At 71.7% G+C, this 56016-nt stretch carries 51 protein-coding genes (2 of these 51 only partly in view); 31 read left to right on the top strand and 20 right to left on the bottom strand.

All coding sequences use genetic code 11. The features are described from left to right. Positions 1 to 1319, bottom strand: partial view of a M16 family metallopeptidase gene (locus ABKA19_RS01250; protein WP_353687300.1) — the start only. Its footprint begins 1486 nt before the window's first position; 1319 of the gene's 2805 nt are visible here — the first part of the coding sequence; it begins with the start codon at positions 1317 to 1319; its stop codon lies off the left edge, out of view. A gap of 126 nt (positions 1320 to 1445) precedes the next feature. Between ABKA19_RS01250 and ABKA19_RS01245 the strand changes: the two genes are divergently transcribed. From ABKA19_RS01245 to ABKA19_RS01225, 5 genes are all read left to right on the top strand, one after another. Continuing rightward, positions 1446 to 2147 (top strand): pseudouridine synthase, encoded by a 702-nt coding sequence (locus tag ABKA19_RS01245; protein WP_353687299.1) that lies wholly within the window; start codon positions 1446 to 1448, stop codon positions 2145 to 2147. Between the two features lie 305 nt (positions 2148 to 2452). After that, positions 2453 to 2884, top strand: a complete 432-nt coding sequence (gene arfB / locus ABKA19_RS01240; RefSeq protein WP_353687298.1) for an alternative ribosome rescue aminoacyl-tRNA hydrolase ArfB — start codon at positions 2453 to 2455, stop codon at positions 2882 to 2884. Positions 2885 to 2928: 44 nt separating this feature from the next. Next, a complete protein-coding gene (locus tag ABKA19_RS01235) occupies positions 2929 to 3492 on the top strand; it encodes a lysophospholipid acyltransferase family protein (RefSeq protein WP_162376146.1) in 564 nt (187 codons plus the stop codon). Positions 3493 to 3500: 8 nt separating this feature from the next. Beyond that, positions 3501 to 4931 carry a cryptochrome/photolyase family protein gene (locus ABKA19_RS01230; RefSeq protein ID WP_162375823.1) on the top strand — a complete coding sequence of 477 codons (1431 nt, stop codon included), beginning with the start codon at positions 3501 to 3503 and terminating at the stop codon, positions 4929 to 4931. A gap of 82 nt (positions 4932 to 5013) precedes the next feature. Next, positions 5014 to 6138 (top strand): PQQ-dependent sugar dehydrogenase, encoded by a 1125-nt coding sequence (locus ABKA19_RS01225; RefSeq protein WP_353687297.1) that lies wholly within the window; start codon positions 5014 to 5016, stop codon positions 6136 to 6138. 191 nt (positions 6139 to 6329) lie between these two features. On the opposite strand, the gene ABKA19_RS01220 is transcribed toward ABKA19_RS01225, so the two are convergent. Continuing rightward, the gene (locus tag ABKA19_RS01220; RefSeq protein ID WP_353687296.1) at positions 6330 to 7109 is read right to left on the bottom strand and encodes a hypothetical protein; all 780 of its coding nucleotides are present in this window, start codon (positions 7107 to 7109) and stop codon (positions 6330 to 6332) included. 91 nt (positions 7110 to 7200) lie between these two features. Beyond that, positions 7201 to 7749 carry a fasciclin domain-containing protein gene (locus ABKA19_RS01215; protein ID WP_353687295.1) on the bottom strand — a complete coding sequence of 183 codons (549 nt, stop codon included), beginning with the start codon at positions 7747 to 7749 and terminating at the stop codon, positions 7201 to 7203. A gap of 191 nt (positions 7750 to 7940) precedes the next feature. On the opposite strand from ABKA19_RS01215, the gene ABKA19_RS01210 reads away from it, so the two are divergent. From ABKA19_RS01210 to ABKA19_RS01165, 10 genes are all read left to right on the top strand, one after another. Next, positions 7941 to 8906, top strand: coding sequence for an acyl-CoA desaturase (locus tag ABKA19_RS01210; RefSeq protein WP_353688014.1), 966 nt, complete (start codon positions 7941 to 7943; stop codon positions 8904 to 8906). Beyond that, on the top strand, positions 8903 to 10165 hold the full coding sequence (locus tag ABKA19_RS01205; protein WP_353687294.1) for an NAD(P)/FAD-dependent oxidoreductase: 1263 nt from the start codon (positions 8903 to 8905) through the stop codon (positions 10163 to 10165). The genes ABKA19_RS01210 and ABKA19_RS01205 overlap by 4 nt, the downstream gene beginning before the upstream one ends. Next, positions 10162 to 10941: a DUF1365 domain-containing protein gene (locus ABKA19_RS01200; protein WP_353687293.1), complete on the top strand. Its 780-nt coding sequence runs from the start codon at positions 10162 to 10164 to the stop codon at positions 10939 to 10941. Before ABKA19_RS01205 ends, ABKA19_RS01200 begins: the two co-directional genes overlap by 4 nt. After that, positions 10938 to 12212 (top strand): class I SAM-dependent methyltransferase, encoded by a 1275-nt coding sequence (locus tag ABKA19_RS01195; RefSeq protein WP_353687292.1) that lies wholly within the window; start codon positions 10938 to 10940, stop codon positions 12210 to 12212. The genes ABKA19_RS01200 and ABKA19_RS01195 overlap by 4 nt, the downstream gene beginning before the upstream one ends. Then, positions 12212 to 13012 carry a DUF1295 domain-containing protein gene (locus tag ABKA19_RS01190; protein ID WP_353687291.1) on the top strand — a complete coding sequence of 267 codons (801 nt, stop codon included), beginning with the start codon at positions 12212 to 12214 and terminating at the stop codon, positions 13010 to 13012. The genes ABKA19_RS01195 and ABKA19_RS01190 overlap by 1 nt, the downstream gene beginning before the upstream one ends. Then, entirely contained in the window at positions 13009 to 14097 is a 1089-nt protein-coding gene (locus ABKA19_RS01185) for an SAM-dependent methyltransferase (protein WP_502945683.1), read from the top strand. Before ABKA19_RS01190 ends, ABKA19_RS01185 begins: the two co-directional genes overlap by 4 nt. Positions 14098 to 14107: 10 nt before the next feature. After that, a complete protein-coding gene (locus ABKA19_RS01180; RefSeq protein ID WP_353687289.1) occupies positions 14108 to 14668 on the top strand; it encodes a lipocalin family protein in 561 nt (186 codons plus the stop codon). Between the two features lie 128 nt (positions 14669 to 14796). Then, positions 14797 to 15369 carry a sigma-70 family RNA polymerase sigma factor gene (locus ABKA19_RS01175; RefSeq protein WP_502945682.1) on the top strand — a complete coding sequence of 191 codons (573 nt, stop codon included), beginning with the start codon at positions 14797 to 14799 and terminating at the stop codon, positions 15367 to 15369. Continuing rightward, positions 15366 to 16031, top strand: coding sequence for a ChrR family anti-sigma-E factor (locus ABKA19_RS01170; RefSeq protein ID WP_353687287.1), 666 nt, complete (start codon positions 15366 to 15368; stop codon positions 16029 to 16031). Before ABKA19_RS01175 ends, ABKA19_RS01170 begins: the two co-directional genes overlap by 4 nt. A gap of 67 nt (positions 16032 to 16098) precedes the next feature. Next, positions 16099 to 16479: a VOC family protein gene (locus ABKA19_RS01165; protein ID WP_353687286.1), complete on the top strand. Its 381-nt coding sequence runs from the start codon at positions 16099 to 16101 to the stop codon at positions 16477 to 16479. 153 nt (positions 16480 to 16632) lie between these two features. Here the strand turns inward: ABKA19_RS01165 and ABKA19_RS01160 are convergent, their stop codons facing one another. Further along, on the bottom strand, positions 16633 to 17334 hold the full coding sequence (locus ABKA19_RS01160) for a hypothetical protein (RefSeq protein ID WP_353687285.1): 702 nt from the start codon (positions 17332 to 17334) through the stop codon (positions 16633 to 16635). Positions 17335 to 17477: 143 nt separating this feature from the next. Here ABKA19_RS01160 and lepB point away from each other — a divergent pair, with 143 nt between their 5' ends. After that, complete coding sequence (gene lepB / locus ABKA19_RS01155) at positions 17478 to 18125, top strand: signal peptidase I (protein WP_353687284.1); 648 nt, start codon at positions 17478 to 17480, stop codon at positions 18123 to 18125. A gap of 112 nt (positions 18126 to 18237) precedes the next feature. Here the strand turns inward: lepB and pdxR are convergent, their stop codons facing one another. Continuing rightward, complete coding sequence (gene pdxR / locus ABKA19_RS01150) at positions 18238 to 19698, bottom strand: MocR-like pyridoxine biosynthesis transcription factor PdxR (RefSeq protein WP_353687283.1); 1461 nt, start codon at positions 19696 to 19698, stop codon at positions 18238 to 18240. Between the two features lie 111 nt (positions 19699 to 19809). Between pdxR and ABKA19_RS01145 the strand changes: the two genes are divergently transcribed. Together ABKA19_RS01145 and ABKA19_RS01140 are read left to right on the top strand one after the other, a co-directional pair. Beyond that, positions 19810 to 20343: a hypothetical protein gene (locus ABKA19_RS01145; RefSeq protein WP_353687282.1), complete on the top strand. Its 534-nt coding sequence runs from the start codon at positions 19810 to 19812 to the stop codon at positions 20341 to 20343. A 95-nt stretch (positions 20344 to 20438) separates the two neighbouring features. Further along, complete coding sequence (locus ABKA19_RS01140; RefSeq protein WP_353687281.1) at positions 20439 to 20924, top strand: hypothetical protein; 486 nt, start codon at positions 20439 to 20441, stop codon at positions 20922 to 20924. A 35-nt stretch (positions 20925 to 20959) separates the two neighbouring features. On the opposite strand, the gene ABKA19_RS01135 is transcribed toward ABKA19_RS01140, so the two are convergent. After that, positions 20960 to 21772 (bottom strand): DUF1223 domain-containing protein, encoded by an 813-nt coding sequence (locus tag ABKA19_RS01135; protein ID WP_353687280.1) that lies wholly within the window; start codon positions 21770 to 21772, stop codon positions 20960 to 20962. A gap of 241 nt (positions 21773 to 22013) precedes the next feature. Between ABKA19_RS01135 and ABKA19_RS01130 the strand changes: the two genes are divergently transcribed. Together ABKA19_RS01130 and ABKA19_RS01125 are read left to right on the top strand one after the other, a co-directional pair. Beyond that, positions 22014 to 24950, top strand: a complete 2937-nt coding sequence (locus ABKA19_RS01130; RefSeq protein ID WP_353687279.1) for a TonB-dependent receptor plug domain-containing protein — start codon at positions 22014 to 22016, stop codon at positions 24948 to 24950. A gap of 37 nt (positions 24951 to 24987) precedes the next feature. Continuing rightward, a complete protein-coding gene (locus ABKA19_RS01125; RefSeq protein ID WP_353687278.1) occupies positions 24988 to 25590 on the top strand; it encodes a 2OG-Fe(II) oxygenase in 603 nt (200 codons plus the stop codon). On the opposite strand, the gene ABKA19_RS01120 is transcribed toward ABKA19_RS01125, so the two are convergent. After that, the gene (locus ABKA19_RS01120; RefSeq protein ID WP_353687277.1) at positions 25575 to 27362 is read right to left on the bottom strand and encodes a tetratricopeptide repeat-containing sulfotransferase family protein; all 1788 of its coding nucleotides are present in this window, start codon (positions 27360 to 27362) and stop codon (positions 25575 to 25577) included. The two genes, ABKA19_RS01125 and ABKA19_RS01120, sit on opposite strands and share 16 nt — an antisense overlap. Before the next feature lie 532 nt (positions 27363 to 27894). Here ABKA19_RS01120 and ABKA19_RS01115 point away from each other — a divergent pair. After that, a complete protein-coding gene (locus ABKA19_RS01115) occupies positions 27895 to 28782 on the top strand; it encodes a helix-turn-helix transcriptional regulator (RefSeq protein ID WP_353687276.1) in 888 nt (295 codons plus the stop codon). 32 nt (positions 28783 to 28814) lie between these two features. Here ABKA19_RS01115 and ABKA19_RS01110 read toward each other — a convergent pair whose 3' ends face one another. Continuing rightward, positions 28815 to 29777 (bottom strand): LysR family transcriptional regulator, encoded by a 963-nt coding sequence (locus ABKA19_RS01110; RefSeq protein WP_353687275.1) that lies wholly within the window; start codon positions 29775 to 29777, stop codon positions 28815 to 28817. 118 nt (positions 29778 to 29895) lie between these two features. Between ABKA19_RS01110 and aceB the strand changes: the two genes are divergently transcribed. The 4 genes from aceB (at position 29896) to ABKA19_RS01090 (ending at position 37156) form a co-directional block, all read left to right on the top strand. Continuing rightward, positions 29896 to 31590 (top strand): malate synthase A, encoded by a 1695-nt coding sequence (gene aceB, locus ABKA19_RS01105; protein WP_353687274.1) that lies wholly within the window; start codon positions 29896 to 29898, stop codon positions 31588 to 31590. A gap of 163 nt (positions 31591 to 31753) precedes the next feature. Beyond that, a complete protein-coding gene (aceA, locus tag ABKA19_RS01100; protein ID WP_353687273.1) occupies positions 31754 to 33046 on the top strand; it encodes an isocitrate lyase in 1293 nt (430 codons plus the stop codon). A 608-nt stretch (positions 33047 to 33654) separates the two neighbouring features. After that, positions 33655 to 34695, top strand: coding sequence for a GGDEF domain-containing protein (locus ABKA19_RS01095; RefSeq protein WP_502945681.1), 1041 nt, complete (start codon positions 33655 to 33657; stop codon positions 34693 to 34695). A 19-nt stretch (positions 34696 to 34714) separates the two neighbouring features. Next, entirely contained in the window at positions 34715 to 37156 is a 2442-nt protein-coding gene (locus ABKA19_RS01090; protein WP_353687271.1) for a putative peptide modification system cyclase, read from the top strand. A 42-nt stretch (positions 37157 to 37198) separates the two neighbouring features. Here ABKA19_RS01090 and ABKA19_RS01085 read toward each other — a convergent pair whose 3' ends face one another. The 5 genes from ABKA19_RS01085 to ubiK form a co-directional block, all read right to left on the bottom strand. Further along, positions 37199 to 37435 carry an NHLP-related RiPP peptide gene (locus ABKA19_RS01085; RefSeq protein ID WP_353687270.1) on the bottom strand — a complete coding sequence of 79 codons (237 nt, stop codon included), beginning with the start codon at positions 37433 to 37435 and terminating at the stop codon, positions 37199 to 37201. Between the two features lie 31 nt (positions 37436 to 37466). Further along, positions 37467 to 38663 carry a putative peptide maturation dehydrogenase gene (locus tag ABKA19_RS01080; RefSeq protein ID WP_353687269.1) on the bottom strand — a complete coding sequence of 399 codons (1197 nt, stop codon included), beginning with the start codon at positions 38661 to 38663 and terminating at the stop codon, positions 37467 to 37469. Positions 38664 to 38762: 99 nt separating this feature from the next. Next, positions 38763 to 40853 carry a S9 family peptidase gene (locus tag ABKA19_RS01075; protein ID WP_353687268.1) on the bottom strand — a complete coding sequence of 697 codons (2091 nt, stop codon included), beginning with the start codon at positions 40851 to 40853 and terminating at the stop codon, positions 38763 to 38765. 324 nt (positions 40854 to 41177) lie between these two features. Beyond that, the gene (locus ABKA19_RS01070) at positions 41178 to 42689 is read right to left on the bottom strand and encodes a YifB family Mg chelatase-like AAA ATPase (RefSeq protein WP_353687267.1); all 1512 of its coding nucleotides are present in this window, start codon (positions 42687 to 42689) and stop codon (positions 41178 to 41180) included. A 7-nt stretch (positions 42690 to 42696) separates the two neighbouring features. Further along, positions 42697 to 42972, bottom strand: a complete 276-nt coding sequence (gene ubiK, locus ABKA19_RS01065) for a ubiquinone biosynthesis accessory factor UbiK (protein WP_353687266.1) — start codon at positions 42970 to 42972, stop codon at positions 42697 to 42699. Positions 42973 to 43152: 180 nt separating this feature from the next. On the opposite strand from ubiK, the gene ABKA19_RS01060 reads away from it, so the two are divergent. Continuing rightward, the gene (locus tag ABKA19_RS01060; RefSeq protein WP_353687265.1) at positions 43153 to 43491 is read left to right on the top strand and encodes a P-II family nitrogen regulator; all 339 of its coding nucleotides are present in this window, start codon (positions 43153 to 43155) and stop codon (positions 43489 to 43491) included. A gap of 10 nt (positions 43492 to 43501) precedes the next feature. On the opposite strand, the gene ABKA19_RS01055 is transcribed toward ABKA19_RS01060, so the two are convergent. Then, the gene (locus ABKA19_RS01055; RefSeq protein WP_502945680.1) at positions 43502 to 44167 is read right to left on the bottom strand and encodes a phosphotransferase; all 666 of its coding nucleotides are present in this window, start codon (positions 44165 to 44167) and stop codon (positions 43502 to 43504) included. A gap of 315 nt (positions 44168 to 44482) precedes the next feature. After that, positions 44483 to 45343, bottom strand: a complete 861-nt coding sequence (gene speE / locus ABKA19_RS01050) for a polyamine aminopropyltransferase (RefSeq protein ID WP_353687263.1) — start codon at positions 45341 to 45343, stop codon at positions 44483 to 44485. A gap of 179 nt (positions 45344 to 45522) precedes the next feature. Here speE and speA point away from each other — a divergent pair, with 179 nt between their 5' ends. Next, positions 45523 to 47412: an arginine decarboxylase gene (speA, locus tag ABKA19_RS01045; RefSeq protein ID WP_353687262.1), complete on the top strand. Its 1890-nt coding sequence runs from the start codon at positions 45523 to 45525 to the stop codon at positions 47410 to 47412. 182 nt (positions 47413 to 47594) lie between these two features. Continuing rightward, positions 47595 to 48275, top strand: a complete 681-nt coding sequence (locus ABKA19_RS01040; RefSeq protein ID WP_353687261.1) for a MarC family NAAT transporter — start codon at positions 47595 to 47597, stop codon at positions 48273 to 48275. Between the two features lie 109 nt (positions 48276 to 48384). On the opposite strand, the gene ABKA19_RS01035 is transcribed toward ABKA19_RS01040, so the two are convergent. From ABKA19_RS01035 to radC, 5 genes are all read right to left on the bottom strand, one after another. Then, positions 48385 to 49134, bottom strand: a complete 750-nt coding sequence (locus ABKA19_RS01035) for an SDR family NAD(P)-dependent oxidoreductase (RefSeq protein ID WP_353687260.1) — start codon at positions 49132 to 49134, stop codon at positions 48385 to 48387. A 335-nt stretch (positions 49135 to 49469) separates the two neighbouring features. Further along, positions 49470 to 50222, bottom strand: a complete 753-nt coding sequence (locus ABKA19_RS01030; RefSeq protein ID WP_353687259.1) for an SPOR domain-containing protein — start codon at positions 50220 to 50222, stop codon at positions 49470 to 49472. A gap of 43 nt (positions 50223 to 50265) precedes the next feature. Next, entirely contained in the window at positions 50266 to 51954 is a 1689-nt protein-coding gene (gene argS, locus ABKA19_RS01025) for an arginine--tRNA ligase (protein WP_353687258.1), read from the bottom strand. A gap of 35 nt (positions 51955 to 51989) precedes the next feature. Then, entirely contained in the window at positions 51990 to 52565 is a 576-nt protein-coding gene (locus ABKA19_RS01020; RefSeq protein ID WP_353687257.1) for a DUF1697 domain-containing protein, read from the bottom strand. Between the two features lie 56 nt (positions 52566 to 52621). Beyond that, entirely contained in the window at positions 52622 to 53296 is a 675-nt protein-coding gene (gene radC / locus ABKA19_RS01015) for a RadC family protein (RefSeq protein ID WP_353687256.1), read from the bottom strand. 95 nt (positions 53297 to 53391) lie between these two features. Between radC and coaBC the strand changes: the two genes are divergently transcribed. The 3 genes in view from coaBC to ABKA19_RS01000 are tightly spaced (at most 17 nt apart) and all read left to right on the top strand, a layout consistent with a single transcriptional unit that may run on beyond the window. After that, positions 53392 to 54630, top strand: a complete 1239-nt coding sequence (gene coaBC / locus ABKA19_RS01010; protein ID WP_353687255.1) for a bifunctional phosphopantothenoylcysteine decarboxylase/phosphopantothenate--cysteine ligase CoaBC — start codon at positions 53392 to 53394, stop codon at positions 54628 to 54630. A 5-nt stretch (positions 54631 to 54635) separates the two neighbouring features. Beyond that, positions 54636 to 55097, top strand: coding sequence for a dUTP diphosphatase (gene dut / locus ABKA19_RS01005; protein ID WP_353688013.1), 462 nt, complete (start codon positions 54636 to 54638; stop codon positions 55095 to 55097). Between the two features lie 17 nt (positions 55098 to 55114). Then, positions 55115 to 56016, top strand: partial view of a phosphomannomutase/phosphoglucomutase gene (locus ABKA19_RS01000; RefSeq protein WP_353687254.1) — the beginning only. Its footprint extends 1420 nt past the window's final position; only the first 902 of its 2322 coding nucleotides appear in the window; the start codon lies at positions 55115 to 55117; the stop codon falls past the right edge of the window.

The raw sequence follows: 56016 nt of genomic DNA, 5'->3' as shown, positions 1-56016 counted from the left end.
CGCAGGTACTGCGCCGCGACGCGGTTGACGTCGTCGGCGGTGACCTTGGCGATCGCATCGCGGCTGGTGAACAGCAGGCGCCAGTCGCCGGCGGCGACGAACTCCGACAGGCCCATGCCGACCGCGTTGACGTCGGTGAAGTACAGGTCGTAGGCGTTGGCGATGCGCTGCTGCGCCTGCGCCACTTCCTCGGCGGTGACCGGCTGCTTTTCCAGCCGTTCGACCTGGGCGAGCAACACCTCTTCCATCGCCTGCGCATCGCCGCTGCGCTGCTGTACCGCCACCGCGGTGAACAGGCCGGCATCCGCAAGGCCCTCGGCGCTGGCGCCGGCGGCGGCGGCGATGCGCGGCTCGACCAGGGCGCGGTGCAGGCGGCCGCCCGGGGTGTGGCCGAGCACGTTCGCCAGCACGGAAAGGGCGGCGTTGTCGGCATGGGTGCGCGCGGGGATGTGGTACGCGGCGGCGACCAGGTTGAGGTCGCCGACCCGGCGCACGGTGACCTCGCGCTCGCCGTCCTGCGCCGGCTCCACGGTCGGTGCCTGCGGCAGCGGCGACTTCGGGTTCTTCAGCGGCCCGAACGCGGCCTGGACCTTGCCCAGCACCTCGGCCGGGTCGATCCGGCCGGCGATGACCAGGGTCGCGTTGTCCGGGCGGTACCAGGTCCGGTAGAAGTCCTGCAGCTGTTCGATCCGCAAGCCCTCCACGTCCGAGCGCGCGCCGATGGTGGAGTGGCCGTAGTTGTGCCAGAGGTAGGCGGTCGAACGCAGGCGCTGCATGAGCACGCCTACCGGGTTGTTCTCGCCGGCCTCCAGCTCGTTGCGGACCACGGTCATCTCGCTGTCCAGGTCGGAGCGGGCCACGCGCGAGTTGAGCATGCGGTCGGCCTCCATCCCCAGCACCCAGTCCAGGGTGCCGGCGTTGGCCGGGAACGAGGCGAAATAGTTGGTCCGGTCCAGCGAAGTGGTGGCGTTGAACTGGATGCCGCGCCGCTTCATCTCGCCGCTGATGTCGTCGTGCGCCGGGGTGCCCTTGAACAGCAGGTGCTCGAGCAGGTGCGCCATGCCGGTCTGCCCGTAGTTCTCGTGCACCGAGCCGACGCCGTAGGTGAGGTTGACCGTCACCGTCGGCTTGGTCGGGTCCGGGAACAGCAGCACGCGCAGGCCGTTGGCCAGGGTGAATTCGCTGATGCCCTCGATGCTGGGGCCGGCGGTCACGCCCCTGGGCAGGGCCGGCGCCTGCGCCGCGGCATGCGCCCCGGTACACGGCAGAGCGGTGGCCAGCGTGAGCGCGAATGCGAGAATGGACTTGCCGGCGATCATCCGTGGTCTCCAGTGCAGGGGCCGGGCGTCTTGCCGGCCCATCGAGTGTCGCAGATGTGGCCCACGGCCGCAGTGCGCCGGTGGTGTTGGCCGGTAGGTCTTGTCCACGCGAAGGGGTAGGAATCCATGCGGTTGCCAGTGCTGTACGAGGACGCGTGGCTGGCGGTGGTCGCCAAGCCGGCCGGGTTGATGGTGCACGACAGCGCGCTGGCCGCGGACGAGACCGACTTCGCCGCCGACCGCCTGCGCGAGCAGTTCGGCCGGCCGATCCACCTGGTCCACCGCCTCGACCGCGCCACCAGCGGCTGCCTGCTGCTGGCGTTCGACCGCGACAGCGCCTCGGCGCTGGGCAAGGCGGTAATGGCCCGGCAGCTGGACAAGTACTACCTGGCGATCTGCCGCGGCTGGCCGGAAGAGGCGTTCACCATCGACCACCCGCTCGACGGCGGCCCCGGCAAGCCGCAGAAGAAGCCGGCGGTGACGCGCTTCCGCCGCCTGGCCACCGGCGAGCTGGACGAGCCGTCCGCCGGCTTCGCCACCTCGCGCTACGCGCTGCTGGAATGCGAGCTGGCGACCGGGCGCTTCCGCCAGATCCGCCGCCACCTCAAGCATGCCTCGCACCACCTCATCGGCGACACCAGCCATGGCGATGGCCGCCACAACCGCGCCTTCCGCATGCGCGGGGTGCACCGGATGCTGCTGCATGCCTGGCGGCTGGGCTTCCCGCACCCGCGGACCGGCGAGCCGCTGAAGGTGGAAGCGCCGCCGGAGGGCGAGTTCCTCAAGGCGATGGCGCTGTTCGGCTGGCCGCCGCCGCCGTCTTTGTAGGAGCCGATTCATCGGCGACCCGACGCCGCGGGGACGGGCGACGTTTCTCGCCGGTCGGTGTCCGGGGTCGCCCATGAAGATGGGCTCCTGCAGGAACGCGTCGCGGCCTGCCGCGCGGTGGCGCCACAGCGGATGCGCAATGACATCGCGCGGCGCCTGCGCCACGCCCGCCCGCGCCCTGCTCCTGTAGGAGCCGATTCGGCGACCCGACGCCGCCGGCAAGGACGAGGCCCACACCACGGCTTCGCCACTCTCCCCACACCACCCTGTCGCCAGCAAGCTGTGCTCCTACATACAATCGGCCCATGCCCGCCGACGACCTGGTCATCTACCCCGGCCTGGCGATCCCCGATGCGGAGATCGTCGAGCGCTTCGTGCGCGCCAGCGGCGCCGGCGGTCAGAACGTCAACAAGGTATCCAGCGCGGTCGAGCTGCGCTTCGACATCGCCGGCTCGCCGTCGCTGCCCGAACCCCTGCGCGCGCGCCTGCTGGCGCGGCGCGACCGCCGACTCACCGACGAGGGCGTGCTGGTGATCGACGCCCAGCGCTTCCGCACCCAGGACCGCAACCGCCAGGACGCGCGCGAACGGCTCGCCGCCTTCATAGCCGCCGGGCTGGTGGTGCCCAAGCGCCGGATCGAGACCAAGCCCACCCGCGCGTCCAAGCAGCGCCGCCTGCAGGGCAAGCGCGAACGCAGCGAGGTCAAGCGCGGCCGCACCACCCGGAACTGGGACTGAGCGTGGCCGCCGACGGACCGCTGCTGCCGCCGATCCCGCCGAACATGCCGCAGGTGCCGGCGTCGCGGCGTTTCTCGCGCTGGCTCGGGCGCACGATCCTGCGCCTGGGCGGCTGGCGCGTCATCGGCACCTTTCCCGACATCCCCCGGCTGGTCCTGATCGCCGCGCCGCATTCGTCCAACTGGGATGGCATCTGGGGCATGGCCGCGAAGATGGCGCTGGGCTTCGATGCGCGAATCCTCGGCAAGGACTCGCTGTTCTGGTGGCCGCTGTCGGTGGTGCTGCGCCGGCTGGGGGTGATCCCGCTGGACCGCAGCAAGCCGCAGGGCGTGGTCGAGCAGAGCATCGAGCTGATCCGGCAGTCGCCGCAGCTGTGGTTCGCGCTGGCGCCGGAAGGCACGCGCAAGCCGGTGCAGCAGTGGAAGGCCGGCTTCCTCAAGATCGCCCACGGCGCCGGCGTGCCGGTGCTGATGGCGTACTTCCATTACCCGGACAGGACCATCGGCATCGGTCCGCTGTTCCACACCACCGGCGACCTGCCCGCCGACATGGCCGCGATCCGCGCCTGGTATCGCCCGTGGCAGGGCAAGAACCGCGGGACGGTGTAGGAGATCGCATGGCCGTCGCCCTGGTCTGGTTTCGCGACGACCTGCGCCTGGACGACCAGCCCGCGCTGCGCGCCGCGCTCGAACGCGGCTGGTTGCCGGTGCCGGTCTACATCCACGCGCCGGACGAGGAGGGCGACTGGGCACCGGGCGCGGCCTCCGATGCCTGGCGCCGGCGCTCGCTGGCGGCGCTGGCCGACGCGCTGGAGCGACGCGGTTCGCGCCTGCTGGTATTGCGTGGACCGAGCCTGGGCACCCTGCAGGCGCTGGCCGCGCTTACCGGCGCCGAGGCGGTGCTGTGGACGCGCCGCTACGAGCCGGCGATCGAGAAGCGCGACGCGAAGATCAAGCGCGCCCTGCGCGAAGCCGGCCTGCATGCGGAGAGTTTCAACGGCGCGCTGCTGTTCGAACCCTGGGAGGTGGCGACGAAGCAGGGCGATCCGTACCGCGTGTTCACGCCGTTCTGGAAAGCGGCGCGGGCGCAGTGGCGCACGCCGCGGTTGTGGGACGCGCCGGCGCGGCTGCCCTCGCCGGACGCGGCCGAAGCGCCGCACGGGATCGCGCTCGACACCTTGTTGCCCGCGCCTTCGCCACCATGGGACGCCGGCTTCTGGCAGCGCTTCACCCCGGGCGAGGCCGGCGCCGGCGACGCGCTGGCGCGGTTCCTCGGCCAGGCGCTGGCCGGTTACGCCTCGGCACGCGACATGGCCGCCGAGGCGGGCACCTCGCGGCTGTCGCCGCACCTGCACTTCGGCGAGGTCGCGGTGCAGCGCGTGGCCGCGGCGGTGCTCGATGCCGGCGATACCATCGCCGCCGAAGACCGCGACCGTTTCCTCGCCGAACTGGGCTGGCGCGAGTTCGCCCACCACGTCCTGCACCACTTCCCGAAGGTGCCCGACGAGCCGCTGGACGCGCGCTTCGCCGATTTCCGCTGGGCGCGGCCGCTGCAGGCACGGCTCGATGCCTGGCGCCAGGGCCGCACCGGCGTGCCGATCGTCGATGCCGGCATGCGCGAGCTCTGGCACACGGGCTGGATGCACAACCGCGTGCGCATGATCGTGGCCAGCTGGCTGACCAAGCACCTGCGCATGCACTGGCGCCATGGCGCGCGCTGGTTCTGGGACACGCTGGTCGACGCCGACCTGGCCAACAATACCCAGGGCTGGCAATGGACCGCCGGCACCGGTGCCGACGCCGCGCCGTACTTCCGCGTGTTCAACCCGGTGACCCAGGCGCGCAGGTTCGATCCGGAAGGGGCCTACATCGCACGCTGGGTCCCGGAGCTGGCGGCATTGCCGCCGCAGGCGCGGTTCGCGCCCTGGGAACAGCCGGAGCTGCTGCGGCGGCTCGCGCCGGGCTATCCGCGCACGCCACAGGTCGACCTGGCCGAAGGCCGGCAGGCGGCGTTGGAGGCCTTCGCCCTGCTCAAGCGCGCGCGCTGAGGCGCCGCCGGTCGCGTCACGGCGGCGTGACGTGCGCCGGGTAGGATCGGATGCCCTTCCGTCCGTTTCGCGAGGTCACGCCATGCGCCGTTCTCCCCTCAGCCTGCTCGCGTCCGCGCTCCTCCTCGCCAGTGCCGCCGCCTCCGCGCAGGCGCCTGCGGCCGCGGACAGGCCGTTCGACGCGGTCGAAGTGGCGCGCTTCGACGAGCCGTGGGCGATGACCTTCCTGCCCGACGGCCGCCTGCTGGTCACCGAGAAGGCCGGGCGCCTCTGGGTGCAGGACGTGGCCACCGGCAAGCGCACCCGCATCGGGCGCGTACCGGAAGTCGTGCACGCCGGCCAGGGCGGTTTCGCCGACGTCGTCCTGCATCCGCGGTTCGCCAGCAACGGCTGGGTCTACCTGAGCTACGCCGAGGCGGGCGACGGCAACACCTCCGGTGCCGCCGTGGCGCGCGCGAAACTGGACCTCGAGGACAACGAGCTCGAGGACCTGCAGGTGGTCTGGCGGCAGGTGCCCAAGGTCGCGGGCAACGGCCACTATGGCCACCGCATCGCCTTCGACGCCGACGGCATGCTCTGGATCACCTCCAGCGAGCGGCAGAAGTTCGACCCGGCGCAGGACATGGCCTCCAACCTGGGCAAGATCGTGCGCCTGCGCGACGACGGCAGCGTGCCCGAGGGCAACCCGTTCGCCGGCCAGGGCGACGTGGCTGCGCAGGTATGGTCGCTGGGCCATCGCAACATGCTCGGGATCGACTTCGACCGCGACGGCCGGTTGTGGGTGCACGAGATGGGCCCCAAGGGTGGCGACGAGCTCAACCTGATCGAGAAGGGCGCCAACTACGGCTACCCGATCGTCTCCAACGGCGACCATTACGACGGGCGCCCGATCCCCGACCACGACACCCAGCCGCAGTATCGCGCGCCGGTCATCACCTGGACTCCGGTGATCTCGCCGGCCGGCTTCGTGATCTACGACGGCGACCGCTACCCGGGCTGGAACGGCAGCGGCCTGATCGGCGGGCTCTCATCGCAGAGCTTGGTGCGGGTCGCGTTCGACGGCACCTCGGCGCGCGAAGCCGAGCGCTTCGACATGGGCACGCGCATCCGCGAGGTCGAGCAGGGGCCCGATGGCACGATCTGGCTGCTGGAGGATGGCGGCAAGGGCGCCCAGGGCCGGCTGTACCGGCTCGACCCGCGCTCGTGAGGTTCGCGGGCGGCCCTGGTGGCCGCCCGCGGGTGATGCCCGTAGAGCGGGGCTCGCCCCGCTGCTTCGCTCTGATGTCCTCGCCCGCAGGCCAGGAGAGCCCTGCATGGCGAGGGCAGCGGGGCTCGCCCCGCTCTACGGGGGGCGTGCGGGCGGCGGGCACGTGGCCGTGCCCGCCGCCGCGCGCATACTCAGAAGTCCCAGCGGCCGGTGAGCGTCAGCGGCATCGACACGCGGCTGCCGGTGTCGTTGATCGCTGCCAGGCCGAGCCCGGCGATGGCGGAATCGTCGTCGGACAGGTCGCCGATGTAGCTCACGCCGCCGGTCAGGGTCATGCTGAAGCGCTCGGTGAACGGGATCTGCACGCCGGCCTCGACGCCGCCGCTCACCGCCCAGGCCTTCTCGAAGAACGGGGCGTCCGGGATCGTGATCGCCGCGGCGGGGATCTCGAAGGTTGCCTGGATGGAGTCGGTCTCGGTCGCGCCCAGCCGCGCCGCCACGAACGGCCGGGCCCAGCCGCCTTCGCCGAAGAAGTGCCGGTAGCCGAACTCGAACGTGTAGGCGTCGTAACCGGAGAAGTGGCCGAAGACGTCGAGCTCGGTGTCCAGCGCGGGTACGTAGGCGGCGCCAACGCGCACTCGGCCGTCATCGGCGCTCATCTGGCGGGCCTGGAGGAACACTTCGCTCCGGTCGCTCAGTCCGTATCCCACTTCCAGGCCCAGCGACATGGCGGTGCCATAGATCTGGTCGTGGCCGCGCGACTGGATGCGCAGCTGCGCATCGACGCCGGCCAGCGCGGGATTGAGCGGGCCCAGGTCGGGCACGTCCACGGTCGCGCCGCGGTGCACGTCGCCGCTGAGCGGCGTGTCGGTGCCGCCGAGCACGGACATGGAGAAGCGACCGCTCTCGGGAGCGGCCAGGGCGGGGGAAGCCAGCGCACAGAGCGCGGTGCAGAGCAGCAGCTTGTTCATGACGCTTTCTCCTGGTGGGTGGTGCATGCGGTTGCGGCGCGATGCCGTGGACAGGGCCATGGCACCGCGCCAACGCGGGGGACGGTTGGGATCAGGGCATCAGCACGCGGTCGACGACATGCACGACGCCATTGCCGGCGGCGAGGTCGGTGGCGGTCACGCTGGCCTTCCCGCCCTTGGCATCGGTGAGCAGGACGCGGTTGCCGTCGAGGCTGGCGACCAGCTTGCCGCCCTGCACGGTGGCCAGTTCGGCCTTGCCGCCACCGGCCTTGATCTTCGAAACCAAGGTGGCGGCGTCGACCTTGCCGGGCACCACGTGGTAGGTCAGCACGCCGGTCAGCGTGGCCTTGTTCTCGGGCTTGAGCAGGGTGTCGACGGTGCCGGCGGGCAGCGCATCGAACGCGGCGTTGGTCGGCCCGAAGACGGTGAACGGGCCCGCCGACGACAGCGTGCCGGCCAGGCCCGCGGCCTTGACCGCGGCGACGAGGGTGGTGTGGTCGGGCGAGCCGACGGCGACGTCGACCACGGTCGACTGCTTGGCCGGCGCGGCGGCCGCACTGGCGGCGCCGGCGTTGGCGGTGGGGGCCAGCGGCGCGATCAGGGCGAGCGAAAGAGCCAGGGCGATGCGATGGGAGTTCATGGTGGTGCCTCGTGGCGGATGGAAGGGAGGCTGCATCGGCAGCGAGGTCTGTTACGCCGGATGTGGCGGTTCGGATTCATCACGCCGCGTGCACACCGCGCACGCCGAGGTCCAGGATTGCGTGGCGGGAATCCATCCGGCCCTCCCGCGCGTATGGAAGTGAACAGCCGGTCGTGACTTCTTCCCCACCCATGCAGACCTCCCCTCCTCCCCCTGCGTCCACGGCCCGACCGGTGCCAGGGCGCGCCGCGTGGCTGCGCCGCTGGGTCACCGGCGCGCAGGCGCGCGCCGGCGAGCCGCTGGTCGGACATCGCATCGACTGGCTGCGCGCCGTGCCTTTCGTGGCGCTGCACGCCGGCTGCCTGGGCGTGCTGTGGGTGGGAATCTCGCCGGTGGCCGTGGCGGTGGCGGCGCTGCTCTACGCTGTGCGCATGTTCGCGATCACCGGCTTCTACCACCGCTACTTCTCGCACCGTGCGTTCCGCACCTCGCGCCCGCTGCAGGCGCTGGCCGCGATCGTCGGCGCGTCGGCGGTGCAGCGCGGGCCGTTGTGGTGGGCGGCGCACCACCGCCACCACCATCGCCACGCCGACACGGTCGACGACCCGCATTCGCCGCGCGAGCGCGGGTTCCTGTGGAGCCACGTCGGCTGGTTCCTCACCGACGAGGCGTTCGCAACCGACTACCGTCGCGTGCAGGACCTCGCCGGATACCCCGAGCTGCGCTGGCTGGACCGCTATGACGTCGTCGTGCCGGCGCTCCTGGCGGCGGCAACCTATGCGCTGGGCTGGACCCTGGAGCGCGTGGCGCCCGGCCTGGGCACCGACGGCCCGCAGATGCTGGTGTGGGGCTTCTTCGTCTCGACGGTGGTCCTGTTCCACGCCACCGTCACCATCAATTCGCTGGCGCATCGCTACGGCCGGCGCCGCTTCGACACGCGCGACGACAGCCGCAACAACGCCTGGCTCGCGCTGCTCACCTTCGGCGAGGGCTGGCACAACAACCACCACTTCTACCCGGGCTCGGCGCGGCAGGGCTTCCGCTGGTACGAGGTCGACCTCACCTGGTACGGCCTGCGCCTGCTGCAGGCGCTCGGGCTGGTCTGGGACCTGCGGCCGGTGCCGGCGTGGGTGCTGGCCAAGGCGGCCGCGCGATGAGGATCGCGGTGGTCGGTTCGGGCATCGCCGGCCTGTCGGCGGCATGGCGGCTGTCGCAGCGGCACGAGGTCGTGCTGTTCGAGCGCGACGACCGCTTCGGTGGCCATACCCATACCCACGCGGTCCGTCACGAGGGTCGCGACTGGCGGGTGGACTCCGGCTTCATCGTCCACAACCCGGTCCACTACCCGCGGCTGGCGGCGCTGTTCGAAGAGCTGGGCGTGACCTCGCGGCCGACGACCATGAGCTTCTCGGTGCACCGCGCCGATGGCCTGGAATACAACGCCACGACGCTCGACGCGCTGTTCTGCCAGCGCCGCAACCTGGTCTCGCCGCGCTTCCTTGGCATGGTCGCGGACCTGGTCCGGTTCTACCGGGAGGCGCCGGCGCTGCTCGACGGGCCCGGCCCGGGGCCGACGCTGGGCGGCTACCTGGCCCTGAACGGCTACGGCGACGCCTTCCGCGACGACCACCTGGTGCCGATGGCGTCGGCGCTGTGGTCGTCGCCACCATCCCGGATCCTGGACTTCCCGGTCCGCTACCTGGTCGCGTTCATGGCCAACCACCAGATGCTGCAGGTGCGCGGCCGGCCGCAGTGGCGCGTGGTCGAGGGTGGATCGGCGACCTACGTGGAACGGCTGCGCGCGCGCTGGCGCGTTCAGGAACGGCTGCGCACGCCGGTGCACGCGGTGCGCCGCCACGACCATGGCGTGCAGTTGCTGCATGCGGACGGCATCGAGAACTTCGACCACGTGGTGCTGGCCTGCCACAGCGACCAGGCACTGGCCCTGCTGGAACGGCCGGACCCGCGCGAGCGCGCGATCCTCGGTGCGCTGCCCTACCAGGAGAACGACGTGGTCCTGCATACGGACGCCCGGCTGCTGCCGCGCCGGCGCAAGGCCTGGGCGGCATGGAACGCCTACGTGCCGGGCGATCCGGCGGCGCCGTGCACGGTGAGCTACTGCATGAGCCTGCTGCAGGGCCTGGACACGCGCGAGCCGTTCGTGGTCACGCTCAACCGCACCGGGGCGATCGACCCGTCGCGGGTGCTGCAGCGCATGCGCTACGCGCATCCGGTCTATACCGCCGCCTCGGTGAGCGCGCGTGCCCGCGCGCACGAAATCCAGGGCCTGCACCGGACCTGGTTCGCCGGTGCCTACTGGGGCTGGGGCTTCCACGAGGACGGCATCCGCAGCGGCGAGGAGGTGGCCGCGCAGATCGAGGCCGGCGCCACCCGGCGCCTGGAGGTGGTCGCATGAGCCCCCTGCACAGCGCGCTCTACGAAGGCCGGGTGGTGCACCGCCGCCACCTGCCACGCGCGCATGCCTTCCGTTACCGGATCGCGCAGCTGTACCTGGACCTGGACGAGGTCGAGCGGGTGTTCGAGCGGCGCTGGCTATGGTCGGTCGACCGCCGCAACCTGGGCGAGTGGCGGCGCAGCGACTACCTGGGGCCGGCGTGCACCCCGCTGAAGGACGCGGTGCTGGACCGGGTCGAACAGGCCACCGGCGAGCGTCCCGGCGGGGCGGTGCGCATGCTCTGCCATCCGCGCTACGCCGGCTACGTGTTCAACCCGGTCACGTTCTACTACTGCCACAACACCGGCGATGCGCTGCGCGCCGTGGTGGCGGAGGTGACCAACACCCCGTGGGGCGAGCGCCACGCCTACGTGCTGCCCGCGGACCAGGCCGAGCGCCGCGGCGGCCTGCTGCGCTGGCGCTTCGACAAGGCCTTCCACGTGTCGCCGTTCATGGCCATGGACCGCGGCTACGACTGGCGCTTCAGCGTGCCGGGCGAGCGGCTGGGCGTGTACATGCAGGCACTCGACGGCCCGGCGCGCGAGTTCGACGCCAGCCTGAGCCTGCACCGGCGCCCGCTCGACGGGCCGGCGCTGGCACGGCTGCTGTGGCGCTATCCGCTGATGACCGCGCAGGTGATCGGCGCCATCCACTGGCAGGCGCTGCGGCTGTGGCTCAAGCGCGTGCCGTTCCACGACCACCCGCGCCTGCGCGCGGCCGCAGGAGTCCGTCGATGAGTCCACCGGTCCTGTCCGTCCCGGCCGCGCACACCGCCGCGCCGACCGCGCTAGACGCCTGGCTGCGCGGGCGCGTGCTGCGTTCGCTGGCGCCGCTGCGGCACGGCGGGCTGGTACTCGAGGATGCATGGGGGCGGCAGCGGCTTGGCGTGGCGGATGGCGCCCATCCGGTGCACGTCCGCGTCACCGATCCGCGCTTCTACCGCGCGCTGGCGTTCGGCGGCAGCGTCGCCGCCGGTGAGGCCTACGGCGACGGGCTGTGGCACAGCGACGACCCGGTCGCGCTGGTGCGCCTGCTGCTGCGCAACCGCGACCTGCTCGACGCGATGGAGTCGGGCAGCGCGCGCCCGGCCTCGGCCGCGTTGCGGGCCTGGCATGCGTTGCGCGGCAACACCCGCGCCGGCGCGCGCCGCAACATCGCCGCGCACTACGACCTGGGCAACGACTTCTTCGGCCTGTTCCTGTCGCCCGACCTGATGTATTCCTCGGCGCTGTGGGCCGGCGACGACACGCTGGAAAGCGCTTCGACCCGCAAGCTCGACGCCGTCTGCCGCAAGCTCGGCCTGCGCGAAGGCCTGCGGGTGGTGGAAGTGGGCACCGGCTGGGGCGGGCTGGCGCTGCACGCCGCGCGCCACTACGGCTGCCACGTCACCACCACCACCATTTCCCGCGAGCAGCACGCCCTGGCCAGCGAGCGCGTGGCCGAGGCCGGGCTGCAGGACCGCGTCACCGTCCTGCTCCGCGACTACCGCGACCTGGAGGGCCGCTTCGACCGGGTCGTCTCGATCGAGATGATCGAGGCCATCGGTGCGCGCTACCAGGAAGCGTACTTCGGCAAGCTGGCGGCGCTGCTGGAGGACGACGGGCTGGCGCTGGTGCAGGCGATCACGATCGAGGACCACCGCTACGAGCAGGCGCTGCATTCGGTCGACTTCATCAAGCGGCACATCTTCCCCGGCAGCTTTATTCCCTCGGTCCACGGGATGCTCGGCGCCAGCGCGCGCGCCGGCGACCTGCAGCTGGTGCACCTGGAGGATTTCGGCCTGTCGTACGCGCGCACGCTCAACGCCTGGCGCTCGCGCTTCCTCGCCGCGCGTGACCAGGCGCGCAGCCTGGGCTACGACGAGCGCTTCCTGCGCCTGTGGGATTTCTACCTGGCCTACTGCGAAGGCGGCTTCCTCGAGCGCTCGATCGGGGTCAGCCACCTGCTGTTCGCGCGGCCTGGCGCGCGTCCCGCCCATGGCGACCGCTGGGTCGCCGGGAGCGCCTGATGGACCTGCTGCCTGCCTTCGCGTGGCTGGCCGCGGCCATGGCGGCGCTGATGCTGGCCGGCTGGCGGTGGGAGCGCGCGCACCGCAACGCCGGCATCGTCGACGTGCTCTGGGCCACCGGCATGGGCCTGGCCGCCGTGTTCCTGGCGGCCATCGGGCCGGGCGCGGCGTTGCCGCGGATACTGCTGGCCGTCCTCGGCGGCGCCTGGGCGCTGCGGCTGGCCATGCACCTGTGGCGGCGCGTCCGCGGCGAGGCCGAGGACGGCCGCTACCGCCACCTGCGTGCGCACTGGAACGACAGCGGGCCAGCATTCCTGCTGTTCTTCCTCGGCCAGGCGCTGCTGGTGCTGCTGTTCGCGCTGCCGTTCGCCGCCGTGGCCGCCAACCCGGCCGGGGACTTCAGCGCATGGACCGCGCTCGGCGTGGCGGCGTGGCTGCTGGCGGTGGGCGGCGAGACCGTCGCCGACCGCCAGCTGGCGCGCTTCCGCGCCGATCCGCGCAACCGCGGACGCACCTGCGACACCGGGCTGTGGCGGTTCTCGCGGCATCCGAACTACTTCTTCGAGTGGCTGCACTGGTTCGCCTACGTGTTCCTCTCGGTGGGCTCGCCGCTGCACCTGCTGAGCTGGGCCGGGCCGGTGCTGATGTACCTGTTCCTGCGCTACCTCAGCGGCATCCCCTGGACCGAAGCCCAGGCCCTGCGCACCCGCGGGGACGACTACCGGCGCTACCGCGAGCGCACCCCGATGCTGTTCCCCTGGTTTCCACGCGATCCGGACCGCAGGAGGTCCCAGGCATGAGCCTAGCGATACCGAGCGCACGCATGCCGCACGCGCATGCCCCCGAACCCGGCCTCGCCGGCCTGGCCGAGCGCGGCTGGCTGCCGGACGCGGCCATCCGCCTCGGCATCCGCCGCCTGTGCGCGCAGCGGCTGCGGGAATGCCTCGCCGGCGGTGCCGCGGCCCAGCAGGCGCGCCACCAGCGGCTGGTCGAGGCATTGGGACGGATGCCGCTGGCGGTCCACACCGAGGCGGCGAACGCCCAGCATTACGAGGTCCCTGCGGCGTTCTTCGAGCGCTGCCTGGGGCCGGCGCTGAAGTACTCGGCCTGCCTGTTCGAACGTCCGGACAGCACCCTGGCCGAGGCCGAGGAGGCGATGCTGGCGCTCTACGGGCAGCGCGCCGGCCTGGCCGACGGGATGGACATCCTCGAGCTGGGCTGCGGCTGGGGATCGCTGACGCTGTGGATGGCGCGGCGCTATCCCGGCGCGCGCATCACCGCGGTATCCAACTCGCATTCGCAGCGTGCGTGGATCGAGGCGCGCTGCGCCGCCGAAGGCCTGGACAACGTGCGGGTCCTGACCTGCGACGTGAACGCGCTCGAGCTGCCGGCCGGCAGCTTCGACCGCTGCGTGTCGGTGGAGATGTTCGAGCACGTCAGCAACCACGCCGCGCTGCTGGCGCGCATCGCGCGCTGGCTGCGCGCGGACGGCCGGCTGTTCGTGCATATCTTCGTCCACCGCCTGGCCGCGTATCCGTTCGACACCGAGGGCCAGGACAACTGGATGGGCCGGCATTTCTTCACCGGTGGCCTGATGCCCGCGGCCGACACGCTGCTGCATCTGCAGCGCGACCTGGTGCTGGAGCGGCGCTGGCTGGTGGACGGCACCCACTACCAGCGCACCGCCGATGCCTGGCTGGCCAACCAGGACCGGCATCGCGACGCCTTGCTGCCGATCCTGGCGCAGGCCTATGGCGGCGACGCCGCGGCGCGGCTGTGGTTCCAGCGCTGGCGGATGTTCTGGATGGCCTGTGCCGAACTGTTCGGCTACGACGACGGCCAGCAATGGCTGGTCGCCCACTACCTGTTCGCACCCCGCAACTGAGGAGCACCCCATGCGCGCCACCGCCCTGGCCTGGCTGATGTCGACCTGCCTGCTGGCCGCCTGCGCCGGCCAGGGCGGGGCCCGTCCCATACCGCCGGTGGAGCAGGTCGACCTCGACCGCTTCATGGGCGACTGGTACGTGATCGCCTCGATTCCGACCGCGATGGAGCGCGGCGCCCACAATGCGGTGGAAACCTACTCCCGCGCGCCGGATGGCCGCATCGACACGGTGTTCCGGTTCCGCAAGGACGGGCCGGAGGGCGAGCTGGAGACGATGACCCCGACCGGCTTCGTGCGGGACGGCACCAACAACGCGGTCTGGGGCATGCAGTTCGTCTGGCCGATCAAGGCCGAGTACATCATCGCCTCGCTGGCCGACGACTACTCCGACACCATCGTCGCCCGCAACAGGCGCGACTACGTATGGATCATGGCGCGCACGCCCACGCTGCCGGAGTCGCGTTACCGGGAGCTGGTCGCTGAAGTGGCGGCGATGGGCTACGACACCTCGCGCCTGCGCCGGGTGCCGCAGCAGTGGCCCGAGCCGGCGCCGCGGCCGCCGCTGCGGTGAGGCCGGCGGGGATCCATCGGGCCCGCTCGCGCGTAGAGGAGGGAGAAGACGGCAGCGGCGTGGACCCGAGTAAGATGGCGACAGATCCGGCCACCAGGAAAGTGACGCCGCTCGCGGCGCCCAAGCGCGTGTCCAGCCAACGCCCCTCCCTGCCGGACGATGCCCACCACTGGAGCACGCAGATGCGCGCGGTGGCCGAGCGCCAGGACATGGACGCCTTCCTCGGCATCCACGACCACTACGCCCCCCGGCTCAAGCGCTACCTGCTCGGCCACGGCGTGCCCGCCGCCCAGGCCGACGACCTGGTCCAGGAGTCGATGCTGCGGCTGTGGCGCAGCGCCGCCGCGTTCGACCCGGACCGCGCCAGCCTGTCGACCTGGCTGTTCCGGATCGCCCGCAACCTGCAGATCGATGCGCGACGGCGCGAGGCGCACCGCGAATCGGAACCCGTTCCGGTCGATGAGGCCTGGATGGTCGACGAGTGGGGCGTTTCGCCGGACGATTACGCCGACCATGCCGGCCTGGACCGCGCCATCCGCAGCCTGCCGGCGGCGCAGGCGCGGCTGATCCGCATGTCCTACCTCGAGGCCCGCAGCCACAGCGAGATCGCCGCCGAGCTCGGCATGCCGCTGGGCTCGGTCAAATCCACCCTGCGCCGCGCCTTCGCGCGATTGAAGGCCGGACTGGGGGCCGCGCCATGACCCCGAACCACCATCCCGACGCATCCACCCTGCTGGCGTTCTCGGCCGGCGCGCTGCCCGAAGCGTTCGCCGCGGTCGTGGCCGCGCACCTGGACGTCTGCGACGAATGCCGTGGCCAGCTGGCCCTCGCCGACCGCATCGGCGGGCACCTGCTGGTGCAGCAGGACGGCGCGCCGTTGGCGGACGACGCCCGCGAGCGCCTGCGCGCCCGCGTGCTGGCCGAAGGCGCGCCGCTCCCGCGCCCGCCGGCGCCACCCGCGTCGCCCGCGACTGCGGCCGACGACGCGCTGCCGCGCACGCTGCAGCCGTACTTCGGCCGCCGCTACGCCGACCTGCGCTGGCGGATGATCGGGCCGGGCATCCATTACGTGCGCGCCGACCGGGTCGACGACGGCCACCTGATGCTGCTGCGCACCGCCCCCGGCCGCAGCGTGCCGATGCATACCCACGGCGGCAGCGAGCTGACCCTGATCCTGCGCGGCGCCTACCGCGACGCGATCGGACACTTTGCCCCCGGCGACGTTGCCGACCTGGATTCGGACGTGGAGCACCAGCCGGTCACCGTGCCCGGCGTGCCATGCATCTGCGTGGCCGCCACCGATGCGCCGCTGCGCTTCTCCGGCTGGATGGCGCGCATGCTGCAGCCGCTGTTCAAGCTCTAGGCCGCTCACTGGGCTCCTCGCGCCGGGGCTGGCATCATCGCCGGGGCGCTGGCGATGGGAGCAGGACATGGATTCCGGACACCGGGTGCAGGGCATCCGCCAGGTCGCGGTCACCGTCGCCGACGTCGACGCCGCGCTCGGCTTCTACCGCGACGTGCTCGGCCTGGCGTTCCTGTTCCGCGCCGGGCCCGGCCTGGCGTTCCTGGACGCCGACGGCGTGCGGATCATGCTGACCACGCCGCAGGGCGCCGGCGCGGTGGGCGCCAATTCGATCCTGTACTTCCGCGTGCACGACATCGCCGCCACCCATGCGGCGATGCTGGCGCGCGGTGCCACCGCCGAACGCGAACCGCAGCTGGCCGCACGGATGCCCGACCACGAGCTGTGGGCCGCGTTCCTGCGCGATCCCGACGGCAACCTGGTGGGCCTGATGGAAGAGGTGCGCTGACCGCGGCGCCGGCTGCCAGGCCGGGCTGCGGTCGCCTTGTGTGTTCGCCTGCCGATCCCCGGCGTGGCATGCGGCCGTGGCATTCCGGATCCCGGGCATCGGCATCGCGATCTTTCCCGACGAGTCGCTGCCGCAGGCGTGAGCCTCCGAGGTTCAGGTGGGCGGCGCGGCGGTGTTTTCCTCGCCTCCAGCGCTGTGGCCCAAGCCGATCCCGGCACCGGCACCGGCACTGGCGGCCATGCCACCGCCCATCCCGCCGCCTCCACCTCCGCCACCACTGCCCCGGACTTCGCCGCCCTCGCGCTTGCCACCGCCACCGCCGCCGGCCACGCGCAGCGGCCCCTGGCCGGGGATGACCACGCCTGCGGGAATCGGCGCCAGGTCCAGCGCCTGGCGGATGAAAGCGCGCAACGAGGCGACCAGGGCCGCGGTCTCGACCCGGCGCCCGGCGACCATGTCCTGGGCGGCCTGCGCGGCGAGGCGCACCTGTTCCTCGGTGCCCAGCAGGATGACGTCCGACAGCGCGGCCTCGACCGCATCGCGGATCCGTCGCCGGCGCTCGGCGCCGGGCGTATCCGCGACTTCGCCGCCGGCACGGGCCGGATCGCGGCGCAGGTCGCGCAGGTGGCTCGGGTCCACGCCCAGTTCGCCCGTGAACGAACCGCCGAGGGTCTTGTAGGCGGCGATCAGCGTCTTCAGCCGCTCGTTGACCTGGCGGTTCTCGCGCTCGCGCCGGCGCTGCAGGGTCTGCATGAACACCAGTCGGATGCCGACCGCCACCAGCGACACCAGCACCAGTCCGAACAGGGTGGTGAGCAGGCCGGACCAGGAACTGAAATCGAGGAAACCGCGCATCCGCCACCTCCGTGCAGCCGCGCCCACGATAGCGCGGCCGCGCGTCGTGGCGCGTGACCGGCCGCGCCCTGCCATCGGTCATGTGGTGCCGGGCCCGCGGCGGCGCTAGCGTGGGAGCCCCGAGTCCCCCCGAGCCGCCGCCGATGGAACCCTCGATCTCCGGGCCCGCGCCCGCGCCAGCGCCCGCGCGCATCCGCAGCGTCGGCCACTGGCTGCGCCGCGAACTGCTGCCGATGCTGGCGCTGCTGTTGCTGCTCGGCACGGCGCGCGCCTCGTTCGCCAACCATTACCACGTGCCGAGCGGCTCGATGCAGCCGACCCTGCAACCCGGCGACCGGGTGGCGGTGGACATGAGTGCCTATGGCGTGCGTGTTCCGTTCACGCGCCATGTGCTCATCGAGCGCGGCCGGCCGCAGCGCGGCGACGTGGTCGTGTTCGACTCACCGGCCGATGGAACGCGCCTGATCAAGCGCGTGGTGGCGGTGGCCGGCGACCGGGTCGAACTCCGCGATGGCCACCTGTCGATCAACGGCGTGCCGATGGCCGATGCCGCCGACCCGCAGGCCGAACGGTTCGGCCTGCGGCTGGCGCGGCTGGACCTGGCGAACGGGGGCGGCCCCGATATCCTCGACGCGCGGGTGCCGGCGGGCCACGTGCTGGTGCTGGGCGACCACCGCGGCCGCAGCGTCGACGGACGCTGGTTCGGCTTCGTCCCGGTCGATGCGCTGTATGCGCGCGCCCTGGCCGTCTACTGGCGCAGCGGGGACGGACTGGGTTGGCGGCGGTTGTGAGCCGGCGAGCGCCCGGCCTGGAGCCCGCTGGTGGCGTCAATCCATCGGGTGGTCGCTCCAAGCGGCCAGCGCCGACCCGCCGTGCGCCACCGGTGCGATCCCGCGCCTCGTCCTACCGCGGCCATGCGAGCTCGTCCGGCATCGCGCGCAGGCACCCGGCGACGATCTGCACGGCCTGCTCGATCTCGGCCACCGACATGCTCGCGAAACCCATCAGCAGCCCGCCGCGCTCGGGCGGGCGCGAGTAGTAGGGCGCGATCGGGTACAGGTCGACCCCGCGCTGGCGGGCGCTGGCGATCAAGGCATCGACGCCGCCGGGACTGAAACGTCGCAGCCAGGCCACCAGGTGCATGCCGGCCTGCGAATCGGCGATGTCCAGCTCGTCGCCCAGTTCGCGATGCAGGGCCGCCAGCAACGCCGAACGCCGCTCCTCCAGCGCGCGCCCGGTGCGCCGCAGGTGGCGCTCGAAACCGCCGTCGCCGATGAACCCGGCCATCGCTGCCTGCTCGATCGCCGGGCTGCCGAAGTCGTCCTGCCACTTGGCGTTGACGTAGTCCTCGCGCAGCCCGGGCGGGATCACCAGGTAGCCCAGCCGCAACGACGGGAACAGGACCTTGGAAAACGAGCCGACGTAGATGACGTGCCCGCTGCGGTCGAGCGAACGCAGTGCCGCCAGCGGCCGGGCGTCGTAGCGGAACTCGCCGTCGTAGTCGTCCTCGAAGATCCAGCAGTCGTGGCGGCTGGCGTAGTCGAGCAGGGCGCGCCTGCGTTCAAGCGACATCGCCACGCCGGTGGGGAACTGGTGCGAGGGCGTGACGTAGACCAGGCGCGGCGGCGGGTCGGGCAGGCGGTCCACGCGCAGGCCCTGCGCGTCGACGTCGACGGTGTCCACGCGGGCGCCGTGCATCTGCAGGACCTCGCGCATGGCGGTGTAGTGCGGCTCCTCCACCACCGCGCCATCGCCCACGTCCAGCAGCACGCGCGCGCTCAGCGACATCGCCTGCTGGGTACCGGCGACGACCAGCACGTCCTCGGGCAGGGCCTGCACGCCACGGCGGCGCGCCAGGTAGTCGCAGACCGCGCGGCGCAGCGCCGGCAAGCCCTGGGTCATCGGATAGGCCGGCGGCGTGTAGGCGGCCGCGCGGGTCAGTTCGCGCGACCAGGCATCGATCAGGGCCGGGTTGGTGTAAGGCACGCCATACGAGAACGCGTAGCGCATGCCGGGCGTGGCCCGGCCGGGCATCTGCGCATGCTGGTGGTAGCGCCGGCCGCGACGGGCGAACGCCGATTGCGGGGGTCGGGTCTCGGGCAACGAACGGGCCGGCGGATCGCCTTCCTTCGCCGACGGGGTGACGTAACTGCCCGAGCCGACGCGGCCGGCGATGAAGCCTTCGGCGCGCAGCTGCTCGTAGGCGGCCAGGACGGTATTGCGCGACATCCGCAGGTCGCGGGCCAGCTGCCGGGTGGCGGGCAGGCGCCCCACTTCGATGCCGCCGCCGCCCGCCAGCACCGACTTGAGCGCGCGGGTCAGCTGCGCGTGCAGCGGCCCATGACCGTCCAACTCCAGGTGCATCGCCAGCCTCCGGTCGGAAATGGCCCCATTCAAGAGGTTCGGATTGGCTCTTGATAGTGCCACTTTCCCGGGTACTGATAGGGCCAATTCCCGGTCCGCGTGGAGATGCCGATGAATGCCCTCCCCCTGTACTGGCCGCATCCGCCTGGCCCCCGCGTGCCGTGGCTGCTGCTGGCCGCCGTTGCCGGTGCCGTGCTCGACCTCGCCATGGCGGTCCTGTTCTGGGCCGGCGAAGGGGTCGCGCCGATACGGATACCGCAGTCGATCGCCGCCTGGTTCCTGGGGGCGGCCGCCTACCGCGGAGGGCCGGGGACCGCGCTGCTGGGCGTGGTCGCCTACGTGCTGCTGGCCTGGGCCATGGCGCGCGCCTACGTTGCCCTGGCGCGGCGGCGGCCGGTGCTGGTCGAGCAGCCATTCGTGCACGGCGCCCTCTACGGGATGGCCTGCTACCTGGTCACGTTCCACCTGCTCGTGCCCCTGCTGGCTTCGGGGGCTGCCGCGCCCAGCAGCCGACCCGACTGGATCCTCGCCTGCCTGGCCGCGTACGCCGGGATGATCGGCATCCCGATCGCCTGCGCCGCGCGTCGGGTACTGTCCGGGCCCGCGTTCCGGGACGGCCGCGGAATCGTGGGCGAGCGGACCTGAGCCGTTTGGCCCGCGGCCATCGCATGGCATTGGCTCTGGCGCCGCCGACGATGGGTCGCTGGAATGCGCGCCATCACCCGACCCGGAACGCGGCCATGGCCCACGATGGATTCGCCTCACCGCAACGCATCCTGCCGCGCGCCGTGGCGACGGCGGCGCTGGTGGCCGGCAGCCTGGACCTGCTGTTCGCCTTCGGCTTCTGGGGCATGCACGGCGTGGGGCCGGTGCGCATCCTGCAATCGATCGCGGCCGGCTGGCTGGGGCGCGCCGATGCGATGGCCGGCGGCCCGGCCACCGCCGCGCTCGGCTTGGTTTCGCACTACGGCATCGTGCTGGTGATGGCCTGGGCGTACTACCGCCTCGCGCGCGCATGGCCGGCGCTGGCGCGGCAGCCGTGGCTCTACGGCGCCCTGTACGGCATCGTCCTGTTCGCGGTGATGACCTGGGTCGTCGTTCCGCTGTCGGCGGCGGGCGATGGCCAACTGCCGCGCTGGCAGGCCAGCTTCCCGCTGCACATCGCCGTGCACATGCTGCTGGTCGGCGTGCCCTGCGCGCTGGGTGCGCGCAGGGCACTGCGCTGAACCGGGCGAGGCTGCGGCCAGGGGCGAGCCTGCCTTCATGGCACTCGCGCCTTCGCGCACGAAAGCGGCTGCTCCAGCGATTGCAGCCCGCGGCCGTCGTCCGGCGATTCGGCGAACAGCACCAGCCCGGCGCGTCCAGCGTGCAGGTCCCCGGGCAACTCCAGCACGGCGTATCCGTTCCAGGTCGGTGATTCCAGCTTCCACGGCCCGGCGAGCTTCCTGACCACCCGGTCATGGCGCAGCATGCGTCCCGCGTTCTCGCCGGCGGCGACGGCGGTCTCCAGTCCGTCTTCGTACAGGGCCAGCCACAGCAGCGCCGGTCCTGCGATGCGATCACCATCCAGCCGTGCCTGCATGTCGACCCGCATCCGGCCGTCGGCTTGCGCGCTTGCCGACATAGCCAGCGTTGCCGGCGCGACCTGGCGGCGGCTTTCGGCCAGCAGCTGCGCCATCGCCGCACCGCGCCAGTCCACCGGTACATCGCGTCCGACGATCACCTGTGGGGTGACCAGCGCCTGGCGACCCAGGCTCTGCAGCCGGTACTGCTGGCGCTGGCCGTGCGCGGCGGCCGCGTAGCGATCCACCCAGCCCACCGCGTCCCAGTAGTCCACATGGAAGGCGAGCCAGCTGATCCGCGGCTGGCGGCGTGCGGAAGCCGACAGCCATGCATCGGCGGCCGGGCACTGGTTGCAGCCTTCGGCGGTGTACAGCTCCACCAGCGGGCGCAATGCCTTGCCGCTGCGCGACTGGCAGGCGGCCGCGGCCGCGTCGCTCCATCCGGCCAGCAGCAATGAAGCGGCCAGTGGCGCCGCCAGCGCACCGGCCCTTGTCCACGACGACCCTCGCATCGCGCGCCTCCCACCGGATCCGGCGACCGACGCTAGTCCTGCCTCCTGTGCGCACCCGTGCCGGAATTGCGGATTCGCTGCGCCGGCAGGCTCATCACGCCGGACCGCAATCCTGCGCAGCCGTTGCGCGCATTCGTGCACATCGCAATCACTGCGCCTGCGCAGGGACCGGGGTTAAGGATTCGTGATTCTTCGGCTACCGACCCGCATCGGGTCCCGACCCGGACGAAAGAGGATTCCCATGAAGCCCGCTCCGCATCCGCTGCGCCTGGCGATCCTGGCGGCGATCGCCGCATCCACCGCCCTGCCGGCCCTGGCGCAGGAAGCCGAGCCGCCACCGGCGCCCGGACCGACCACGCTCGACCGCGTCGAGGTGACGGGCTCGCGCATCAAGCGCACCGACCTGGAGACGTCCAGCCCGGTGGCCGTCATTGATCGCGAGGCGATCAATGATTCGGGCGCCGCCACGGTCGGCGAGTTCCTGCAGCGCAACCCGGCGATCGCCGGCGCCGGCATGAATCCGCAGGTGAACAACGGCGGCGGCGCGGGCGCGGCGACCGTCGACCTGCGCGGCCTGGGCCAGACGCGCACCCTGGTGCTGGTGGACGGGCGGCGCTGGATCCCTTCGGTGTCCAATGCGCTGGGCGCGGTGGACGTCAACACGATCCCGATGTCGATGATCGAGCGGGTGGAGATCCTCAAGGACGGCGCCTCGGCGATCTACGGCTCCGACGCGATCAGCGGCGTGGTCAACTTCATCCTGCGCCACGACTTCCAGGGCATGGAAGCGAGCGCGTTCTATGGGGTGTCCTCGCGCGGCGACGCGAACACCACGCGCGCCGATGCCACGTTCGGATTCTCCAGCGACCGCGGCAGCCTCATCGCCGCGGCCGGATACGACAAGGAAGACCCGGTCTACGCCCGCGACCGCGCCTATTCCAGCCAGCCCTACCAGCTCTACGCCGGCGAACACGGGATCGGCGGCACCAGCCGCATCCTGACCGGCCGCTACGTGGTCCCGCGTTCGGCGGCGCAGGCCAGCGGCGTCGACCTGGCCGACCCCAACTGCGGCAGCGGCGACAACGTGGTGCTGACCCGCATCGACGGCTCGCCCGGCACCAGCGGCGGCAACTTCCGCTGCTTCGACAACGCCAACGACGTCTACAACTTCCAGGCCGACGGCAACCTCAACCTGACGCCGCAGGAGCGCGCCAACATCGCCTTCAGCGCGCGCTACTTCATTACCGAAGACGTCGAAGCCTTCCTGCTGGGTTCCTGGAACCGCACCGAATCCTCGTTCCAGATCGCGCCGCTGCCGTTCGACGGTCGCGCCGCGGTCGACGACGTGCCGATCAGCGCCGACAGCCTGTACAACCCGTTCGGCGTGGACGTCACCGATGCGCGGCTGCGCCTGCGCGACTTCATCCCCACGCGCAGCACCAGCTTCGAGACCCAGACCTACCAGGTCACCGCCGGCCTGCGCGGCACCGTCGGCGACACCAGCTGGTCGTGGGACGCGGCGTACAGTTACGGCCGCACGCCGCAGACCCAGGTGGTGCGCGGCTACCTGTTCAGCCCGGCGCTGCGCGACGCGCTGGGTCCGTCGATGATCGACCCGGCCAGCGGCGATCCGATCTGCGTCCGGACCGCCGGTGACGCCTCGACCGTGATCGACGGCTGCCTGCCGGTCAACTTCTTCGGCCCGGCCCCCGATCCGACCACCGCCGAGGGACAGGCGCAACTGGCCGCCCTTGCGCTGATCAATCCCAGCATCATCAACACCAACTACAACGACCTGAAGAACTTCACCGCCAACGCCACCGGCGACCTCTTCGCGCTGCCGGCAGGCATGGTTTCCCTGGCGGTGGGCCTGGAATACCGCGAGGAGTCGGCCGGTTCGGACGTGGATTTCCTGACCATCATCCCGCCCGGCGAGACGGTCTGCCTGATCACCCAGGAAGCATGCAGCTTCGGCAACATCTCGGGCTCGTTCGACGTCAAGGAAGCCTACGCCGAAGCGCTGCTGCCCCTGCTGGCCGATGCGCCGTTCGCGCAGCGACTGAACGTTTCGCTGGGCGTGCGCTACTCGGACTACTCCAACTTCGGCGACACCACCAACGGCAAGATCGGCCTGGAATGGAAGCCGGTCGACGACCTGCTGGTGCGCGGCACCTACGCGCAGGTTTTCCGCGCGCCGACCATCGTCAACCTGTTCGGCGTGACCACCCCCAGCGCCAACACCTACGTGGACCCATGCAACAACTACATGGGGCAGGCCGTGGCGGACCCGCGCGCCTGCGCCAACGTGCCCACCGACGGCTCGTTCCGGCAGAGCGGCAACCAGGTCACATCGTTCCAGGTGTCCAACCCGGACCTGCAACCGGAAGAGGGCGACATGCTCACCTACGGCCTGGTCTACAGCCCCGAATGGCTGGCCGGCTTCAGCACCACCATCGACTACTGGCGGGTCAAGCTGGACGACTTCATCACCAGCCTGCCGGAGACGGTGATGCTCAACCAGTGCTTCGACTTCGGCCGCTACTGCGACACGTTCATCCGCGACGACGCCGGCGATGTCGCGCAGATGACCAACCAGGTCGGCAATTTCGGCTCGCTCAAGGCCAGCGGCGTGGACGTCGGCTTCCGGTACGCGGGCCAGCGCAACGAGTGGGGCAGGCTGTCCTGGAACCTGGACACCGCCTACCTGGCCGAGTACGAGGTGCGCCTGCTGGCCGGCGACCCCAGCAGCGATGTCGGCGCCTTTCCCGGCATCCCGGGCAGCACCGGCCTGGCGGGCACGTTCGTGGACAGCGCCAGCTCGGGTTTCGGCAACATGGCGCGCTGGCGGGCGCTCAACGACCTGCGCTGGGAAGGCGAGCGCTGGAGCGCGACGCTGACCACGCGCTACGTGCACCACGTGTTCGAGGCGCCCGACGTGGCCGATCCCTCCGAGCCCGGCTACGTGGCCAGGCGCCGCGTGCCCTCGTTCACCCAGCACGACGTCCAGGTCGGCTACCGCATCCCGGAGCTGCTGGACAGCGAGTTCCAGATCGGCATACGCAACCTCGCCGACCGGCAACCTCCCCTGATCTATTCCGGCTTCAATGCCTCCACCGACCTGCGGACGTACGATGGCGTCGGACGCTTCTACTGGATGCGCTGGACCGCCCGCTTCTGAGCGGGCCGTGCCCGTGGCGGCCACGGATGCGCCGGTCGTGCCCGCGGGCGCGGCCGACGCGGCCGGGCTGGCGCGCTTCGTGCGCTGCTACGACGACGACCTGGACGCCGACGTGTGCGCGGGCCTGGTGGCCGGATTCCACGGCATGGGCGATGCGCAGCAGCGCAACGGCCGAGGCGTGCGCGCCGGGCTGGACGACAGCGCATGGACCGAACTGGACGTCGGCCGCCACGCCGACGCGCCGCTGCTCGCGTTCTTCCGGCACCGGGTATCGCTGGCCTTGCAGCGCTACAACCGCGACCTCGGGCTGCCGCTTCCGGTGCCCGACAGCCCGCTGCTGGCGCCGCTGGTCCTCAAGCGCTACCTCGCCGGCGGACGTGACCGTTTCCAGCTGCACTTCGATGCGGTGAACGAGGTCAGCGACCGCTACCTGGTGCTGCTGTGGTACCTCAACGACGTCGGGCAGGGCGGCGAGACGCTGTTCCCGCTGCTCGACCTGCGCGTCGCGCCGCGCAGGGGTCGGCTGCTGGTGTTCCCGCCGTACTGGATGTTCCCGCACGCCGGGCTGCCCTCGCCGAAACAGGACAAGTACATCCTGTCCACCTACCTGCGGTTCCCCGGCGCTCACTCCAGGCTGTAGCCCAGGCGTCGCACCCAGGGCGCGAGCAGGTCCAGCGTCTGCGCGGTGAAGTGCGCGCGGTAGCGCTGCCAGCGGGCGATGCCCGCGCGGTTGAGCGGGCGCGTCACCTGCGCATAGCTGGGCGTACGGATCCGTCCGGGCTGCGCCGCATCGAGGCGATCCTCCAGGCCTTCGACCATCGGCAGCCGCAGGAACCGGAACACGCGCTGCAGGGTGGCCTCCGGTTCGTCCACCAGGTCCTCGTGGCGGACCTCCAGCACGGACAGTCCCACGCGCGCCCGCTGCTCGTGCCACCAGTCCATCAGCCGCGCATATGACCGGGCGGTGGAGTCCAGCGACCCGAACGCCAGCACGCCACCGTTGAGCCCGAATGCCTGCATGTGGCAGCTGAGCACGACGTCGCAGGGGTGGCGCAGCATGAAAACGAGCTGCGCATCCGGAAAGCAGCGCGCCAGGTAGGGTGCGCGGCTGAAGCTGAGCGGATACTTGTCCAGCAGCCGGCGTCCGTCCGGGCGCAGGTATCGCCCGACTTCACGCCAGTAGCGCACGCGCAGTTCCGTCCGGGCCCGGGCGTCCAGCCCATCCAGGGCCATGCACAGGTCGGACGCGTGGGGCCGCTCGTGGAACGCGGCGATCATCGCCTCCAGCGCAGGGCGTTCCTCCAGCGGCTGCAGCGCCGGATGACCGCCGAGGATCCGCTGCATGAGCGTGGTGCCCGATCGCGGAAACCCGACCAGGAACACCGGGTCGGCCGGCAAGCCGTCCCGCGCGGGTCGCCGCCAGCAAGCCGGCGCCTCGCGCTGCAGGCGTTGCTCCAGCCAGGCGAAGGGATCGTCCAGGACGGCCTGCGGATGCCGCGCCGCCAGCGCGCACCGGGCATGGTGGTGGGCGCGGGCGAGGGCATCCATGGCCGTTGCGGACCGGCCCTCGGCATCGAGCAGGCGCGCGGCTTCGAACTGCAACTGCGCCGCCATCGCATCGTCGACCGGGTCGGCCAGGAAGGGGGCCAGGCACGCGTGCGCCTCGGCGGTCCGGTCCAGGCGGCGCAGCCAGCGCGAGCGCGCCAGCGCGTGCATGGGCGTTGCCGGCATGCCCGCGCGGGCCAGCTCGTCGGCGACATCGTCGAGGCGGTTCAGCCGTTCCAGCAGCAGCGCGCGCCTTACCCGCAGTTCCGCGCGCCCGGGCAGCGCGCGGATGCAATCCTGCAGCAGCGCATCGGCGCGTTCCTCGTGCCCGCAGCGGGCCAGGATCCAGGCCGCGTCGGCCCGCTGCAGCCAGGACAGCGCGGCCAGGTCCAGCGCGGAAATGCAGCGGTCCGCCGCTTCGAGCTGCTCCAGTTCGCACAGGCATTCGGCGTTGGCGAGGCGCACGTCGGGCGCGTCGGGCTCGGCCTGCAGGGCGCGTGCGAGCAGACCCCGCGCCAGCTGGAAATGCTGGCAGGCCAGCGCCGCAATGCCATGGCCGAGCCAGTACGCCACGCCTTCGGCGCCCGCGCAGGCGGCCGCTTCGAATGCTTGCAGCGCAGCCGGGCCATCGCCGCACGCCAGGCAGGCATTGCCCAGGTTCAGCAGCAGCGCCGGGTCGTGCGGCGACAGGTTGCGCAACCGCTCCAGTTCCTCGCGCGCCAGCGCGTGCCGTTCCTGCGCGGCCAGCGCCAAGGCCAGCAGGTAGCGCCATTGCGCCCGCTCCGGATGCCTGCGCAGGACCGCGCGTGCCTGGTCCTCGACCGGCGCGGCGTCACCGGCGTGCAGTCGCGCGAGCGCCGCATCCACGGACGCGTTCGGCAAGGGCTCGACGTCGGCGGGGACGGCTCGCTGCATGGCTGCACTGTGGGCGCACCCGGCGACGGCGGAGAGTGCCAATCGCGCCGCCGTGATGGCCGGATCGGTGCTTGACCCGCTGCGCGCGGCCGGCGTCCGACGCGCCACAGGGCGGCGACCTGGTCGAAAGCACAGCCTGTGCACAGCTCGGCAACAGGCGCTGGCCATGAAGGGGCCAACGCCTGCGCAGTGGGCAGGCCGGCCGGCGAAGGACACTGGCGGCATCCACCTGCACCTCTCTCCGGCAGTCGCCGCTCCGCCAGTTCCGCTCGCAGAGGAACGATAAGCGCCGGCACCGTGGACATGCCCGGCTTCGGCCGGGCTTCTTTTTTTTTCCCGCAGGTTCCGTTCGCCTGGAAGCGCCGGCGCCCGGCGGATTGGCTCCCTGCGCAGGCGTCGGATTGGTTCTCCACGGAGGACCACCCGATGCCTACCTTGGCCTCATCGCAAGGCAGTCATGGCATGCGCCAGGAGAGCCACTTCGATGAGGCTTTACCACCACACGCTGCGCTACGGCGACCACCTTCCTTCCCCCGTGCTGGTCGACAGCGGCCTGCACCTGCTGCATGCCCACGGCCGTGGCATCCAGGTCGACGTGCCGGCTGGCTGGACCACCCTGTGCTGGGCGCCCGCCGGGCAGGTGGCCCTGGCCATTCCGGGCAGCGAATGGCAGCTGGATGGCCGGCGGATGCAGCTGTGGACCGACGGCCCGCTGCGGATCCGCTCCAGTGGCGCGCAGGGCTGGATCGCGATGCTCGGCTCGAGCCATGCATGGTCGGCCATGTCCGGCCGGCGCAGGTCCGACGCAGCCACGCTGCTGCCGTGGCGCGGCCGACCGGGCAGGGAGGTGGCCGGCCTGGTGTGCCGTCTGCTGCGCAACGGCCGGCAACCGGGGTCGCGGCGGGCGGGTGACTGCGACGCGTTGCTGACCGCACTGGTGGACGCCCTGGTCGAACGCCAGCAGGACCTGCAGTCGTTGCTGGCGCGTTGCAGCGGTCGCAGCCTGGCGCGCCAGCAGCAGACCCTGCTGCGCCTGCTGCGCGTGCGCCATGCCATCGAATGCAACACCGACCTGCGCCTGGACCTGGAGCAGCTGGCGGCCGCGGCGCGCTACTCGCCCTGCCATCTGATCCGCCTGCACCGCGCGGTGTTCGGCGAGACTCCCTCGGAATACGCGACCCGCCTGCGCGAACGGCAGGCCTGGGACATGGTCTGCGGTTCGCGCCTGCTGATCTGCGAGATCACCGAGATGCTCGGCTTCGAAAGCCAGAGCGCGTTCTGCCGCGCGTTCAAGAACGCCTTCGGCCGCACCACGTCGCAGGTGCGCGGCTCGCGTGCGCGCGAAGGGGTCCGGCCCCGTGTCGCCGCCTAGGCGCCTGCGCGCGGTGCGACGCCGCGCCGCGGCTACCGCTCCGAGTGCCCCGCCTGGTCGTATTCGCGTGGGGCGAGCAGGTCCGGCTTGATCAGGGCGATGAACGCCCGTGCCTGCGGCGACAGCACGCGGCCCTTGCGCACCACCACGCCATAGCTGCGCGAGGGGAAGAACGCCGCCAGCGAGCGCGAGGCCAGGCGATCGCCATCGTTCTCGCCCAGGCAGATCGAGGGCACGATCGACACGCCCATGCCCATCGCCACGTACTGCTTGATCACGTCCCAGCCGCTGACCTCCAGCGCCACGGTGTACGGCACCCGGTTCTGCTGCAGCACCACGTCGACCAGGCGCCAGGTGATCTGCCGCTTGGGCGGCAGGATCAGCGGGTGCGCCGCCAGGTCGGCCAGCTCCAGCCGCGCCTTGCGCAGCAGCGGGTGCCCGGGCGGGGCGATCAGCCGCTGCTCGAAGCGGTACGCGCCCTCGTAGCTCAGGTCCGCCGGTACGTCGAGCAGGGTGCCGACCACCAGGTCCACCGCGTCCTCGCGCAGCAGGTCGGTGCCCTCGCTGGCGACCACGTTGTGCAGGGTCAGGCGGACCTCGGGATGGTGCGCCCGGAACGCCTCCACGATCCGCGGCAGCAGGTAGAGGATGGTCGAGCTGTTGGCGGCGATCTTCAGCTCGCCGGCATCCAGGCCCTGGACCCGTTCCCGGAACGCGGCCTCCAGGCCGTCGAGCTGCTCGACCAGCGGCAGGGCCATCTCGTACAGGATCTCGCCCTCCCGGGTCGGGGCCAGGCGGCGGCCGTTGCGCTCCAGCAGGGGCATGCCCAGGTCCCGTTCCAGCGCCTGCAGTTGCAGGGTGATGGCCGGCTGGCTGACGAACAGGGCATCGGCGGCACGCGACACCGAGCCCAGGCGCACCGTCTGGCAGAACGCGCGCAGCGGCTTGAGCCGGTCGGATTTGTAGGAAAAACGGGGGCTTGCGCTGCCAGCCACGGGATGGTTGTGACTACATATTAGTTGGGCTTATGAAGTACATTGACAAAACTGTTTTGTCAAATAGTTTGCCGCAGCGCAGCGTGGACTCCCGACCCGAGCAGCCCTGGAGCCTGCCATGTCCGCCACCGCCACTGCCGCCCCGATTCCGTCGACCCGTCCCGCGTCCAGTCGCCCCGCCAGCGTCGCCGCCGTTCCCCGCGCCGCCGCCGGCCTGGCGCTGACCGAGCGTGTCGCCGGCCAGGAGCAGCTGCTGCCGGCGCCGCTGCTTGGCCTGCTGGTGTCGTTGCACCGGGCGATCGAGCCGGAGCGGCGCGCCCGCCTGGCCGCGCGCCGCGAGCGCCAGGCCGCGTTCGATGCCGGCGCCCTGCCGGACTTCCGCGCCGATACCCGCGCCATCCGCGACGGCGACTGGAAGGTCGCGCCGATCCCGCGCGCGCTGCAGGACCGGCGCGTGGAGATCACCGGGCCGACCGACCCGAAGATGGTGATCAATGCGCTCAATTCCGGCGCGCAGTGCTACATGGCCGACTTCGAGGATTCGACCGCGCCGACCTGGCGCAACCTGCTGGCCGGCCAGCGCGCGCTGGCCGCGGCGGTCGACGGCACGCTCACCTTCGAGGCCGACAACGGCAAGCAGTACCGGCTGCGCCCGTACGAGGAGCGCGCGGTGCTGATCGTGCGCCCGCGCGGCTGGCACCTGGACGAGAAGCACGTGCGCATCGACGGCGAGGCGATCGCCGGCGGCCTGTTCGACATGGCCGTGTTCGCCTGGCACAACGCGCGCACGCTGATGGCCAACGATCGCGGCCCGTACTTCTACCTGCCCAAGCTGCAGAGCATGGAAGAGGCCGCGTTGTGGGAAACAGCGCTGTCGCATGTCGAATCGATGCTGGGCCTGCCGCACGGCCAGATGAAGGTCACCGTGCTGATCGAGACGTTGCCGGCGGTATTCGAGATGGACGAGATCCTGCATGCGCTGAAGGACCGCATCGTCGGGCTGAACTGCGGGCGCTGGGACTACATCTTTTCCTACCTGAAGACCTTCCGCGCCCACGCCGACAAGGTGCTGCCCGAGCGCGGCCAGGTGACCATGACCCAGCCGTTCCTGAGGGCCTATTCGGAGCTGCTGATCCGCACCTGCCACCGCCGTGGCGCGCACGCGATGGGCGGCATGGCCGCGCAGATCCCGATCGCCGGCGACGAAGCGGCCAACGAGCAGGCGATGGCGCGGGTGCGCGCCGACAAGCTGCGCGAGGTCACCGCCGGCCACGACGGCACCTGGGTCGCGCACCCGGCGCTGATCCCGGTGGCGCGCGCGATCTTCGACGCGCACATGCCCACGCCGAACCAGCACCATGTGCTGCGCGAGGACGTGCACGCCACCCGCGACGACCTGGTCCGCCCCAGCGAGGGCACCATCACCCGCGAGGGCTTCGAGAACAACGTCGAGGTCTGCGTGCGCTACATGGCTGCCTGGCTCGACGGCAACGGCTGCGTGCCGATTCACTGGCTGATGGAGGATGCGGCCACCGCCGAGATCGCCCGCGCCCAGCTGTGGCAGTGGCTGCACCACTCCGACCCGCGCGGACGACACGCCGATGGCAGCCCGGTGCACCTGGCCGACGGCACGGTGATCGACTTCGCCCTGTTCGAGCGGACCCTGGCCGCGTTGCCGGGCCGGCTGGGCGACACCGCCACGCTGCCGGGCGGCTCGCGCATCCCCGAAGCCATCGCCCTGCTCGACGAGCTGACCCGCGCCTGCCAGCTGGTCGAGTTCCTGACCCTGCCGGCGTACGCCCGGATCGACTGACCGTAGAGCGGGGCTCGTCCCGCTGAAGCACCCGCCACCCCCAAAGCCGGGCAAGCCCGGCTCTACGAGGCACCAAGCGCGGCTCGCCCCGCCCCCGTTGACACCTCGCCGGACACCTCCGGCACCACGCCAAGCCGCCGCAAGCCGCCCCACGGAGAACACCATGACCACGCTGAAGACCGCCGAACAGATCCAGCACGAATGGAACACCGACCCGCGCTGGGCCGGCATCACCCGCAACTACACCGCCGCCGACGTGGTCCGGTTGCGCGGCACGATCCCGGTCGAGCATTCGATCGCGAAGATCGGCGCGGAGAAGCTGTGGCGCTACCTGCACGAGAAGGATTTCGTCAACGCGCTCGGCGCGCTGACCGGCAACCAGGCCATGCAGCAGGTCAAGGCGGGTTTGAACGCGATCTACCTGTCCGGCTGGCAGGTCGCCGCCGACGCCAACCTGGCCGGGCAGATGTATCCGGACCAGTCGCTGTACCCGGCCGACTCGGTGCCGGCGGTGGTGCGCCGGATCAACAACGCGCTGCTGCGGGCCGACCAGCTGCACCATGCCGAGGGCGACGACAGCATCGACTTCCTGCAGCCGATCGTGGCCGACGCCGAAGCCGGCTTCGGCGGCGTGCTCAACGCCTTCGAGCTGATGAAGGCGATGATCGAGGCTGGCGCGGCGGGCGTGCACTTCGAGGACCAGCTGGCCTCGGTGAAGAAGTGCGGGCACATGGGCGGCAAGGTGCTGGTGCCGACCCGCGAGGCGGTGGAGAAACTCAATGCCGCGCGCCTGGCCGCCGACGTGATGGGCGTGCCGACGCTGCTGGTCGCGCGCACCGACGCGGAGGCCGCCGACCTGCTGACCTCCGACGTCGACGACAACGACAAGCCGTTCTGCACCGGCGAACGCACGGTCGAAGGCTTCTACAAGGTGCGCAACGGCCTGGAGCAGTCGATCAGCCGTGGCCTGGCCTACGCGCCTTACGCCGACCTGGTCTGGTGCGAGACCGGCAAGCCGGACCTGGAATTCGCGCGCAGGTTCGCCGAGGCGATCCACGCGAAGTACCCGGGCAAGCTGCTGGCCTACAACTGCTCGCCCTCGTTCAACTGGAAGAAGAACCTGGACGACGCCACCATCGCGAAATTCCAGAAGGAAATCGCCAGCTACGGCTACAGGTTCCAGTTCATCACCCTGGCCGGCTTCCACGCGCTGAACTATTCGATGTTCAACCTGGCCCACGGCTACGCCCGCCGGCAGATGAGCGCATTCGTGGAGCTGCAGGAGGCCGAGTTCGCCGCCGCCGAGAAGGGCTTCACCGCGGTCAAGCACCAGCGCGAGGTCGGCACCGGCTACTTCGACCAGGTGACCCAGGCGATCCAGCAGGGCCAGTCCTCGACCACCGCGCTGAAGGGCTCGACCGAGGAGGAGCAGTTCCACGACCGCGCGGCGGCCTGAGGCGAGGGCTATGCCGCAACCGGCCTCCAGGCCGTGACAGGTCGTGCGGGTGCGCCCCGGGAGGGGGCGCACCCTTTTTTCCCCGCGCGGCGGCGCTCCATCTGTAGGAGCCGATTCATCGGCGACCCGATGCCCCTTGCCGCAGGCGCCGTCCCGTTCTTCCCGCCCTCGTGTCGCCCATGAAGATGGGCTCCTACACGTGGGGGCGGGGCGGTGCCGTTCCGGGCATGGAGGCCAAGACCACCCTGCTGCCGGAGGACGCGGCCCCCTTGGGCCGGTTCCGGCGTTAGCCCGGTCAGGGGCCGGCATCCGCCGGCGGCAGGCATGCCGGGAGCTGGACCATGGCGGGACACGGGCTGCATGCAGGGATCGACGCCGCCGCGTGGCGCGCCAGTCCTGGTCCACGCCGGGACGGCCGCGCCGCGCCGCGCGGCCGTCATTGGCCCGACCAGGACTGCGACCGGCCCGGTGGCCACGTTCCGCGGCTCCCGGGCGGCGGTTCCGGCCCGACGGCCGGCGGGCGGGACGCTGGCCGCGCGCTATGCCGTACGCGGGCCGATGGTATGCTCCGTGCTCATCCGGAGGGGGCCGGGTACGGGAGCCGTGGGATGTCGAGCGACGGCGTGACGCGCAACGTCCGGGACAGGAACGACCAGGAAGCCAGCGGTGGCGGAAACGCCGCCCTGTCGTCGTGCGAGTTCGACCTGTTCGCCGCCGTCGGCCGCGAACGGCCGGTGCGCACCGGCGAACGCCTGTTCCGCCGCGGCGACACCGGCGAGGTCATGTACGTGATCTCCCATGGCCGGGTCGAGCTGGACTTCGGCAACGACCTGGCCACCAAGCAGCTGGGGCCGCAGGAATTCTTCGGCGAGCTGGGCCTGCTGATCGGCGAGCACACCCGCAGCGCCGACGCGGTGGCCACCAGCAATGGCACCCTGGTCGAGCTGGGCGAGGACGAATTCCAGCAGCTGGTCGCGCGCGACCCGCACCTGGTGGCGCAGTTCCTGCGCCGCTCGATCACCCGGGTGGTGCTCAACGAGCAGAGCCTGATCCGCCAGCTGCGCCGCCGCAACCAGGACCTGGAAACGGCGCTGGACAACCTCTACGCCACCACCCACCAGCTCAACCAGACCGAAGAGCTGATCCGCACCGACGAGCTCACCGGCCTGTACAACCGTCGCGGCCTGACCCTGCACCTGCAGGAATGCCGCCGGCTGGGGATGAAGGAGGCCATGGGCCTGGTGCTGGTGGACTGCGACCGCTTCAAGCAGGTCAACGACGACCATGGCCACCTGATCGGCGACCGCGTGCTGCAGAACATCGCCGGCATCCTGCGCTCGGTCGCCGGCCCGGACGACGTGCCCTGCCGTCTGGGCGGCGACGAATTCTGCCTGCTGGTCTCGGCGCAGAGGCGCGAGGACGTGATGCGCTACGCCGAGTTCGTGGTAGCCACCACCCGCAACCTGCTGCTGCTGCAGCAGGCGGTGCCGACCATCTGCCCGGTGAGCGTGGGCGCCTGCCTGGTCGAGCCGGAGCAGGACTGGAACGACTGGTACGCGCGCGCCGACGCGGCGCTGTACGAGGCCAAGCGCCTGGGCGGCAACCGCGCGTTCTGGATCGACGGCCTGCCGCCGCTCCCGGGCGGATGAGGCGGCGACGATGGACGGCATGCCGCACGACAGCCAGGCGCCGCAACTGCGGACCCTGCTGCTGACCGACCTCTGCGACTCGACCGGCCTGGTCGAGAAGCTCGGCGACGGCCCGGCCGCAGGCCTGTTCCGCGACCACGACCGGCTGGTGCTGGAACTGCAGCAACGCTGGCGCGGCCGCCTGATCGACCGCTCCGATGGCCTGTTGCTGCTGTTCGAGCGCCCGCTGGACGGGCTCGGTTTCGCCCTGGACTACCGCCGCGGCCTGGAAGCGCTGGGCAACGCCCACCGCACCGACCCGCTGCTGGCGCGCGCCGGCCTGCACGTGGGCGAGGTGCTGATCTGGCGCAACAGCGAGGAGGCGGTGAACGCCGGGGCCAAGCCGGTCGAGATCGAAGGCCTGGCCAAGCCGTTCACCGCGCGGCTGATGCAGCTGGCCCGGCCCGGCCAGATCCTGCTGTCGTCGGTGGTCGAACCGCTGGTGCGGCGCTCGGTGCGCGAGCTGGGCGAGCGCGGCAACGAGCTGCAATGGCGCAGCCACGGCCGCTGGCTGTTCAAGGGCGTGCCCGAAGTGCAGGAAGTGCACGAGGTCGGCGAGCCCGGCCTGGCGCCGCTGCGCGCACCGCGTGGCGACGCCAAGGCCCGGCGCGAGATGCCGGTGTGGCGCCGCCCGGTGGCGATCGCCGCCGAGGTGGTGGTGGTCGTCGGCCTGGTCGTCGGCGGCTGGTTCATGACCCGCCCCGAACCAGCGATCGCCTTCTCCGAGCGCGACTGGGTGGTGGTGGGGGACCTGCGCAACATGACGGGCGATCCGCGCTACGACGGCGCCATCGAAGCGGCGTTGCGCACCAGCCTGGAGCAGTCGCAGTTCGTCAACGTGGTGCCCGATGCGCGGGCGCAGAGCGTGCTGGCGCTGATGAAGCGCGCCGATTCGCGGATCGACCGCAGTACCGGCCTTGGCGTCGCCCAGCGCACCGGCGCGAGGATGCTCCTGCTGCCGACGGTGTCGGACAACGGCGGGAAGGTGCGGGTGGATGTCGAGGTAGTGGATCCTTCGACGTCGGACACCGTGCTCTCCCTGGGCGCTGGCGGTCGCGGTGCCGATTCGGCGATCCATTCCACCGGCGACATCGCCGAATCGCTGCGGGCAAGGCTGGGCGAGAACGCGAGCCTGATCGCTCGTTCCTCGCTTCCGCTGGAACAGGTAACGACCCCGAGCATCGAAGCGCTCCGGGCATTCACCCTTGGCCAGCGTGCCTACGCGCTCCGCGACCTGGGCCGCGCCGAAAGCCATTTCCGCCAGGCCCTCCAGCTCGACCCCGGATTCGCGATGGCGCGGATCGGCCTCGCCCGGGTCGCATTCGGGCGCCAGGACATCGCCACGGCCCAGAAGGAAATGGAGGCTGCGCTGTCGGACGTGTCGAAGTTGACCAACCGCGAACGCCTGTACGCCGATGCACAGCTCTCGCTGCTGCGCTGGGACAAGGGTTACCAGTCAAAATGGGGCGCGCTTTCGGACCTCTATCCGGACTTCGACATCGCCGCCTTCAACACCGCCTTCGCCATGTCCATCGGCAACCGGTTCGAGGAGATGCGGCGGTTCAGCGAGCGTGCGATCGCGACCCAGGGGGTGACGCTGCCGGTGGCGATCAAGTTCCGGGCGATCGCCAGTGCGGGATTGGGCGATCTGGCGTCGGCCCGCGCGGACTGCGCGAACGACAAGGGGGGTTCCGGACCGCAGATCGAGTGTGAGCTGTTGAAGGCGGCCGAATCCACCGAGGAAGCGCTGCGGGCGCTGGCGCCGGTGGCGGGCGAGCCGGACTTCGCGGCCATCGAGCGCGCCACGGCCGAGCTCAACGTCCTCGCCGCGGACGGCCAGTGGGAGCTGGCGGAAGCCAAGGCGCGTCAATTGATCAGCGATCGCGCCGACCCGGTGTTGCCGTTCGAATGGCTCGCGCGCAGCACCGCGCTCGAGGTGCTGTCGCGCCGCGCCGGCAAGGACGAGCTGCGCAGGGAAGTGGCCCGCCTGCTGGGGCTGGTCGAGCGGAAGATGCCGGCCGAAGTAGGCCGGGCGCGCGACGCGGTCGCGGCGACGGCCCTGCATGCCGGCTACGTCGCGGCGGGCATGGGCGACGCGGCCTTGGTGGAGCGCGCGAGGAAGGCGGCAGGCGGCCAGGTCGACGCGTCACCGGAGCCGCTGCTCGCCAACGCATCGGCGATCATGATGGCGCGCATGCAGAGGATGCATGGCGATCCGGAGGGGGCGTTGAGAACGCTGGCGCAGTACGAAGGCCCCAACGTGCTCGCGCTCACCTGGATCGAGCGCGCCGAGGCAATGGCGGCACTGGGGCAGGATGCGAGCGAACTGACCGGCAAGGTCCGTTCGCCCGAAGGCCGGGCAAGGACCTATGCCGAATGGGCTCCGGAAAAGCCGCCACCGGCCAGCGTCCTGGCCAGGTAGCGGCTCCCGATAATCCGCAGGATCACCCGGCGCCGGGTGGCTTCAGCGGGCGAAGATGATGAACCCCGCCGACTGCTGGACCTGCTTGGTCAGCAGGTCGATGTCCGAACCGATCTCTTCCTTGCTGGGCAGGACGACCTTGCCCGGGGCGATGTCCGGATCGACGTTGATTCCGTACTCGGCGAACGCCGCTACGGGCGATTTCTGCATGAGTGCGCGGAAATCGTCGTCGGAGGCGAGACGCTCCAGCAACTTGCGGGCGCTTTCGTGGGTAGCCATGTTTTTCCCCTGGTGAATGTTGCGTGCGTTTTCAATCCGGCCGCGGCATGGCGACCGGTCGCAGATGAAGCTGGTCCCGGGTCGGGTCGGCAACCCCTATCCCATTCGCGCCGATGACCATCCGGGCGGACGAATCTAAGCACAAAATCCCTGCTATGTCGGCGTCGTTGATGGCCGCCGTATAGAAGGCGCCGAGGCCCAGGTCGGTGGCGGCCAGGTAGAAGGTCTGGCTCAGGTGGCCGGAGTCCAGCAACAGGACCCGCATGGCCTTGGGGTGCTGGCGGTACTTCCAGAACTGCCGGTCCAGCCGGGCGACATGGAAAACCAGGGCCGCCGCGTCGGCGAAATAGTCCTGGCCCGCGACCAGGCGCGCGGCCAACGGGCGCGCCTCCTCCGCAGGTACCCGGGCGACCAGTTCCAGCCGGTGGTCGTCGCCGCGGTAGTGGTAGAAGCCGGGAGCGAGGCCTTCGACGTCAATGACCAGCGGGAAGGCCTCGATCGGGTGCAACGCGCCGCCTGAGGGGCTGGTCCGCTTGACCGCCGTCATGCCCGGCGCCAGTTCCTCGATGCCACAGGCACCGAACGCCACCTGCATCACCTGGGCGAACGCCCCGATCGACAGGGGGCGGGCCGTATCGAAGTGGCGCGTGGTCCGGCGACGATGCAGGAGCTCGCCAAACGCGCCGCTGGCGGGTGCGTCCGGCAACGGGACGCTGCCGAGATGGTTGGGGTGGCCGGGGAAGTGCTCGGGGATGGGGCCATGGCGGCTGGCGTGCGCCAGCAGTCGCTCGCGCTGGTCGGCATCGCCGTGCGGGCGATACCCCTCGTCGCCCGACACGCCCGACCAGCCGGTCATCCCGTGGTAGAGCCGGGCAAGGGGATGCCAGCCGACCTCCCGGCACCGGTCTTCGGACGCCAGGATGGTGGCGGACGCGGCATGTTCCGGCCGGTCCGAGAGAAGCACCGTGCGCTCCAGGAGGGCAGCGATGGCGGCGGCCGGGAACGCTGCGGGATCGAGCGACGAAAGCTCGCACCAGCCAGGGGGCAGCCGGGAAAGTAGGGCCAGCTCGTCCGCGGAGACCGGCAGGCCCTGGCCGCTGTGTGGACACAGCAGGGTGATGCCGGTGGAGGGAAGCAGCGTGACGCGTCCTGAAAGCAGGTCCGCGAAATCGGGCAGCAGCTGCTCATCGATCTGGATGAAGCTGGGGTCGCGGCGGCGGATCTTCATTCGCCGGATTATCGCGCCGCGGCGCCCCGAAGGGCGCCGGTTCCCGGTTCTCCGCGTGGACGACGGGCGCCGGAAGCCGGCACCCGCGTCCCACGCGACCTACTTGCGCACGTCCTGGGTATGCGCCTGCAGCGCCGCGCTCAGCCCTTCCACGCCGTCGGCACCGGTCGGCACGGTGACGCTGGAGCCCTTGAGGTCCTCGCCGATCGGCTGGGCGCGGCCGCCCAAGCACTTGGCCAGGAAGTTCTCCGTGATCGCGTTGAAGGCCTTGTTGTTCTCCGGGCGGGCGAAGCCGTGGCCCTCGTCGGGGAACAGCACGTAGGTGACCGGGATGTTCTTGGCCTTCATCGCCTCGACGATCTGGTCGCTCTCGGCCTGCTTCACGCGCGGGTCGTTGGCACCCTGGCCGATCAGCAGCGGCTTGGTGATCTTGTCGGCGTGGGTCAGCGGCGAACGCTCGGTCAGCCACCTCCTGCCTTCCTCGGTGCGCGGGTCGCCCATGCGCTTGGCCAGCTGCTCGTAGAAGCTGGCCCAGTACGGCGGCACGGTCGCCAGCAGCGTGTTGAGGTTGGACGGGCCGACGATGTCCACGCCGCAGGCGAAGGTGTCGGGGGTGAAGGTCAGGCCGGCCAGGGTGGCGTAGCCGCCGTAGCTGCCGCCCATGATCGCGACCTTGTCTGCGGTGGTGATGCCCTGGCCGACGGCCCACTGCACCGCGTCGATCAGGTCGTCGTGCATCTTCCGACCCCACTCGCCGTCGCCGGCGTTGGTGAACTCCTTGCCGAAGCCGGTGGAGCCACGGTAGTTGACCGACAGCACCGCGTAGCCGCGATTGGCCAGCCACTGGTCGTAGCTGCTGTAGCCATAGTCGTCGCGCGCCCACGGCCCGCCGTGGACCAGCAGCACCATCGGCACCGGCGCGTCGGCCTTGCCGTCGCCGTCGGCGTCGGCCTGCACCGGCAGGGTGAGGTAGCTGGGCAGGGTCAGGCCGTCGCGCGACTTGATCTCCAGCGGCCACATCGGCGCCAGCGGCTTGCCGTCCAGCGCCGGGCGCGCGGAGAACAGCTTGGTCAGCTTGCCCTCGGCGCCGGGGGTGCGGTCGTAGCGGTAGTAGACCACCGGCGATTCGGCGGCCGAGTAGGTGACGATCCAGGTCCTGTCGTCGAGCGTGCGCGCGTTGACGCCCGCCTCGCCCGGGCCGATGCCCTCCAGCGCCTTCAGGTCGGCGGCGAGCGCGTCGCCCAGCGGCTTCCACTCCTCGCGCAGGTAGTCCACCGACACGGCCTGCAGCTCGCCGGTGCGCGGATCGGACAGGCCGCCGCCGATGTCGGCGCGCGCGTCCTCGGCCAGCAGCTTGCGCTCGCCGGTGCCGCTGTCGATCGCGTACACCGCCGAGGTGTTGCGGTTGCGCGAGTCGGCCAGGTACAGGGTCTTGCCGTCGTGGGTCAGGCCCAGGACATTCGTGGTGAGCACGTCCTCGAACGGCACGTCGTCAGCCTTCTCCCAGGCGCTGCCGGCGCGCTTGAGGATGTCCATGCCGCCGTCCGGGCGCGAGCGCTGGGCGAAGCGCAGGTTGTACGCGCCGTCGGCGATGTAGCCGGCGATCTCCTGGGTGTTCTTCTCCACCAGGGTGCGCTCGCCCGTGGCCAGGTCGACGCGGTACAGGTCGTGCCACTTGGCGTCGCGGTCGTTCATGCCGACCAGGATGCTGTCGGGCTGGGTCGGGCTGACGCCCACGACCTGCGCGGTGGTCTTCTCGAACGGGGTGAGGTCGCGGCTCTGGTTGCTGGCCAGGTCCACCGCGTACAGGTGGAAATCCTCGTCGCCGCCGCTGTCGCGCAGGTAGAGCAGCGTGTCGGGACGGTAGGACCAGAAGTAGTTGCGGATGCCGCGCGCCTTGTCGTCGGTCACCGCGCGTCCGGCCGACGGATCGCTGGCCGGTGCTACCCAGACGTTCATCACGCCATCGACCGGCGCGATCCAGCTCAGGTACTTGCCGTCAGGGCTGATCTGCACGCCCGCGCGTTCGGGATTGCCGAACAGCGCATCGCGCGCGATCAGTTCCACTTCCTTGGGTGCCTCGGGCGCGGCGGTTGCCGGCGGGGCGGTGGTCGCGTCGTCCTGCTTGCCGCCGCAGGCGGCCAGGGCAAGGGCGAGGCTGGAGGCGACGAACAGTTTGCTGTGGCGCATGGGGATTCCCCGGGGATGCCGGCGGCATCGGAAGACGCACGCTAGCCGATGTGCCCCACCGCCGTCGTTCCCGTCCCGTTAAACCACCCCCATGACCGATGGCACGCCCGTAGAGCCGGGCTTGCCCGGCTGAACCTGCCCGGGCGCCGCCATGGCGCGGCACAGGCCGTCGTAGAGCCGGGCTTGCCCGGCTGCGCTGGTGACGGCCCCTGCCGGAAGCTGCGGGGCGAGCCCCGCTCTACGGGTGTCGTGCCGGGCTTGCCCGGCGGCGCCCGTAATTGGATGGTCGGGAGGCCGCGCGGCGAGTCCGCCCGCGGGCAGCGGTCACGTCGCCGGCGTGGACAGCGGCGCGCGATACCCCAGTGCCTCGGCCAGGTGGGCGGTGGCGATCGCCGCGGCCGCGTCCAGATCGGCGATGGTGCGGGCCACGCGCAGGACCCGGTGCAGGCTGCGGGCGGTGAGCTGCAGGCGTTCGCAGGCCTGTTCGAGCAGCCGCTGGCCGTCGTCGGCGAGCCGGCAGTCGCGGGTGATGCCGGCATTATCCAGGCGCGCGTTGAGGCGGCCTGCGCGTTCCAGCTGCCGCGCCTGCGCGGCGATCACCCGCTCGCGGATGGCGGCGCTGGACTCCCCCGGCGGCGCATCGCCACGCAGTGCCTGCGGCGGCAGGCGCGCCATCGCCAGGTGCAGGTCGATGCGGTCCAGCAGCGGGCCGGAGATCCGGCCCCAGTACTGGCGGATCCGGTCCGGGCTGCAGCGGCATCGCGAGGACGGGTCGCCGGCCCACCCGCACGGGCACGGGTTCATCGCCGCGACCAGCTGGAAGCGGGCGGGAAACTCGGCGCTGCGCCCGGCGCGGGCGACGGTGATCCGCCCCGATTCCAGCGGCTCGCGCAACACCTCCAGCACGGCGCGGTGCCATTCGGGCAGCTCATCGAGGAACAGCACGCCGTTGTGCGCGAGCGAGATCTCGCCGGGCCGCGGCGGGCTACCGCCGCCGGCCAGGGCGACCGCGCTGGCGCCGTGGTGCGGCGCGCGCCAGGGCCGCTGCCGCCAGAGCCGTGGATCGAAGCCGCGGCCGCTGATCGAGGCCACGGCGGCGGTTTCCAGCGCCTCGGCTTCGGTCGCCTCCGGCAGCAGGCCGGGCAGGCGCGACGCCAGCAGGGTCTTGCCGCAGCCGGGCGGGCCGCTCATGAGCAGGTGGTGGCCGCCGGCGGCGGCGATCTCCAGCGCGCGGCGGGCCTGCGCCTGGCCTCGTACGTCGGCCATGTCCGGGGCCGATGCAGGAGCGGCCGGTTCCTTGCCACCCTCCGCGCGCGGCAGCGCGGTCGTGCCGCCCAGCCCGGCGCAGGTTTCCAGCAGGGTGCGGGCGACGTAGGCCTCGGCATCGCGCGCCAGCGCCGCTTCGGCGCCGCTGCCGGCCGGCACCACCAGGCGGCGGCCGTCGCGGGTGGCGGCCAGCACCGCCGGCAGCACGCCATCGACCGCACGCAGCTCGCCGGTCAGGCCCAACTCGCCGAGGAACTCGCAGCCGGCCAGCGCGTCGCGGTCGATCTGGCCGCTGGCGGCGAGGATGCCCAGCGCGATCGGCAGGTCGAAGCGGCCGCCATCCTTGGGCAGGTCGGCCGGCGCCAGGTTGATGGTGATGCGGCGCTGCGGGTACTCGAACTGCGCGCAGAGGATCGCCGCGCGCACCCGGTCGCGCGATTCGCGCACCGCGGCGGCCGGCAGGCCGACGATCTGGGTCGAGGGCAGGCCGCCGGACAGGTGCACCTCGACCTGCACCGGCGGAGCGGCGATGCCTGCGCGGGCCCGGCTGTGCACCAGCGCCAGGCCCATGGCGGGGTCACTCCGGACGCGCGGGCGGCTGGCCGGCCGCGTGTAGGCGTGCCTCCAGTTCCTCGACCACGTGCTCGAGCTTCTCCAGCTTCTCCCGCGTGCGCAGCAGCACCGCGCGCTGCACGTCGAACTCCTCGCGGGTGACCAGGTCGAGCTTGCCGAGGCCGGCCTGCAGCGCACCGCGGAAGCTAGCCTGCAGCTCCTCGCCGGATTCGCGCAGGCCCGGGGGCACCAGGTCGCTGAGGCGGCGGGCGAGGTCGTCGATGTGGTGCAGGTCGATCATGGCGGTCTCCGGCGTTGAAGGTAGCGTGCGCCGGCGCGGCGACGGCGGGAATCGGGCTGTGGCGCCGCGTCCGGTGGGAAAAATCCGGCGCCAGTTGCAGCATTGGACCGGAGCGCGCCGCCGCGTGGCAAGCGCGCGCCGGGTTATCCTCTGGCACCGCCTGCGTCCTGGAGCCGCCCGATGAAGATGATCATGGCCGTGATCAAGCCGTTCAAGCTCGACGACGTGCGCGAGGCGTTGTCGGCGCACGGCATCGCCGGCATCACCGTCACCGAGGTGAAGGGCTTCGGCCGGCAGAAGGGCCATACCGAGCTGTACCGCGGCGCCGAGTACGTGGTCGACTTCCTGCCCAAGGTGAAGGTCGAGGTCGCGGTGACCGACGACCAGGTCGAGGCCGTGGTCGAGGCGATCGTGCGCGCCGCCGCCACCGGCAAGATCGGCGACGGCAAGGTGTTCGTCCACGACCTCGGCCAGGTGGTGCGGATCCGCACCGGCGAACTGGACGCCGACGCGCTGTAGCCGGCGGCGCTCAGCGGCCGCGCAGGCCACGGTAGAAGCGCTTCCAGGTGTCGCGCAGCGCCGTCGACCAGCGCGGTGCGGCCAGCGTCGCGGCCACGCGCGCCCCGGGCGTGCGCCCGGTCACGCGCCGCTCGATGCGATAGGTGTTGGCCAGGTCGCTGCGGCGCAGCTCGCGCAGGACCGGCAGATTACGCAACCAGCGTGGCGTGCGCAGCGCCGAGGCGAAGTCGATCAGCACTACCCGTTCGCCATCGACGATCACGTTGGCCGGGTGCAGGTCGTTATGGGTGATGCCGCTGGCATGCAACTGCGCCACCGCGCCGCGCAGGCGCCGGAAGGTCTCGTCGTTTGCCGCCGCCTCGCCGCCCAGCGGCCCCCCGGGCACGAACTCCATGGCCAGGGCTAGGCCGCCGACCACGCCGACCAGCATCGGCGCATGCGTCCATCCGCGCAGGCGCCGCAGGTGGCGCGCCTCGCGGCGGACCAGAACGCGCGCCAGCGGCGCCAGCGGGGTGCGCCGGTAACGGCCGTAGTCCTTGACGACCGCGGGCGCATCGCCGACCCGGGTGAGGTAGACGTCGGGTTCGAGCAGCCGTTCGCCCCGCTTGAGCAGGCGGCGGGGGCGCGTGGGCACGGCTGCGCCACCCGCGGGCAGGCACGGAATCAGGCAATTCATCGGGAAGGCGCGTTCCGGCGTTGGCCGGCGCGATCACAACGTGGGGTGCGCATTCTGCGCGCCGCGGGCATGGCGATAAACACCACGCAGGTCGAAGCTGTGTTTCATCCGGGGCGCTGCCGCGGCCTTGATTCCATGCGCACCACGGGCCGGTCGAGCCGGCCGGCGGTGCGATCAAGCCTGCGACCCGGGGGATTGCGGGCGCGCGCGCCCGTTCGCGCGCGGGGCGGAGGCGGACAGCCCGGATCGCTGCCGTGGCGGTGGCGCCGGTCGTCCCGCGACCGGCGCATGGCATGCCCGGCGGGCGGGCCCGCCTCAGCCCTGCGCTTCGCCCAGCGCCTCGGCCACGAACGGCGGTGCGACCAGCACGCCCTGGTGCAGGTGCGCGTTGTAGTACTTCGTCTTGAAGCCCTTGGCCGCCGCATCGCCGTCGCGGAAGGCGAAGCCCTGGCCCTTGCGCGCCAGGGTCACGCTCCACCAGCCGGTCGGGTAGCACGGCTGCGGGAACGGCAGGGTCTTGAACGTGCTGAAGCCGGCCTTGCCCATCTCCGAGCGCATCGCCTTGATCAGCTCGAGCTGGGCCAGCGGCGATTCGGACTGTTGCACCAGGATCCCGTCGTCCTTCAGCGCGCGGAAGCAGCTGGCGTAGAAGTCCTTGTTGAACAGGCCCTCGGCCGGGCCGACCGGATCGGTCGAGTCGACGATCACCACGTCCACGCTGCCGGCCGGGCAGTTGGCCATGTAGGCCACGCCGTCGTCGAACAGCAGCTCGGCGCGCGGGTCGTTGTTGGAATCGCACAGCTCCGGGAAATGCTTCTCGGCCATGCGCGTGACCTGCTCGTCGATGTCGCACTGGGTCGCGCTCTCCACGCCCGGGTGCTTGAGCACCTCGCGCAGCGTGCCGCAGTCGCCGCCGCCGATGATCACCACGCGCTTCGGGGCCGCGTGGGTGAACAGCACCGGATGGCTGATCATCTCGTGGTACAGGAAGTTGTCGCGGCTGGTGAGCATCACCGCGCCGTCGATCAGCATCAGGTTGCCCCAGTCGGTCGTCCTGTAGATCTCGATCTTCTGGAACGGCGACTGCACCTCGTCGAGCTTGGCCTCGACGCGGTAGCCGATGGCCGAGCCGGTCGGCTCGAAATGCTCGATGTACCAGTTGTCCTGGGGGCTCATGGGCGGTCCTCGTGGATGGCGCGGGCGCCGGTGGGCGCGGTCGGTCGGGCCGGCGCGGCCGGCAGCGGCGGAAAACCCGCCCGGGCGTCCCGGACGGCGAAGGGCGCGCATTGTAACGGACCCTCCCGGACGCCGGGGTTAGAATGCGCGTCCTTCATTGCAGCCCGAGCCGCACGCCGATGAGCGACTGGTCCGCCGACCACGCCCGCAAGACCTGGTCCATCCCGCACTGGTCCGGCGGTTACTTCGACGTGGCCGGTGGCGCCATGCAGGTGCTGCCGCGCGGCGAAGGCGGCCCGGCCTTGGCGCTGCCCGCGCTGGTGGAGGCCGCGCGCGGCCAGGGCATGCAGCTGCCGCTGCTGCTGCGCTTCCCGGACATCCTCGGCGACCGCCTCGGCCGGCTGCAGGCCGCCTTCGCCCGGGCCATGGCCGAGGCGGACTACAGCGGCGGCTACACCGCCGTGTACCCGATCAAGGTCAACCAGCACCGCGGCGTGGCCGGCACCCTGGCCAGCCACCAGGGCGAGGGTTTCGGCCTGGAGGCCGGCAGCAAGCCGGAGCTGATGGCGGTGCTGGCGCTGTCGCGGCCGGGCGGCCTGATCGTCTGCAACGGCTACAAGGACCGCGAGTACATCCGCCTGGCCCTGATCGGCCGCAAGCTGGGCCTGGAGACCTTCATCGTCATCGAGAAGCCCTCCGAGCTGGCGCTGGTGATGGAAGAAGCCGCCAACCTCGGCGTGCGCCCGGGCCTGGGCGTGCGCATGCGCCTGGCCAGCCTGGGCGCGGGCAAGTGGCAGAACAGCGGTGGCGACAAGGCCAAGTTCGGCCTGTCCCCGCGCCAGCTGCTGGACCTGTGGAAGTCGCTGCGCGACTCGGGCATGACCGACTGCCTGCAGCTGCTGCACTTCCACATGGGCTCGCAGATCTCCAACGTGCGCGACATCGCCAACGGCATGCGCGAGGCGACCCGCTACTTCAGCGAGCTCTCGCGCCTGGGCGCGAAGGTGCGCTACATGGACGTCGGCGGCGGCCTGGGCATCGACTACGAAGGCACCCGCTCGCGCAGCGAGTGCTCGATCAACTACGGCCTGAACCAGTACGCGGCCAACATCGTCCAGCCGCTGGCCGAGGCCTGCGCCGCGCAGGGCCTGGTGCCGCCGCGCATCGTCACCGAATGCGGCCGCGCGATGACCGCGCACCACGCGGTGCTGGTGGCCAACACCACCGAGGTGGAGACCGCGCCGGAAGGCCGCGTGCCCGACGCGCACGACGACGAGCCGGCGGTGATCCGCCACCTGCGCGAGCTGCACGCCGACCTGCAGCAGCGGCCGCCGCTGGAGCTGTTCCACGAGGCCCAGCATTTCCACGCCGAAGGCCTGTCCGCCTACGCGCTGGGCCAGATCGACCTGCCGCAGCGCGCGCGCGTGGACGACCTGTTCTACGCCGTCGCCCACGGCGTGCGCGCGCAGCTGGACGGGGGCGAGCGCAGCCACCGCGCGGTGCTGGACGAGCTCAACGACCGCCTGGTCGACAAGTACTTCGTCAACTTCAGCGTGTTCGAGTCGATCCCCGACGCCTGGGCGATCGACCAGGTGTTCCCTATCGTGCCGATCGACCGGCTCGACGAAGCGCCCACGCGCCGCGGCGTGATTGCCGACATGACCTGCGACTCGGACGGCACGGTCAAGACCTACGTGGAGAACGGCGGCCTGGACACCTCGCTGCCGCTGCACCCGGTGCGCCACGGCGAGGGCTACTGCCTGGCGTTCTTCCTGGTGGGCGCCTACCAGGAAATCCTCGGCGACATCCACAACCTGTTCGGCGACACCGACGCGGTGGAGGTGCGACTCACGGCCGACGGCGGCTACGAACTGACCCAGCAGCGCCGCGGCGACACCACCGACGTCATGCTCGACTACGTCGGCTACCGCCTGGACGACCTGCGCCAGGCGTACGCGCAGCGGGTGCACGACGCGGGCCTGCCGGAAGCCGAGTCGCTGGCGCTGGCCGCGGCGCTGGAAGCCGGGCTGACCGGCTACACCTACCTGTCGGACGAGCCGCTGGCCTGACGGGCGCCTCGTCCGGCGGGGGGCGCGCACCGCCGGCAGTAGGGCATGGCCGCGCCGCCGGTGCGGCGCGCATTGCGCCGGACGCAGCGGCGACCGCCGTCATGCAGGGCACCGGCACGGCGGTCGCGCATGCAACCGCCGGCCGTGTATGGTGAACCCCGGGCCCGGCGGGAGTGCACGGAGTGCTGGAACTGTTGAAGGCGGTCGGCATCGGCCTGGCGACCCTGTTGCCGCTGGCCAATCCACTTACCACCGTCGCGCTGCTGATGGGCCTGTCGCGCGGCATGAGCGAGGAGGAGCGCGACCGCCAGGCGCTCAAGGCCTCGATCTACGTGTTCGTGATCATGGCCACCGCGTACTACGCCGGCCAGCTGGTGATGAACGTGTTCGGCATTTCAATCACGGGCCTGCGCATCGCCGGCGGCCTGATCGTGGCGTTCATCGGCTTCCGCATGCTGTTCCCGCAGCAGAAGCTGGACGAGACGCCCGAAGTCGAGCGCCGCAGCGAGGAGCTGCGCCAGCACCGCACCGATGACATCGCCTTCATCCCGCTGGCGATGCCCAGCACCGCCGGCCCGGGCACCATCGCCCTGATCATCAGCACCGCCGCGGCGGTGCAGGACGAGCGGCCGTACGCCGAGTGGGTCATGCACGCCACGCCGCCGCTGGTGTTCTTCCTGGCCAGCCTGATCCTGCTGCTGTGCCTGCGCAGCGCCGGCACCATCATGCGCAAGCTCGGCAACAGCGGCGTGGAGGCGTTCTCGCGGCTGATGGGCTTCCTGCTGGTCTGCATCGGCGTGCAGTTCGTGGTCAACGGGATCTACGAGATCGCCGAGGAAGTGGCGGCGCTGCTGCGCCTGTAGGAGCCGATCCTTATCGGCGACCCGACGGCACGGGCGACGCCCCGGTCAGCCCGACGCCCGGTCGCGGATAAGGATCGGCTCCTACAACGAGCGTGTTCGCCTGGCGGCGTCAGCCGCGGTGGACCTGGAACCCGGCGAAGGACTGGGTCACCGGCATGATCTCCAGCCGGTTGATGTTGAGGTGCGCCGGCAGGGTGGCGACATGGAAGATCTGCTCGGCGATGTCCTCGGCGGTCATCGGCCGGGCGTCCCGGTACAGCGTGTCCGAGGCGGCCTGGTTGCCGTGGGTGCGCACCAGGGTGAACTCGGTTTCGGCCATGCCCGGCTCGATCGTGGTCACGCGCACGCCGCTGCCGTGCAGGTCGGTGCGCAGGTTCAGCGAGAACTGGCTGACGAAGGCCTTGGTGCCGCCGTAGACGTTGCCACCCGGGTACGGATTCACCCCGGCCACCGAACTGATGTTGATGACCACGCCCTTGCGCGCGACCAGCGCCGGCAGCAGGCGGTGGGTCAGCGTCACCAGCGCGGTGATGTTGGTGTCGATCATCACCCGCCAGTCCTCGAGGCTGGCCTGCTGCGCCGGCGCGGTGCCCAGTGCCAGGCCGGCGTTGTTGACCAGCACGTCGATGTCGCGGAAGCCTTCGGGCAGGGCACCGAGCGCCGCTTCCATCGCCGCCGCATCGCGCACGTCGAATCGCGCCGGGTGCACGTTCGCCACGCCCAGTTCGTCCACCAGCGCCTGCAGGCGGTCGCCGCGTCGGCCGGTGGCGACGACCTTCCAGCCGGCACCGACGAAACGGCGCGCGGCGGCCAGGCCGAAACCGGAAGTGGCGCCGGTGATGAAAGCGGTCTTCGACATCGCGGATTCCTGTTGGGAAGAACCCGCCGATTCTCGCACCATCGCGGGCAGCGGTCCGCCCATCGAGCCGCTGACGGACGAGAGGCCCCTTGAGCCAAGGGGGGCGCCGGCAGGCGCAGGAGTTATGGATGCAACGGGCACGGCCCCAGGCTTCGCACGGCAAACCGTTGCAGTGGTTCGCCCGATGCCGGCCTGGTTTCTTCTGCCGCGCCTCTGGCCGGAGAATCGGCCCCTTGAGTCAAAGACGCGCGCCGGCAGGCGCGGGATGGCGGGTGTAGCGGCATGGGGCCCGAGGTTTGCGACGCAAACCTTGGGGTAATTCCGCCAAAGCGGAATTACTGCGCTTTTATGGCCATCGCCGGCAGGCCGCTGTCGGCGAGCTTGCGCTTGGCTTCGGCCAGTTCGCTGGCACTGCCGTAGGGCCCCATGCGCACGCGGTAGACGGTCTTGCCGCCCGCCTGGCCCGATTCGACCCGGGCGCCGAGGCCAAGCATGGCGATCTTGGCCTTCACTTCCTCCGCGTCGCCGGAGGCGCCGAAGGCGCCGGCCTGGAGGATGTAGCGGGCGCCATCGCCGGTCGGCGCCGCGGGTGCGGGTGACGGCTGTGCGCTGGCCACCGTCACCGGTGCTTCGGCGACGGCTGCGGGCGCGGCGGTCGGCGCCGGGGTCGGCGCGCGGCCTTCCAGTGCCTCGCGGGCGCGCCGCGCCTCGTCCTGGGCGCGCCGTGCCTCCTCCTCGCGCGCGCTGGCGGCCAGCTCGGCGTCGGACATGCGCACTTCGTTGCCGGGCAGCACGGTGTAGAAGTCGTACTGCGGCGCCGCATCGGCCGGCGCGGTCGCCGCGCCGCCGGCGGGGGTGTCGGCGATGGCCTCGCTGTCGGCGATCGGCGCCGGCTGCGCGTCGGGATTGGCGCGCGGGCCGAAGCGGGCGAAGCCGTCGCCGTCCTTCTTCAGCAGGTCGGGCACGGCCAGGAAGACCACCGCGCCGATCGCCACGCCCGCCACCACCCAGACCCACGCCGGGCGGCCGCTGCTGCGACCATTGCCACTCGTCCGCCGGGCCTGGTTCTTGCCACGTCTTGCCGCCATTACTGCATGTCTCCGTTTCTATCCGGCGCGCGGGTCGGGCGCCTCACATCCGCTCCGGCGCGCTGACGCCGAGCAGGTCCAGGCCGTTGGCCAGGGCCTGGCGCACGGCCAGGGCCAGGGCCAGGCGCGCGTCGCGCAGGTCCGCGTCCTCCACCAGCACCGGCGTGTTCGCGTACCAGGTGTGGAAAGCATAGGCCAGTTCGCGCAGGTACTGGGCGACCAGGTGCGGTTCCAGCGACTGGCCCGCCGCTTCCACCGTCTCCGGCCAGCGCGAGAGCTCGACCATCAGCGAAAGCGAACCCTCGTCGTCGAGCCTTTCCAGCCTGGCCAGCGCATTGGCCTGGTCGTATGCGTAGCCCTTCTCGGTGCACTGGCGCAGCAGCGCGGCGACGCGGGCGTGCGCGTACTGCACGTAGAACACCGGGTTGTCGTTGCTCTGCTGGCGCGCCAGGTCGATGTCGAACACCAGCTGCGAGTCGGGCTTGCGCGCGATCAGGAACCAGCGCGTGGCGTCGCGCCCGGCTTCCTCGATCAGGTCGCGCAGGGTCAGGTAGGAGCCGGCGCGCTTGGACAGCTTCACCTCCTCGCCGCCGCGCATCACCGTGACCATCTGGTGCAGCACGTATTCCGGCCAGCCCCTGGGGATGCCGACGTCCAGCGCCTGCAGGCCGGCGCGCACGCGGGCCAGCGAGCCGTGGTGGTCGGCGCCCAGTTCGGTGATCGCCCGCTCGTAGCCGCGCTGCCACTTGCTCAGGTGGTAGGCCACGTCCGGCACGAAGTAGGTGTAGGTGCCGTCGGACTTGCGCATGACGCGGTCCTTGTCGTCGCCGAAGTCGGTGGTGCGCAGCCACAGCGCGCCGCCCTCCTCGTAGGTGTGGCCCTTGGCGACCAGCTCGCGCACCGTCTCCTCGACCTTGCCGCCGGTGTACAGCGAGCTCTCGAGGAAATAGATGTCGAAGTCCACGCCGAACGCGGCCAGGTCCTGGTTCTGCTCGTTGCGCAGCCAGGCCACGGCGAAGCGGCGGATCGCGTCGAGGTCCTCGGCGTCGCCGCTGCCGGCGACTTCATGGCCTTCGATGCGCACGATGTCGCCGCGCAGGTAGGCGTCGGCCACGTCCTGGATGTAGTCGCCGTTGTAGGCGTCGGCCGGCCAGTCGGCGTCGCCGGGCTTGAGCCCGCGCAGGCGCGCCTGGGTGGATCGCGCCAGGTTCTCGATCTGCACGCCAGCATCGTTGTAGTAGAACTCGCGCTTGACCGTCCAGCCGTTGGCGTCGAGCACGCGCGCGATGCAGTCGCCGATGGCGGCGGCGCGGCCGTGGCCCACGTGCAGCGGGCCGGTGGGGTTGGCCGAGACGTATTCCACGCCGGCGGTATGGCCCTGGCCGGAGGTGTTGCGGCCATACTCCACGCCGTGGCGCAGCGCGGCGGCGACTTCGCGCTGCCACGCGCCCGGGGCGAGGTGGAAGTTGATGAAACCGGGGCCGGCGATCTCGACCCGGGCGACGTCGTCGCTGGCCGGCAGCGCCGCGACCAGCGCCTGCGCGATCGCACGCGGGTTGTTGCGCGCGGCCTTGGCCAGCAGCATCGCCGCGTTGGTGGCGAAGTCGCCGTGCTCGCGGGTCTTGGGCCGCTCGATGACGAAATCGGGGGTGGCGGCGTCAGCCGGCAGCGTGCCGGCGGCACGCAGCGCGTCGATGCCCTGGTTCACCAGGGCGTTGAGGAGGGTTTTCACGCGGGAGGCGGATTCGTGCGGTCTGGCCGGGCATTTTACCCGCTTGGCCGGATCCGGGCCGGCTTGGGGCGGGCCGTGGGCGCGGCCGGCGGCTGCGCATCCAGGGCGGCGGCCATCGCCGCCAGCCGCGCCACGGTGTTCATGTTGCGGCCGGTGCCGGCCTCCCCGGCCGGGATCCGCAGCTTCGAATCGGCCATGCCGGCGCCGTAGTCCACGTAGATCTCCCGTTCGCCCAGCGCGACCCGCTCCTCGCGTTGCCGGCTCACCGTGGCCAGGGCATCCGCGGCCGGGGCGTCGTCGAGGAAGATGACCACGGTGCGGTTGGGTGCCTGTTCCGGGAACGGGTTGGCGGCCAGGATCCGCGCCAGTTCCGCGGCGGTGCGGACCAGCACCCGGACCGGCTTGCCCGCGTACTGGTGCAGGCGCCGTTCCAGCGCGGCCTTCACCTGCGCGGCGTCGTGCCCGGTGTGGAACACGACGTTGCCGCTGGCGATGTAGGTCCGCACGCCGGCGTAGCCCTCGGCTTCGCACATCGCCTGCAGCTGCGCCATCGGCAGCTTGCCGGTGCCGCCGACGTTGACCGCACGCAACAGGGCGGCATAGGCGGGCATCGCGGGTCTCCAGCGGGCGGGATGGCCAATCTACCGCGCCGTGGCGGACGCGGTATTCAGACCAGGCCACGGGCGGCCAGCGAGACCGGCTCGCCATCGCCGACCACGAAATGGTCGAGCAGGCGCACCTCGACCAGCGCCAGCGCCTGCTTGAGCCGGGCGGTGACCGCGCGGTCGGCGGCCGAGGGGTCGGGGCAGCCGGACGGGTGGTTGTGGCCGACGATGACCGCCGCGGCGTTGTGCGCCAGCGCCCGCCGCGCGACCTCGCGCGGATGGACTTCGGCGCCGTCGATGGTCCCGGCGAACAGCTCCTCGAAGGCCAGCGCCCGGTGCCGGGTGTCGAGGAACAGCGCGGCGAACACCTCGTGCCGGTGGGGCCGCAGGCGGCGGGCGAAGTAGCGGCCGGCCGCGGCCGGGTCGGTCAGCGCGTCGCCCCGCTCCAGCCCCGCGGCCAGGTGCCGGTTGCCCAGCTCCAGCGCGGCGGCCAGCTGGCAGGCGCGGGCCGGGCCCAGGCCGGGCAGGCGCGCCAGCTCGCGCGGGCTGCAGTCGAGCAGGCTGCGCAGCGGGCCGTGCCGCGCCAGCAGGTCGCGCGCGGTCTGCACCGCATCGCGCCCGGGCAGCCCCGAGCCGAGGAAGATCGCCACCAGCTCGGCATCCGAGAGTGAGCCGGCGCCGTGGGCCAGCAACTTCTCGCGGGGACGTTCGGCTTCGGGCCAGTCGCGGATGTGCATGCGGCCAGCGTGCCCGGGCCGCGCGGCCGGCGGGATCGGTCCGTCGCAGTGCTTGGAGTAAGCTTGGTGGCCTGTTCAGCGTAGGAAACAACCAGGTGAGTGCTACGGCCACCGGCCCGCTTGGCGGGCAGCGGATCCTGTTGTGCGTGGGCGGCGGCATTGCCGCCTACAAGGCGCTGGAACTGGTGCGGCGCCTGCGCGACGCCGGCGCGTCGGTGCAGGTGGCGATGACCGCCGGTGCGCAGCAGTTCGTCACCCCGCTCAGCTTCCAGGCCCTGTCCGGGCACCCGGCCCGGACCACGCTGTGGGACAGCGCCGCCGAGCAGGCGATGGGGCACCTGGAGCTGGCCCGCTGGGCCGACCGGGTGGTGGTGGCGCCCGCCACCGCCGACCTGCTGGCGCGACTGGCGCATGGCCTGGCCGACGACCTGGTCACCACCCTGTGCCTGGCGACCGAGGCGCCGCTGAGCGTGGCGCCGGCGATGAACCACCGCATGTGGCGGCACCCGGCCACGGTCGCCAACGTGGCCCTGCTGCGCTCGCGCGGGGTGCAGGTGATCGGGCCGGACGATGGCCCCCTGGCCGAGGGCGAATCCGGTCCCGGGCGCCTGCGCGAGCCCGACGCGATCGTCGCCGCGCTGGCCGGCGCGCCTGCCGCCGACCGGCCGCCGGCGACCGGCCTGCTGCAGGGGCTGAAGGTCGTGGTCAGTGCCGGTCCCACTTACGAGGACCTGGATCCGGTGCGCTACCTGGGCAACCGCAGCAGCGGCAAGATGGGCTTCGCGGTCGCCGCCAGCGCCGCCCGCCAGGGCGCGCAGGTCGTGCTGGTCGCCGGCCCGGTGCAACTGGAGACGCCGCCGGGCGTGCAGCGCGTCGACGTGCGCTCGGCGGCGCAGATGCGCGAGGCGGTCGCCGCGGCGCTGCCGGCGGACGTCTACATCGGCGCCGCCGCGGTGGCCGATTACACCCCGCGCGCGTTCTCGCCTGACAAGATCAAAAAGACCGGCACCGGCGAGACCCTGGCGCTGGACCTGGTCCGCACCCCCGACATCCTGGCCGAGGTCGCCCGCCAAGAGGACGCCGGCCTGAAGCTGGTGGTCGGCTTCGCCGCCGAGACCACCAACGTGGCCGACTACGCGCGGCAGAAGCTGGAAGCCAAGCGCCTGGACTTGATCGTCGCCAACCGGGTGGGCGTGCCCGGCGCCGGCTTCGAAAGCGACGACAACGCCATGACCGCGTACTGGCCCGGCGGCGAGCGCGATTTCCCGGCCGCGCCGAAGGTGCGCCTGGCCGATGGCCTGGTCGAGCTGGTCGCCGAGCGGCTGGGGGCATGAACCCGATGGATGCGTATGAACTGGAAGTCCGCCTGCTCGACCCGCGTTTCGGCGACAGCTGGCCGATGCCCGAGTACGCCACCGCCGCCAGCGCCGGCATGGACCTGCGCGCGGCGCTGGAGACCGAGCTTGTCCTGGCGCCGGGCGACGCGGCGTTGGTACCCAGTGGCCTATCCATCCACATCGGCGATCCCGGGTTGTGCGCGCTGGTGCTGCCGCGCTCGGGCCTGGGCCACCGCCACGGCATCGTGCTGGGCAACGGCACCGGCCTGATCGACGCCGACTACCAGGGCCCGCTGCTGATCAGCCTCTGGAACCGGGGGCGGGAAACCTTCACGATCCAGCCGGGGGACCGGATCGCACAGCTGGTGTTGGCACCAATCGTGCGAGCGAAGCTGAAGGTGGTGGATACTTTTGCCGGCAGCGCGCGCGGCGAAGGCGGGTTCGGCCACACCGGCGTACGTTGAACAGGGGAAGGGAACGCATGGCGCAGATGGATGCTGGTCCGCTGTCGGCAGGGCAGTTGAGGAGGCGGGCGCCGCTGCTGGCGCTATTGCTGGCACTGCTGGCGGCCTGGTTCGCATGGAGCGGTGTCGTCCAGTGGCGCGCGGATGCGCGCGAGTCGGCGCTGGCGTCGGCCCGTGATGGCCTGGTGGCCGCGGCCTCGTCCGCCATGGCCGCGCAGACCCGCGCGCTGGCCGAGCGGCTCGCGGACGAGCCGGTGCAGGCCGCGCTGGCCGCCGGCGATCCGGCCGCCGCCGCCGCCGCGCTGACCGCCGGCTGGAATGGCGCGGCGCACGCGCAGGTCCTGCGTGCCGACCTCGCCACCGCCTATGCCGATGCCGCCAACTTCGGCTACGCGCGCCTCGGCCTGCTGGAAAAAGCCATGACCGACGGCGCCGCGGTGGCCGCGGTGGTGCGCGACGACGACAAGCCGCAGCTGGGCCTGGCCGCGCCGGTGGTGCTGGCCGGCGCACCGGCGGTGGCGTACGTGCGGATGCCGCTGGCGTCGCTGACCGCCGGGCTGGAGGCGGCTGACGTTCCCGGTGGCGCCTACCTGGCCTTGCGCCAGGGCAACTACAACGTGGCCGAGCGCGGCGACACCGCGCTGGCCGGCGGTGCCGACGCCCTTTCCCGCGAGATCGGCAAGACCGGCCTGCGCGCCGCCGCGGCGGTGCCGGACGTGGCCCGCGGGCCGTTCGGGCTGGGCGCGATCCCCTGCATTGTCGCGGCGGCGCTGCTCGCGCTGGGCGCGGTCGTGGTCATGCTGCTGGCCTACGGCAAGCTGCCGCAGCTGCGCCGCAAGGCCGCGGCGGCCGCGGTCGAAGAGGAGACGCCGACGCTGGGCCAGACCATCCAGCGCGACCTGGAGTCCGCGCCGGCGCC

It is taken from the genome of Pseudoxanthomonas sp. Soil82, from assembly GCF_040446535.1.
Classification (GTDB): Bacteria; Pseudomonadota; Gammaproteobacteria; order Xanthomonadales; family Xanthomonadaceae; genus Pseudoxanthomonas; species Pseudoxanthomonas kaohsiungensis.
This window is presented reverse-complemented; position numbering and strand designations above follow the sequence as displayed.

What these genes read in the sequence shown, in the direction of transcription:
- speA (WP_353687262.1), top strand. Translation starts at nt 45,523, where the DNA reads ATGAGCGACTGGTCCGCCGACCACGCCCGCAAGACCTGGTCCATCCCG.
- ABKA19_RS01060 (WP_353687265.1), top strand. Translation starts at nt 43,153, where the DNA reads ATGAAGATGATCATGGCCGTGATCAAGCCGTTCAAGCTCGACGACGTG.
- ABKA19_RS01090 (WP_353687271.1), top strand. Translation starts at nt 34,715, where the DNA reads ATGCCGCACGACAGCCAGGCGCCGCAACTGCGGACCCTGCTGCTGACC.
- ABKA19_RS01075 (WP_353687268.1), bottom strand. Translation starts at nt 40,853, where the DNA reads ATGCGCCACAGCAAACTGTTCGTCGCCTCCAGCCTCGCCCTTGCCCTG.
- ABKA19_RS01185 (WP_502945683.1), top strand. Translation starts at nt 13,009, where the DNA reads ATGAGCCTAGCGATACCGAGCGCACGCATGCCGCACGCGCATGCCCCC.
- ABKA19_RS01020 (WP_353687257.1), bottom strand. Translation starts at nt 52,565, where the DNA reads ATGCCCGCCTATGCCGCCCTGTTGCGTGCGGTCAACGTCGGCGGCACC.
- ABKA19_RS01235 (WP_162376146.1), top strand. Translation starts at nt 2,929, where the DNA reads ATGCCGCAGGTGCCGGCGTCGCGGCGTTTCTCGCGCTGGCTCGGGCGC.
- ABKA19_RS01170 (WP_353687287.1), top strand. Translation starts at nt 15,366, where the DNA reads ATGACCCCGAACCACCATCCCGACGCATCCACCCTGCTGGCGTTCTCG.
- ABKA19_RS01085 (WP_353687270.1), bottom strand. Translation starts at nt 37,435, where the DNA reads ATGGCTACCCACGAAAGCGCCCGCAAGTTGCTGGAGCGTCTCGCCTCC.
- ABKA19_RS01190 (WP_353687291.1), top strand. Translation starts at nt 12,212, where the DNA reads ATGGACCTGCTGCCTGCCTTCGCGTGGCTGGCCGCGGCCATGGCGGCG.
- ABKA19_RS01035 (WP_353687260.1), bottom strand. Translation starts at nt 49,134, where the DNA reads ATGTCGAAGACCGCTTTCATCACCGGCGCCACTTCCGGTTTCGGCCTG.
- ABKA19_RS01180 (WP_353687289.1), top strand. Translation starts at nt 14,108, where the DNA reads ATGCGCGCCACCGCCCTGGCCTGGCTGATGTCGACCTGCCTGCTGGCC.
- ABKA19_RS01195 (WP_353687292.1), top strand. Translation starts at nt 10,938, where the DNA reads ATGAGTCCACCGGTCCTGTCCGTCCCGGCCGCGCACACCGCCGCGCCG.
- ABKA19_RS01030 (WP_353687259.1), bottom strand. Translation starts at nt 50,222, where the DNA reads ATGGCGGCAAGACGTGGCAAGAACCAGGCCCGGCGGACGAGTGGCAAT.
- ABKA19_RS01115 (WP_353687276.1), top strand. Translation starts at nt 27,895, where the DNA reads ATGAGGCTTTACCACCACACGCTGCGCTACGGCGACCACCTTCCTTCC.
- aceB (WP_353687274.1), top strand. Translation starts at nt 29,896, where the DNA reads ATGTCCGCCACCGCCACTGCCGCCCCGATTCCGTCGACCCGTCCCGCG.
- ABKA19_RS01080 (WP_353687269.1), bottom strand. Translation starts at nt 38,663, where the DNA reads ATGAAGATCCGCCGCCGCGACCCCAGCTTCATCCAGATCGATGAGCAG.
- ABKA19_RS01220 (WP_353687296.1), bottom strand. Translation starts at nt 7,109, where the DNA reads ATGAACAAGCTGCTGCTCTGCACCGCGCTCTGTGCGCTGGCTTCCCCC.
- ABKA19_RS01200 (WP_353687293.1), top strand. Translation starts at nt 10,162, where the DNA reads ATGAGCCCCCTGCACAGCGCGCTCTACGAAGGCCGGGTGGTGCACCGC.
- ABKA19_RS01145 (WP_353687282.1), top strand. Translation starts at nt 19,810, where the DNA reads ATGAATGCCCTCCCCCTGTACTGGCCGCATCCGCCTGGCCCCCGCGTG.
- arfB (WP_353687298.1), top strand. Translation starts at nt 2,453, where the DNA reads ATGCCCGCCGACGACCTGGTCATCTACCCCGGCCTGGCGATCCCCGAT.
- ubiK (WP_353687266.1), bottom strand. Translation starts at nt 42,972, where the DNA reads ATGATCGACCTGCACCACATCGACGACCTCGCCCGCCGCCTCAGCGAC.
- ABKA19_RS01095 (WP_502945681.1), top strand. Translation starts at nt 33,655, where the DNA reads ATGTCGAGCGACGGCGTGACGCGCAACGTCCGGGACAGGAACGACCAG.
- ABKA19_RS01215 (WP_353687295.1), bottom strand. Translation starts at nt 7,749, where the DNA reads ATGAACTCCCATCGCATCGCCCTGGCTCTTTCGCTCGCCCTGATCGCG.
- ABKA19_RS01135 (WP_353687280.1), bottom strand. Translation starts at nt 21,772, where the DNA reads ATGCGAGGGTCGTCGTGGACAAGGGCCGGTGCGCTGGCGGCGCCACTG.
- ABKA19_RS01205 (WP_353687294.1), top strand. Translation starts at nt 8,903, where the DNA reads ATGAGGATCGCGGTGGTCGGTTCGGGCATCGCCGGCCTGTCGGCGGCA.
- ABKA19_RS01245 (WP_353687299.1), top strand. Translation starts at nt 1,446, where the DNA reads ATGCGGTTGCCAGTGCTGTACGAGGACGCGTGGCTGGCGGTGGTCGCC.
- dut (WP_353688013.1), top strand. Translation starts at nt 54,636, where the DNA reads ATGGATGCGTATGAACTGGAAGTCCGCCTGCTCGACCCGCGTTTCGGC.
- ABKA19_RS01160 (WP_353687285.1), bottom strand. Translation starts at nt 17,334, where the DNA reads ATGCGCGGTTTCCTCGATTTCAGTTCCTGGTCCGGCCTGCTCACCACC.
- ABKA19_RS01225 (WP_353687297.1), top strand. Translation starts at nt 5,014, where the DNA reads ATGCGCCGTTCTCCCCTCAGCCTGCTCGCGTCCGCGCTCCTCCTCGCC.
- ABKA19_RS01055 (WP_502945680.1), bottom strand. Translation starts at nt 44,167, where the DNA reads ATGAATTGCCTGATTCCGTGCCTGCCCGCGGGTGGCGCAGCCGTGCCC.
- lepB (WP_353687284.1), top strand. Translation starts at nt 17,478, where the DNA reads ATGGAACCCTCGATCTCCGGGCCCGCGCCCGCGCCAGCGCCCGCGCGC.
- speE (WP_353687263.1), bottom strand. Translation starts at nt 45,343, where the DNA reads ATGAGCCCCCAGGACAACTGGTACATCGAGCATTTCGAGCCGACCGGC.
- ABKA19_RS01140 (WP_353687281.1), top strand. Translation starts at nt 20,439, where the DNA reads ATGGCCCACGATGGATTCGCCTCACCGCAACGCATCCTGCCGCGCGCC.
- ABKA19_RS01070 (WP_353687267.1), bottom strand. Translation starts at nt 42,689, where the DNA reads ATGGGCCTGGCGCTGGTGCACAGCCGGGCCCGCGCAGGCATCGCCGCT.
- aceA (WP_353687273.1), top strand. Translation starts at nt 31,754, where the DNA reads ATGACCACGCTGAAGACCGCCGAACAGATCCAGCACGAATGGAACACC.
- pdxR (WP_353687283.1), bottom strand. Translation starts at nt 19,698, where the DNA reads ATGCACCTGGAGTTGGACGGTCATGGGCCGCTGCACGCGCAGCTGACC.
- ABKA19_RS01230 (WP_162375823.1), top strand. Translation starts at nt 3,501, where the DNA reads ATGGCCGTCGCCCTGGTCTGGTTTCGCGACGACCTGCGCCTGGACGAC.
- ABKA19_RS01210 (WP_353688014.1), top strand. Translation starts at nt 7,941, where the DNA reads ATGCAGACCTCCCCTCCTCCCCCTGCGTCCACGGCCCGACCGGTGCCA.
- ABKA19_RS01130 (WP_353687279.1), top strand. Translation starts at nt 22,014, where the DNA reads ATGAAGCCCGCTCCGCATCCGCTGCGCCTGGCGATCCTGGCGGCGATC.
- radC (WP_353687256.1), bottom strand. Translation starts at nt 53,296, where the DNA reads ATGCACATCCGCGACTGGCCCGAAGCCGAACGTCCCCGCGAGAAGTTG.
- ABKA19_RS01165 (WP_353687286.1), top strand. Translation starts at nt 16,099, where the DNA reads ATGGATTCCGGACACCGGGTGCAGGGCATCCGCCAGGTCGCGGTCACC.